Genomic DNA, 55,807 nt, shown 5'->3' on the forward strand with positions numbered 1-55,807 from the left:
TGGGGGGCGCCGGCCAGCAGCAGGGCGGCGCGCCCGGCGTCGTCCTTGCGGAGCAGCCGCAGCGCCTCGGCCGCGGCGGAGGGGCCGGTGACGGCCACCGCGTCGGCGGCCGCGCCGAGAGCGGCAGCGACCGGGATCTCGTAGCCGGGGGTGACCCTGAGCAGGGCGGCGGCCGAGCCGAGCACCCCGGCGGGGCGCTCGCCGTCGTCGCCGAGCAGCGCTCCGGTGCCGTCCTTGCGGCGCAGCGCGGGGGCGAGGGCGTCGCGGCGGGCGGCGACGGCGGCGCGCCGGCGTTCGGCGCCGGTGGCCGCTTCGCGGGCCGCGCTGAACTCCTCCTCGGCGGCGGCCTGCTCGGCGCGGGCGGCCTCGTAGCGGGCTTCCAGCTCGGAGTCGTCGGCGTCGAGGCCCTCGACCTGGGCGCGCAGTTCCTCGTAATCGGCCTGCGCGGACTCGGCGCGGTCGCGGGCCTCGTCGCGGGCGGCGGTGAGCCGGCCGATCTCGGCCTCGGCGGCGGCGGCCTTGGAGCGGGCGGCGTTGACCTGGCCGTTGAGCCGGGCCAGTCCCTCGCGGCGGTCGGCGATGGCGCGGGCGGCGGCCTTGAGCCGGGTCTCCTCCTCGGCGAGGCGGTGTTCGAGTTCGGCGCGGTGGTCGACGGTGTCGTCCAGGGCACGCTGGGCGGCGTCGAGGGCCTCGGTGAGTTCCGCCTCCTGCTCGCGGATGCGCTCGGCCTCGCGTTCCATGTCCTCCGGGTCGCGGCCCCTGCGTTCCTCGGCGGGCTGGCCGGTGGCGTGCCGGTGACGCTGTTCGGCCAGGCCGATGGTGCCGCGGACCCGTTCGGACAGCTGGGACAGCGCGTACCAGGTGGCCTGGGCGTCGTTGACCCGCGGGGTGAGGGCGCGGACCTGCTCCTCCAACCGTGCCTCGCGGCGCAGCGCGTCGGCGAGTTCGGCCTCCACCGTGTCCCGGCGCTGCTTGAGCGCGGCCTCGTCGGCGACCTCGGCGCGCAGCGCCTCCCGCAGGGTCACCAGGTCGTCGGCGAGCAGCCGCAGCCGGGCGTCGCGCAGATCGGCCTGGATGACGGCGGCGCGGCGGGCGACCTGGGCCTGACGGCCGAGCGGTTTGAGCTGGCGGCGCAGTTCGCCGGTGAGGTCGCTGACCCTGGCCAGATTGGCCTGCATGGCATCCAGCTTCCGCAGCGCCTTCTCCTTGCGCTTGCGGTGCTTGAGGACGCCGGCCGCCTCCTCGATGAACGCGCGGCGGCCCATCGGGTCGGCGTGCAGCACCGAGTCCAGCTGGCCCTGGCCGACGATGACGTGCATCTCCCGGCCGATGCCGGAGTCGGACAGGAGTTCCTGGATGTCGAGCAGCCGGCAGGTGTCGCCGTTGATCTGGTATTCGCTGCCGCCGTTGCGGAACATGATCCGCGTGATGGTGACCTCGGTGTACTCGATCGGCAGTACGCCGTCGGAGTTGTCGATGGTCAAGGACACCTCGGCGCGGCCCAGCGGGGGGCGGCCGGTGGTGCCGGCGAAGATGACGTCCTCCATCTTGCCGCCGCGCAGCGACTTGGCACCCTGCTCGCCCATCACCCAGGACAGCGCGTCCACCACATTGGACTTGCCGGACCCGTTGGGGCCGACGACGCAGGTGATTCCGGGTTCGAAGCGCAGCGTCGTCGCCGAGGCGAACGACTTGAAACCGCGCAGCGTGAGGCTCTTGAGATGCACGCCGGTCGACTCTACTAGGGCTGCTCGGTTTCACCGCTGAATGTGCAGGGCACACCAGACGTAGAGCAGGGCCGTTCAGGGTAAGCACGGTGGTACGGGAGGCGTGGCACAGACGAACAACAGGGGACGACACAGCGGTGGGAAAGACGAAGGGACGCCGAGGCGTCCCTTGCACCACTGTCTCACGCGGTGTCCGCGACACCCGTCCGGCCGAACGGACCGGATCAGGCGGGTACGGGCTCCGCGCGAACTACGTCGAGGCTGCTGAGCAGCGACTCTTCATGCGACGCGACAGACAGCGCGTCGTTCTCAGCCTGCATCCGGTTGAGCTCGGATTCCAGGTCCTGAACGCGCTGCTGCAGCCTTCGCATCTCGGCGAGGAGTCGCGGGTCGGGACCGCCGACGTAACCGAGAAGCGCCTTTGCCATGATGGATGGTCCTCCACGCTGAGTGACCGACCGAAAGCGGTATGGTCGTGGGTGAGGGTGTGTTCGCTCCCGCACAGGGTGTTGTGAATACTCCACGGCCGCCGCTTGTCATTCCTCGGGGCCGCGATGCGCGGGGCTTTTAGCGTCTCACCATTTCAGGGGACGGTCAACACGATCACAGCTCAGCCGTCGGGTCCGCCTCAGAAAACACGGCGCCGACCGCGCCGTGGGCTACTCGTCGGGCTTCGAGATCATCCTCGATGGGGGCAGCCTGACACGGCATCCGCCGGATGGCAACAGGTTGTGTTCAGCGAATCTCGAATCGCTGATAACCGCCTCGGGGCACCCCCCAGATTTCGGTCACTCCGTCGACCCGGCCGGGCGTGTCGCCCTCCCGCAGCCAGTCGAGCAGGAGTTCGCACCGATCACGCGGACCCTCGGCCACCACCTGCACCCGGCCGTCCTCCAGATTGCCCGTGTAGCCCGACATACCGCCGATCCGCAGCGCCGTCTCCCGGGTCCACCAGCGGAACCCGACACCCTGCACCCGGCCGCGCACCCAGGCGGTGAGCCGGACATTTTCGTTCATGTACGCACGCTATCCCCCCGGTTCCGGATGGATCACATCGCCGGCGGGCGCGATTCGCTACAGTCGCCCACCGACGGGATTTCACTCGTTCGGGCTACGGCCCGGGCAGTACCGGAAGCAGTGAGGAGCGCGGTACATGGGGCGACACAGCCGTCATGCGCAGCCGGCAGCACCGCAGCCCGGCCCCCGCGGCCACCGGGGGCGGCGCAAGCACCACCCGGTGCGTACGGGGTTGTTGGCGTCGTCCGCGGCGATGGCGGTGGGCGCGGTCGCGGCCTCGTCCGGGCTGCTGTCCGGTGTGACCGGCCAGCTGCCCCACCGGGACGGTGAGGGCGGCCGTCTTCAGGCGGGCCAGGCGGACGGCCCCGGCCCCGCCCCCGCGGCGCCCGGCAGCGACATACCCTCGCCGCTCGGCGGGAGCACCACCCCGGCCGGCGGCCCCACCACCGCGCCCGGCGCCTCGCCCGCGGCCACTCCCGGCGGCAAGGCCGCCACCCCGCGCCCCAGCGCCTCGCCGCGCGGCACCACCGCCCCCGCGGCGCCGACCAAGCCCCCGGCCCCGACGCCCACCCGCACCACCGCGGCGCCGACCACCCCGGTGGTGACGCTCGCCCCGGCCAGGACCGCGCCCGCCGAGACACCGGTGTCCTCCGACGCGGTGACCGCCGCCCGCGCCCAGATCCTCTCGCTGGTCAACGACCAGCGCGCCACGGCCGGCTGCAAACCGCTGACCGCCAGTGCGGACCTGGACCAGCTCGCGCAGAACTTCAGCGACGACATGGCGGCCCGCGGCTTCTTCGACCACACCGATCCCGACGGCCACACCCCCTGGGACCGCGCCAAGGCGCTCGGCATCACCAACCTCGGCGGCGAGAACATCGCCCGCGGCCAGGCCGACGCCCAGGCGGTCATGGACGCCTGGATGAACAGCCCCGGCCACCGCGCCAACATCCTCAACTGCGACTACACCACCCTCGGCGTGGGCATCCACTTCGGCACCGGCGGCCCTTGGTGGACGCAGGACTTCGGCTTCTGAGCCGGGGATTACCCTGGCTGCATGAGCGAGCCGACCGGGGACGCCACAGCGGGCGGGCAGGACGGCGCGGCGCCGTCGGAGCCGTTCGACGTGTTCGCGCGGAACTGCCCCTCGCGCGGCGCCCTGGAGCATGTCACCGGGCGCTGGGGCGGTCTGACGCTGTGCGCGCTGGCCGGCGGCACGCTGCGCTTCAACGAACTGCGCCGCCGGGTGGACGGGATCAGCGAGAAGATGCTCTCCCGTACGCTCCAGGCGCTGGAGCGCGACGGCCTGGTGGTCCGGGAGGCGCGGCAGGCCCATCCCCCGCACGTCGAGTACCGGCTCAGCCCGCTCGGCGAGGACACCGCGCGGCGGCTGCGTGCGCTGATCGACCTGGTGGAGGGCCGGATGCCGGATGTGCTCGCGGCCCGGGGCTGCTACGACAGGGCGCGCGGCACCGGCTGACAGTGCGGGCAGAAGTAGCTGGAGCGGTTCATCCAGGAGCGGCGGCGGATCGGGGTGCCGCAGCGCCGGCAGGGTTCGTCCTCCCGGCCGTACGCGTCCAGCGAGCGGTCGAAGTAGCCCGACTCGCCGTTCACGTTGACGTACATGCTGTCGAAGCTGGTGCCGCCGGCCGCCAGCGCGGCGCCCATCACCTCGCGGACGTGCGTGAGCAGTTCGGCGGTCCGCGGGCGGTTCAGTGACGCGGTCGGGCGGTCGTAGTGCAGCTTGCTGCGCCACAGCGCCTCGTCGGCGTAGATGTTGCCGACGCCGCTGATCAGCGACTGGTCGAGCAGCGCGCGCTTGATGGTGGTGCGCTTGCGGCGCAGCGCCGCGTGGAAGGCGTCGTCGTCGAAGGCCGGGTCGATCGGGTCGCGGGCGATGTGGGCCAGCGGCTGCGGCAGCTGCTCCGGGTCGCCCGGCACCGTGTCGTGCAGCGAGAGGCCGCCGAAGGTCCGCTGGTCCACGAACCGCAGGTCGTTGCCTTCGTCGTCGGCGAAGGTGAAGCGGACCCGCAGATGGGTCTCGGCGGGCGCGTCCACCGGGCGGATCAGGAACTGCCCGCTCATGCCGAGGTGGGCGACCAGTGAGAGGTCGTCGCTGACCGGCAGCCAGAGGTACTTGCCCCTGCGGTGGGCCTCGCCGAGTACGGTGCCGCGCAGCGTCTTCGCGAAGTCCTCCGGGCCGGCCGCGTGGCGGCGTACGGCGCGGGGGTGCAGCACGGTGACGTCGTCGACGGGCCGGCCGCTTGCCCAGCGGGCCAGGCCGCGCCGGACGACTTCGACTTCCGGCAGTTCGGGCACGGCGGCTCTCCTTCTCCTGGCGTTGTCCTGGCGTTGCCCCGGCAGAAGCGGGTGCGCCCCGCAGCGGTGCGCCGACCCGCGGGACGGCACCGCCCCGAGGGGGCAGTCGCGGTCGGATCCGGGCCACCGGCCGGTGGCCGGTTGCCCGCGCGGTTCCCCGCGCCCCTCACGGGGCGCCACGCGGCGCCAGCCGCACCTGGACAACAGCCCCGCGCCCCTGCGGAGCGCAACCCGGAGGAGCACTACCCGAAGGGGCGCGGGGGTCAGCCGGCGGCCGGGGTGGCCGTCTTCCGGATGCTGCGCCAAGCCGCCTCAGCGGCTTGCTGCTCCGCTTCCTTCTTGCTGCGGCCGGTGCCGGTGCCGTACTCGACACCACCGACGCGGGCGGCAGCCGTGAAGGTCTTCTCGTGGTCGGGGCCGGATTCGGTGACACCGTATTCGGGGACGCCGAGACCTTCGGAGGCGGTGAGTTCCTGCAGGGAGGTCTTCCAGTCCAGGCCGGCGCCGAGATTGGAGGATTCCTCGATCAGGGGGTCGAAGAGACGGTGGACGAGTTCGGAGGCCGCGTCGAGACCCTGGTCGAGATAGACCGCCCCGATCACCGCCTCCAGGGTGTCCGCGAGGATCGATGCCTTGTCCCGGCCGCCGGTTCCCTCTTCGCCCCGGCCGAGCCGGATGAACGCGCCCAGGTCGAGCCCGCGGCTGACCCCTGCCAGGGCCCGCGAGTTGACCACCGCGGCCCGCAGCTTGGCCAGTTGGCCCTCGGGCAGGTCGGGGTGGGTGCGATAGAGGGTGTCGGTGACCACCAGGCCGAGCACGGAGTCCCCGAGGAACTCCAGTCGCTCGTTGGTGGGCAGCCCGCCGTTCTCGTAGGCGTACGAACGGTGGGTCAGCGAACGCACCAGAAGGGCGGGTTCGAGGTGATACCCGAGCCGCCCTTCCAGAAGCGTGTGGGACGAGGCTTTGTCCGCGGCCTTCGGCGACACCGATGCGTCTGACGTGGAGGACACTGAGCCTGTCACCTGCCGATCAGACCTCGAGGACCTGACGGCGGTTGTAGGTGCCGCAGCTCGGGCACGCGATGTGCTGGAGCTTCGGCTCGTGGCAGCGCTCGCACGCCACCAGGCTCACGGGCGCAGCCTTCCACTGCGAACGGCGGTGGCGCGTGTTACTGCGCGACATCTTCCGCTTCGGAACAGCCACGGCTACTTCTCCTGGTTCTTGTCGGCGTCGTCTCCGGCACCGTTCAGCGGGTTGGTGAGATCCTGCTTCAGATCCTGCAAGGCCGCCCAACGGATGTCGGTGACCTCATGGTGGTGGTCCGGGTCGTCCGCGAGCAGGGCCCCGCATTCGGAGCACAGGCCCGGGCAGTCTTCCCGGCACACCGGCTGCAGCGGCAGTGCGAGCACCACCGCGTCCCGCAGCACGGGTTCGAGGTCGAAAAGATCGTCCTCGAGTTCAAGCACGTCCTCGTCCTCGGCGTCGTCACCGGCTTCGTCCTTGCGGGCGGTCCTGGTGTCGGCGTCGGGGTAGGAGAACATCTCCTGGAAGTCCGCGTCCAGCTCGCGCCGGACCGGCTCCAGACACCTTACGCACTCCCCCGCCACCGGCGCGCGGACGGTGCCGGTGACCAGCACACCCTCCACGACCGACTCCAGGCGGAGCGCCAGCTCGACGGTGGCGCCTTCCGGTACCCCGATGACATCGATGATGCCGAGGTCCTTGGGGGCGGGCACCGAGCGGGAGACCTTCTTCATCGCGCCAGGACGACGACCCAGCTCGCGTGTGTCGAACACGAGCGGGGCATGGTGGTCGAGGCGGGTGTTCAGGGCTTCCTGCTTTCATCGGTACGACCTGTCCGCGCCCTTCGCGGGTGGGCAGGCCAAAGCGCCGGCGATTCACACGGCTGGAAGTGACAGGATACTGGACGCGCAGCCCCCGCCCAAACAGAACCGGGCCGGGGCCGGCGCGCGGCGCGCTCAGCGCCCCTGTTCCAGCTCCCGCAGCCGGTTGAGGTCGATCATGCCGGTGTCGAAGAAGCTGGTCTCGTCCAGCGCGGCGGGCTGCGGGACGTACCCGTCCTGCTGCTGGTACGGGAGCTGCGGCGGCTGCGGGGGGTAGCCCTGCTGGTCGTAGCCCTGCTGCGGGTAGCCGTACGAGGGGTCCTGCGGGTAGGCCTGCTGCTGTGCGTACGGATCGGCCGGGTATCCGGCCTGCGGTACGTACTCCTGCTGCTGGTCGTAGCCCTGCTCGGGCTGCTGCTGCTGCTCGTAGCCCGCCTGCTCCGGCACATAGCCGTAGGCGGCCGCCGGGTCCTGCGGGTAGCCGTAGGCGGGGTCGGTCTGCTGGGCCGGGACGGCGGGCGGCTCGTAGCCGTACTGGCTGAGCTCGGCCTGCTCCCGCGCCACCGGGGCGGCGAGTCCCGCCATGTAGTCGGCGTCGCTCTGCCGGTGGGTGCCGGTCTGCTCGCCGATGCCCTCGGCGGCGTCCGCGGCGGCCATCTGCGCGGCCAGGTCGTCGATCGGGTTGTGGCCGGTGAGCTTGAGCCGGCCGCGGCCGACCGCCTCCAGCGTCTTGCTGAGCACCGCCTCGAAGGCGCCGAGCTTGGTGTCCACGTACTCGTCGGCGCGGCGGCGCAGCGTCTCGGGGTCGGTGCTGCGCTCGGGGGCGTCCGGGTCGTCCTCGGCGTACTCCTGGCCGTACTGGTCCTCGGCGTAGGGGTCGCGGCCCAGCAGCTTCTCCCGGCCGCGGTCGACCGAGCCGATGGTCTTGGTGAGCACCACCTCGAAGTTGGCCAGTTTGCTGTCCACGTAGTCGTCGGCCTCGGCGCGGATCTCGTCCGCCTCGCGGCGTGCCTCGGCGACGATGCGCTCCGCCTCGTCCTGCGACTGGCGGGCGATCTGGGTGTCGGAGACCATCGAACCGCGTTCGGCGTGCGCCGACTCGATGATCCGCTGGGCTTCGGCGCGTGCCTCCTGGACCATCTGCTCGCGGCCCCCGAGCAGTTCCTCGGCCTGGGACAGCGAGGTCGGCAGCGCCGCGGAGACCTCGTCGAGCATGGCCAGCAGCTCGGCCCGGTTCACCACGCAGGAGGCCGACATCGGCATCGACCGGGCGCCGGCGACGGCTGCCGCGATCTCATCGAGCTTCTTCTGGACGTCCACGACGAAGACTCTACTGCTGCCGGAGCTTGGCGGTGAGCGCGTCCAGGACGGGCACCGGCACCAAGTGCGAGATGTCGCCGCCCCATTGGGCGACTTCCTTGACGAGGCTGGAGGACAGGAAGCTGTAGGCGGGATTGGTGGGGACGAAGAGGGTCTCCACGCCCGACAGGCCGATGTTCATCTGCGCCATCTGGAGCTCGTAGTCGAAGTCGCTGACCGCTCGCAGGCCCTTGACGATGGCCGGGATGTCGCGCTGCTTGCAGAAGTCCACCAGCAGGCCGTGGAAGGACTCGACCTTCACATTGCCGAGTTCGCCGGTGACCTCCTCGATGAGCGAGATCCGCTCGTCGATGGTGAACATGCCGTCCTTCGCCTTGTTGATCATCACGGCGACGTGCACGGTGTCGTACAGCCGGGCGGCGCGGGCGATGATGTCGAGGTGTCCGTTGGTGATGGGGTCGAAGGACCCCGGACAGACTGCGCGGCGCAAGAGTGGCTCCTCGCTCTCCGGACGGGTGCTGGGACTGAGGCTGCTGGAACTCATGGCGGCTCGTGTCGACTCGGGCGGGCTCATGACCCGGCGGTGACTTCGGCGGCGCGACCGTACCAAAGAGTCGCTTCGCCGTAGCGCCGGGAGCGCGAGCCCTCGAACCCGGGCGGCCAGTCGAAGGCACCGCCCCGGGTCCTGCGCTCAACGGTGACCAGCGCCCGGGCGGTCAGCCAGTCATTCGACCGGAGTGTGAGCAGGATCTCGCGGAGATCGTCGTCGGGGACGTCGTAGGGCGGGTCCAGGAACACCACGTCGTAGCGCGGCCCGGGGGCGGGTCCTGCCACCGTCTTCTCGGCCCGGCCGGTGCGGACCTCGGCGCCGGGCAGCCGCAGCGCGGTCACGTTCTCCCGCACCACCCGGGCGGCGCGCGGGTCGGACTCCACCAGCAGGACGTGCTCGGCGCCGCGGGACAGCGCCTCCAGCCCGACCGCGCCGGAGCCGGCGTACAGATCGAGGACGCGCGAGCCGTCCAGGGAGCCGCGCAGCGACTCCCAGGCGGAGAACATCCCCTCCTTGGCCCGGTCCGAGGTGGGGCGGGTTCCGGTGCCCGGCGGCACGGCCAGGCGACGCCCGCCGGCGGCGCCGGCGATCACACGGGTCATGAGGGGCTCACGGGCACGAGACTACCTCCCGGCCGGGCCCGGCCCCGATCCGCTCGCCCCCTGATCCGGGGGTCAGGGGTCCGCCCCCGCTACCCCTTGTCCAGGAACTCCTCGCGGTCCGCGTCCAGCAGGCTGTCCAGGGCGCTGCGCAGATCGGGGTGGGCGGCCAGCTCCGGGTCGGCGGCGACGACCGCGGTGGCCTCGTCGCGGGCGGCGGTGATGACGTCCTCGTCGTTCATGACGGTCAGCACCCGCAGCGAGGACCGGCTGCCGGACTGCGCCTGGCCCAGCACATCGCCCTCACGGCGCTGTTCGAGGTCGATCCTGGACAGCTCGAAGCCGTCGAGGGTGGCGGCCACCGCGTCCAGCCGGGCGCGGGCCGGGCCGGCCTCGGGCACCTCGGACACCAGCAGGCACAGCCCCGGCGCGCTGCCCCGGCCGACCCGGCCGCGCAGCTGGTGCAGTTGCGATACGCCGAACCGGTCGGCGTCCATGATCACCATCGCGGTGGCGTTCGGCACGTTCACGCCGACCTCGATGACGGTGGTGGCCACCAGGACGTCCACCTCGCCCTCCGTGAACCGGCGCATCACGTCGTCCTTGGCGTCCGGCGCCATCCTGCCGTGCAGCACCTCGACCCGGAGCCCGGCCAGCGGGCCGGCCGCGAGCTGCTCGGCGGTCTCCAGCACGGCCAGCGGGGGCCGGCGCTCACCGTCGTCGGCCGGCTGCTTCTTCCCGGCGCTCTTCGCGTTCTTCGTGCCTTCGGCGTCCCTGGGGTCCTTGGCGTCTTTGGTGTCCTTCACGTCCTCGTCGTCGCCGATCCGCGGGCACACCACATAGGCCTGATGACCGCCCTCGACCTCCTCGCGTACCCGCTCCCAGGCCCGGGCCAGGAAGTGCGGCTTCTCGGCGGCCGGTACGACATGGGTGGCGATCGGCGAGCGCCCGGCGGGCAGCTGGTCCAGGACGGAGGTCTCCAGGTCGCCGAAGACGGTCATCGCGACCGTCCGGGGGATCGGGGTGGCCGTCATGACCAGCAGGTGCGGCGGCTGGTCGGCCTTGGCCCGCAGCGCGTCCCGCTGCTCCACGCCGAAGCGGTGCTGCTCGTCCACCACCACCAGGCCCAGATCGTGGAACTTCACCTTGTCCTCGATCAGCGCGTGGGTGCCGATCACGATGCCGGCCTCACCGGTCACCAGGTCCAGCAGCGCCCGGCGGCGGGCCGCGGTGCCCATCGAACCGGTCAGCAGGACGACTTTGGTGCCGAGGTCGGAGCCGCCGAGCATGCCGCCCTGGGCCAGCTCGCCCATCATCTCGGTGACCGATCGGTGGTGCTGCTGGGCCAGCACCTCGGTCGGCGCGAGCATGGCGGCCTGGCCGCCGGTGTCCACCACGCCGAGCATCGCGCGCAGCGCCACCAGCGTCTTGCCGGAACCCACCTCGCCCTGCAGCAGCCGGTGCATCGGGTGATCGGTGGCCAGGTCGGCGAAGATCTCCGCGGTGACCGCGCGCTGGCCGTCGGTCAGGGTGAAGGGCAGTTTCGCGTCGAACGCGGCCAGCAGCCCGTCTCCCGCCGGCCGGCGCGGTACGGCCGGCAGCGCCGACTCGTCGGCCCTCCTGCGGGCCAGCGCCACCTGGAGGACGAACGCCTCGTCCCACTTCAGCCGCTTCCTGGCGGTCTCGATGTCGGCCTTCGTACCGGGCCGGTGGATCTTCTCCAGCGCTTCGGGCAGCGGCGCCAGATCGCGGCTGGCGCGCAGCGCGTCCGGCAGCGGCTCCCCCACCCCGGCCCACGCCAGGCCGCCCAGCGAGTCCAGCGCGGTCTCCACGGCCTGCGCGATCTGCCAGGAGGTGATCTGCTTGACCGCCGGATACAGCGGGATCAGCCGGTTGGCGAAGGCGTCCACCGCCTCCTCGCCCTCGTCGGCGTCCAGCAGCTGGTAGTCGGGGTGCGCGAGCTGCCGGGTGCGGTTGAAGACGGACACCTTGCCGGAGAACATCCCGCGCCGGCCGGGGATCAGCCGGTGGGCGTGCGCGTGCGCGGCCTTGCTGAAGAACACCAGGGTGAGCGAGCCGCTGCCGTCGGTCACCACCACTTCCAGGCGTACGCCCGAACCCCGGCCGTACGTCCGCTTGTCCGCTTTCGCGATCTGCGCGACCACGGTCACGTACTCGTCCACCGGCAGGTCGGCCAGCCGCGTCAGCTCCCCGCGCTCGGCGTACCGCCGCGGGTAGTGATGCAGCAGGTCTCCGACGGTGCGCAGGCCCAGGTGCTCGTCCAGCACCTTCGCGGTGCGATCGCCGACGAGCTTTCTCAGTGCTTCGTCCAAGGGGTTGCCGCTCATCCCGCCCATCCTCGCGCACGGCGCCGACAATCCGGCGCAGGTCCGCTACTCCACCCCCATCAGCAGCGGTACCGACTGCCTGCCGCCCTCGTAGGTGACCGTGTCCACCGCCAGGTGGACCTCGCGGACGTGGGACTCGATGCGCGGGGCCAGGTCGGCGGGGGCGGTGGCGCCCGGGATGAGGGTGACGAGTTCGCCGCCGGCGGCCAGCATGCGGTCGAGCACGGTGACCGCGGTGGCCGCGAGGTCGGAGCCGATGACGGCCACGTCGCCGTCGATGAGGCCGAGGACGTCGCCGGCCTGGCAGACGCCGGCCATGGTCCAGGAGCGGTGCTCGGCGACGGCGAGTTCGGCGTAGCGGGTGGCGCCGGCGGCGGAGGTCATGGCGACGACGTCCTCGTCGAAGTGGCGGGAGGCGTCGTGGACGGCGAGGGCGGCCAGGCCCTGGACGGCGGAGCGGGTGGGGATGAGGGCGACCCGGACGCCGTCGGCGCGGGCCTGCTCGGCGGCGGCGCCGGCCGCGTGGCGCAGCTCGGCGTCGTTGGGCAGCAGGATCACCTCGCGGGCGTGGGCGCGCCGGACGGCGGCGGCGATCTCGCCGCTGGCGGGCTGCTCACCGGGGCGTACGGCGACGACGGTCGCGCCGGCCTCGGCGCAGAGTCCGGCCAGGCCCTCGCCGTGGACGACGGCGACCACGGCCCGGCGGGCCCGCTCGGCGCCCCGGGGGCGGGTCTGCTCGCCGAAGTGGGAGACCCTGATCCGGTAGGGCCGCCCGGCCTCGATGCCCGCCTCGACGGCGGCGCCGACGTCGTCCACGTGGACGTGCACGTTCCACAGCCCGTCGCCGCCGACCACCACCAGTGAGTCGCCGAGGGCGTCCAGCCGGTCCCGGAGCCTGCGGACCGCGCTGTCGTCGGCCGATTCCAGCAGGAAGATCACCTCGAAGGCGGGACCGCCCGCGGCGAAGTGCCGTTCCTCCGTGCAGGCGGGCGCGGTCCCGTCCTGGTGCCCGCCCTCGTGCCCGTCCCTGCGCTCGTCCCCGTGCTCGTCCCCGTGCTCGGTGTCCCGCTCCGGGGCGAGGGCGTGCTCGTGGCGGAAGGACGTGCCGGCGCCGCCGGCCGCGCCCGGCACCGGGCCCAGCGGCGCCTGCCCGGTCACCGCTTCGCACAGCGCGCCGAGCACGGCCACCAGCCCGAGGCCGCCGGCGTCCACCACGCCGGCCCGGCGCAGCACGCCGAGCTGGCCCGGGGTGCCGGCCAGGGCGGCCAGCGCCCCGGAGTGGGCGGCACCGACCACCTCGGCGAGATCGCCGTCGGCGTCCTGGGCGGCCCGGGCCGCGCCGCTGGCGACGCTGAGCATGGTGCCCTCGACCGGCCGGGCGACGGCCTCGTACGCCGACCGGGCGGCGGCGAGCAGCGCGCGGCGCAGGGCGGGGGCGGGCAGGCCGCCGCCGGCGTCCACCGGGCCGGCCAGTTCCTCGTTCATACCGCGCAGCAACTGCGCCAGGATCGTCCCGGAGTTGCCGCGGGCGCCGATCAGGGCGCCGTGGGACATGGCGCGGAAGGCCTCGGGGAGGGTGGGCAACGGGCCGCCGGTGGTGGTTCCGTGGCCGTCGAAGACCGCCTCCACCGCCTGGGCGGCGGATTCCACCGTCAGATAGAGGTTGGTGCCGGTGTCGCCGTCCGCGACGGGATAGACGTTGATCGCGTCGATCTCCTCGCGGGCCCGCCCCAGCGCCTTGACCGAGAGTCGGCACCAGGCGCGCACCGCGGAAGCGTCGAGCGAGGGCGGCAACAGGTCCTCCTGGGACACCGGATCGTGGGGGCTGCTGCTGGTGAGGGTATCCATCCGCGCGGCGGGTCCCGGCCGTGGGCGGACCGGTCGGGAGCGGGCCGGGACCGTGGTAGTTTCGTTGTCCGGGAGCGGTCGTTGTATGCTGCTCCGGTTGCCCGGGGCTCTCTCGGGCTTTTCATCGTAAATGCATCTGAAGTCTTTGGAGTGTCCCGTGGCTGCCAACTGCGACGTCTGCGGCAAGGGGCCGGGCTTCGGCAACAGCATCTCCCACTCGCACCGCCGTACCCCGCGTCGTTGGAACCCCAACATCCAGCGCGTGCGTGCGGTCGTCGGGAAGACGCCGAAGCGGCTCAATGTCTGCACCTCGTGCATCAAGGCCGGCAAGGTCACGCGCTGATCTATACGGCGCGGTCGTCGTAGCAGCGCAGCCTTACGGCTACTGAAAGCCGATCCACCTCTGGGTGGGTCGGCTTTTCGGCATGCGTGTCCCGCCGGGCCGGAAGGTAGTGCCCGCCGGGACGCGGGGGTCAGCGCTGCCGCCAGCCGTGGTCCACCGGCCCGATGCCGGCGCCGAGCGCGAAGCCGGCCGCGACGGCGCCGGTCACATAGTCCTTGGCCAGTCCCACCGCGGCCGGCATGTCGTGGCCGAGCGCGAGATACGAGGCCAGCGCGCTGGCCAGGGTGCAGCCGGTGCCGTGGGTGTGCCGGTTGCCGTGGCGCGGGGCGCGGTACCAGTGCTCGTGCTCGCCGTCCGACAGCAGATCGACCGCCTCCGCCGTGTCCGGCAGGTGGCCGCCTTTGATCAGCGCCCAGCGCGGCCCGTACGCCAGCACGGCCCGGGCGGCGGTGCGCAGGTCGGCCTCCCCGGTGACGACGATCCCGGTGAGCTGGGTCACCTCGTCCAGATTGGGGGTGACCACGGTGGCGGCGGGCAGCAGCCGGGACCGTACGACCTCCAGTGCCCCGGGGTCGAGCAGCGGGTCGCCGTGCTTGGAGACCGCGACCGGGTCGACCACGACCGGCACGTTCCGTACGGCGGCCGATCCGGTGAGGAGTTCGGCGACCGCGGCGGTGACCGCGGCCGAGGAGAGCATGCCGGTTTTGACGGCCTGGACCCCGATGTCGTCGACGACGGCCTGGAACTGGGCGCGGATCGCCTCCACGGGCAGTTCCCAGGCGCCGTGCACGCCCAGGGAGTTCTGGGCGGTGACGGCGGTGACGACGCTCATGCCGTGCGCGCCGAGGGCGAGCATCGTCTTGAGGTCGGCCTGGATGCCGGCGCCGCCGCCGGAGTCGGAGCCGGCCACGGTCAGCACCCGGGCGGGCGGCCGCCGGTCCGCCGCGGCCTCGGCGGCGGTCACGGCTGCTCGCCGAAGTGGTCCCAGCCGCCGGCCTTCTCCCAGGGGGCGCCGTCCACGGTGACCTGCGGGACGCGGCCGGCCGGCGCCGAGGCCCCGCCGATGATCCGCCAGCGGGCGGGCAGTTTCACGTCCCGGGGGAAGGCCGCGACGATGGCGTGGTCCTCGCCGCCGGTGAGCACCCAGTGCAGCGGGTCGACACCGACGGCCTGGCCGATGTCGGACATCTGGGCGGGTACGTCGATGTCGGCGGAGCGCAGGTCGATGTCCACGCCGCTGGCGGCGGCGATGTGGCCGAGGTCGGCGACCAGGCCGTCGCTGACGTCGGTCATCGCGGTGGCGCCGAGTTCGGACGCGGCCGGCCCGGCGTCGTAGGGCGGTTCGGGGCGGCGGTGGGCCTCGACGAAGGCGCGCGGGGAGCGGAAGCCCCGGGAGAGCACGGCGAGTCCGGCGGCCGACCAGCCGAGCCAGCCGGTGACGGCGACGAGATCGCCGGGCCGGGCTCCCGACCGGGTGACCGGTGCCCGTCCGCGCAGATCGCCCAGCGCGGTGATGGCGACGGTGATGGTGTCACCGCGTACGACGTCGCCGCCGACCACCGCGGCGCCGGCCACCTGGCATTCGTCGCGGATGCCGTCCATCAGCTCGACCGGCCAGGTGGCGGGGAGTTCGGCCGGGACGACCAGGCCGAGCAGGACTGCGGTGGGCACCGCGCCCATCGCGGCGATGTCGGCGAGGTTCTGCGCGGCGGCCTTGCGGCCCACGTCGTAGGCGGTGGACCAGTCGCGGCGGAAGTGGCGGCCTTCGAGGAGTACATCGGTGGTGGCCACCACCCGGCGGTCGGGGGCGGCGATCACGGCCGCGTCGTCGCCGGGGCCGAGTTTGACCGCGGGGGTCGACGTGAGGCGAGAGGTCAGCTCCCTGATGAGCCCGAACTCCCCCAGCTCGCCCACAGTCCCCTTCATCACTTCGTCCCCTTCTGTCGTGACTGTCTCGACTGTCCCGGCGTCAGTGTCGGCGCCCGCCGCGGCGCCGGCCGGTTCCGGCGCGTGTTTCCCGTCAATACGGGGGTCAGGTACCGCGCGGGTCTCCCCGCTGTGCGCGACGACGCGATAACGTGGCGTCCCCCTTCCCACATGATCCTCGAAGCCGCCCTGGAGGTTCCGTGGTACAGGCGTACATCCTGATCCAGACCGAGGTCGGCAAGGCCTCGGCAGTAGCGGAGGTGATCTCCAAGATCGACGGAGTCATCCAGGCCGAGGACGTCACAGGTCCCTATGACGTCATCGTCCGGGCCCGGGCCGACACGGTCGACGAACTCGGCCGCATGGTGGTCGCCAAGGTCCAGCAGGTGGACGGCATCACCCGAACTCTGACCTGTCCGGTCGTGCATTTCTAGCCCCCCACCGAGCCCCTTTTCGGGTGCCCTACATATGCTCAGCCGGTGAGTTTCCACCGCCGGGCCCTACTGATCGCCGTGTCCGCCGTCGCATGTGTGTCCGCGGCGGCGGTCTACGCGTTCACCTCCGGTACCGATGAGCAGGTCGCCGTCCCGGTGCCCGACGCCCAGGTCGCCGGTTACTGCGCCGCGCTGCACGCGCAACTGCCGAAGAAGCTCAACGGTCTGTCCCGGCATGATCTCAAGCCGGATTCCGATCTGGTCGCCGGGTGGGGTCATCCGTCGGTGGTGCTGCGCTGCGGAGTGCCGCGGCCGGCCGCCGATGCCGACGCGGACACGGACGCCACCGAGGTGAACGGCGTGACCTGGTCGTTCGAGCAGAACGCCGACGGCAGCGTCCGGTTGACCACCACGCTGCGCAAGGCGTACGTGGAATTGACGCTGCCGCCGAAGTACGCGCACGACGCGAGTCCGCTGCTGGACCTGGCGGCTCCGGTCAAACACACCATCCCCGAGGGGATCTGAGTCGCCCCTCCGGGACGGTGTGCCCGAGCGGGGCTTCAGCGCAGCCCGGTGGCGCGGTTCAGCGCGGCCTGCAGCAGCCGGTCGATGAGTTCCGGGTAGCCGACGCCGCTCTCCTGCCACATCCGCGGGTACATCGAGATCGGCGTGAAGCCGGGCATGGTGTTGATCTCGTTGATCACGAACTCGCCGCTGTCCAGCAGGAAGAAGTCGGCCCGGACCAGGCCCTCGCAGGACGCCGCCTCGAACGCGGCGACGGCGAGGCGCCGTACCTCGGCGGTCTGCCGCTCGGTGAGCGGCGCGGGCACGATGCCCTCGGCGGCGTCGATGTACTTCGCGTCGAAGTCGTAGAAGTCCGACGCGGTGGCCGGCGGGATCTCGGCGGGGACCGAGGCGCGCGGGCCGTCCTCGAACTCCAGCACACCGCACTCGATCTCGCGACCGCTCAGCAGCGCCTCGATGATGATCTTGGGGTCGTGCCGCCGGGCCTCGATGACGGCCGCGTCCAGGTCGTCGGGCCCCTCGACCTTGCTGATACCGAGCGAGGAGCCGGCCCTGGCGGGTTTGACGAACAGCGGCCAGCCGTGCGCGCCGGCGAAGTCGGCGACCTTGCGCCGTACGGATTCCTCGCTGCGCTCCCACTCGCGCGGCCGGATCACCAGATACGGGCCGACGGCCAGCCCGAAGGAGGTGAAGATCCGCTTCATGTACTCCTTGTCCATACCGACGGCCGACGCGAGGACACCCGAACCGACGTAAGGGACGCCGGACAGTTCCAGCAGACCCTGCAGGGTGCCGTCCTCGCCGTAGGGGCCGTGCAGCATCGGGAAGACCACGTCGACCTCGCCGAGCACCTTGGGGACGGCGCCGGCCTCGGTGTAGACGACTTCGCGGCTGGCCGGGTCCACCGGCAGCGCCACGGCGCCCTCGTGGTCGGCGACCTGCTCGACGGTGGGCATCCGGCGTTCGGCGATGGCCATCCGCTCGGGTTCGTCGGCGGTGAGCGCCCAGCGTCCCTCGGTGGTGATGCCGATGGGCAGGACGTCGTACTTGTCGCGGTCGATGGCGCGCAGCACGCTGGCGGCGGTCACCACGGACACTCCGTGTTCGGAGCTGCGTCCGCCGAAGACGACGGCGACCCGCGGTTTGCGGTCGAACTTCTGCACGTTGCTCATATCGCCGTGACCTTACCGTTCCGGCTTCGCGGAGCGTGACATCAACTCCTTGACGGCCACCAGCGGTGGTTTCCCGTTGTGCACGATGTCGACCACCGTCTCGGTGATCGGCATGTCGACGCCGTGCCTGCGGGCGAGATCGGCCACCGACTCGCAGGACTTGACGCCCTCGGCGGTCCGGCTGGTGACGGCGATGGTCTCCGCCAGGCTCATGCCGCGCCCGAGGTTGTGGCCGAAGGTGTTGTTGCGGGACAGCGGCGAGGAGCAGGTGGCCACCAGGTCGCCCATGCCGGCCAGTCCCGCGAAGGTGTACGGATCGGCGCCCATCGCCAGGCCCAGCCGGGTGGTCTCGGCCAGGCCGCGGGTGATCAGCGACGCCTTGGTGTTGTCGCCCAGGCCCATGCCGCCCGCGATGCCGACCGCCAGCGCGATCACGTTCTTCACCGCGCCGCCGAGTTCGCAGCCCACCACGTCGGTGTTGGTGTACGGGCGGAAGTACGCGGTGTGGCAGGCGGCCTGGATCCGGCGGGCCACCGACTCGTCCCGGCAGGCGACCACGGACGCGGCGGGCTGCCGGGCGGCGATCTCGGGGGCGAGATTGGGCCCCGACAGCACGGCGATCCGGTCCGGTCCGGCCTTGGTGACGTCCTCGATGACCTCGCTCATCCGCTTGGCGGTGCCGAGTTCGACGCCCTTCATCAGGCTGACCAGCACCGCGTCCTGGCGCAGCAGCGGCGCCCAGTCGGCGAGGTTGGCGCGCAGCGACTGCGAGGGGACCGCCAGTATGACGAATTCGGCGTCCGCGGCCGCCTCGGCCGGGTCGGCGGTGGCGGTGACCGCGGCGGGCAGTTCGAGGCCCGGGAAGTACTCCGGGTTGGTGCGGGTGCGGTTGATGGTGTCGACGAGTTCCGGACGGCGGCCCCACAGGGAGACCTGGCAGCCGGCGTCGGCCAGCACCATGGCGAAGGCGGTGCCCCACGAGCCGGTGCCGTAGACCGCGCAGCGGGGCGTCACGCGCCCTCCCGTGCCTGCCTGGCGGCCTGGCGCGGATCGTAGAGGCCGGGGGGCGCGGGCTCGCCGCGCAGTTCGGCGAGGAGTTCCTTCACAGCGCCCATGATGGTCGCGGTGATCTCGCGCAGCACCTCGGCGGTGGGCTCCTTGCCGTACCAGGCGGCCAGGTCGACCGGGGGGCCGGCCAGTACGCGGTGCGTCTTGCGCGGCAGGAAGCTGGGCTTCTTCGCGTAGGGCGGCAGGAACTCGTTGCCTCCCCACTGGGCGATCGGGATGACGGGGGCCTGGGTGAGCAGCGCGACCCGGGCGACACCGGTCTTGCCGACCATGGGCCACAGGTCGGGGTCCCGGGTGAGGGTGCCCTCGGGGTAGAAGGCGACGCACTCGCCCTTCTCGACCGCCTCGATCGCGGCGCGGTAGGCGGCCGCCGCGTCGGTGGTGGCCCGGATGACCGGGATCTGGCCGGTGCCGCGCATGATGGCGCCGACGAAGAAGGGCTTGAACAGCGAGGCCTTGGCGAGGAAGCGCGGGACGCGGCCGGTGTTGTACTGGAAATGCGCATACAGCAGCGGGTCGAGGTAGGAGTTGTGGTTCACCGCCGTGAGGAATCCGCCTTCGGCGGGAATGTTCTCCATTCCGCGCCAATCACGCTTGAACAGCACAATGAGCGGCGGCTTCGCGATGGCGGCCGCCAGGCGGTACCAGAAACCGATTCTGCGGCGGGACACCCGGACTCCTCTTCGTTCGCTGGGGAACCGCGCAGGCGTCGCGGCTACGGAGGAGGGTACGCCCCCCTCTTTGCCGCCCTCCCGCCTCCATGGGCCTTCGCTGCCCCTTCGCCGATTCTCCGCCGATTCTCCGCCGTTTCTCCGCCGCGTCCCCGGCGCTTCCCGTCCCGCCGGCCGCGCACCCCGGGCGGTCCGCCGCGCGGGGCCCCTCCCACAATGGGGAGGTGGACGACGCGGGGTACAGGTGGTCGCTGGTGGTGCCGTTGAAGCCGCTGGCACTGGCCAAGAGCAGGCTGGCGGCGGCGGTGGGCGAGGTCCGGCCCGCGCTGGCGCTGGCGTTCGCGCTGGACACGGTGACCGCGGCGCTGGCCTGCGCCGAGGTGGCGGACGTCACGGTGGTCACCGATGACACGGTGGCGGGCGCGGAACTGGCCGGGCTGGGGGCTTTCGTGGTGGCCGACGAGCCGGCCGCGGGGCTGAACGCGGCGCTGCGGCACGGCGCCGCCCGGGTCAGGGACCGCGAGCCCGCGGCGGCGGTCGCGGCGCTGAACGGCGATCTCCCGGCCTTGCGGCCGGCCGAGCTGTCCATGGTCCTGCGGGAGGCCGTACGCGCCGGGAAACGCGCGTTCCTGGCCGATGCGGCCGGCGTGGGGACAACCTTGCTCACCGCGCCGCCCCGCCTGCCGCTCTCCCCCGCCTTCGGCGGCCCCTCCCGCGCCCGCCACCTGGCCTCCGGCGCCCACGAGATCACCCTCCCCGGGGTCCCCTCCGTGCGCCGAGACGTCGACACCGCCGACGACCTGCGCGCCGCGCTGGCACTGGGCGTCGGCCGGCGCACGGCGCTTTTCACGCCCCTTTTCGCCGCCTTCTCGCCTCCGGGCGCCTGAAGCCGCTCCGGTCCGGGTCCTAGGCTGGACCGTATGCAGGCAACCGCGTTCACTTTCGACCCCGAGACCCGCGCCGGCAGCGTGCTGCTGGACGACGGGACACCGCTGGACTTCGACGCCGCCGCCTTCGACGCGGGCCGGCTGCGGCTGCTGCGGCCGGGGCAGCGGGTCCGTATCCGCACCGAGGGCGCCGACGACGACCGCCGGGTGGTCTTCGTGACCTTGCAGACCTTCCCCGACCCGGGCGCGTAGGACCCGCGGGCCGCTGCGGGGCCGCTGCTGCGAGCGGGCAGGCGGCGGAGAAACGCGCACGGGCCGGGTTCCCCCGAGGGGGGACCCGGCCCGTCGCAGTGGTGCGATCCGGTATCACCTTGCGGCGGCGGTGCGCTTCGCGGTGGTCTTGCGTGGAGACGTCCGCTTGCCCGGGGCCTTCTTCGCGGCGGTCTTTCGGGCCGGGGAGGACTTCTTGGCGGTGGTCTTCTTGGCCGAGCTCTTCTTGGCGGTGGTCTTCTTCGCGGTGGAGGTGGTCTTCTTCGCCGCGGTCTTCGAGGCGGTCGTCTTCTTGGCCGCGGCGGTCCGCGCGGTGGTGGCCTTCTTGGCGGCGGCCTTCTTCGTGGTGGTGCGGGCCGTGGTGGACGGGCCGCCGCTCAGGCTGCCCTTGGGGGCCTTCTTGACGGAGACCTCGCCGCCGCGCGGAAGCTTCTTCGTACCGCTGACCAGGTCCTTGAAGCCCTGTCCGGCGCGGAACCGCGGCACGGAGGTCTTCTTCACCCGCACCCGCTCCCCGGTCTGGGGGTTACGGGCGTAGCGGGCCGGACGCTCGACCTTCTCGAATGATCCGAAACCGGTGACCGAGACCCGCTCACCGGCCACCACCGCGCGGACCAACGCGTCGAGAACCGCGTCAACCGCGTCCGCGGCGGCCTGTCGGCCGCCTACCTTGTCGGCAATCGCTTCTACGAGCTGCGCCTTGTTCACGTCTTCCCCTATCGGAAACTTGCCCGGCGAATGAGTACGGGCTGATTTCGCACGCTAGGCGGATATATACCGCAAATCAAATACGAAACGGGCGAATCACCCTTGTGCCGCAACGAACTCGGTGCTTCCGGCGATCAGTGATCGGGGATTCCGAGGTCGTCCAACTCAGCCGTTAACACGTCCAGACGCCGTACCGCGTCGCCGAGATCGTGCTTCGCCACGGCGGTCACCGCCAGCAGCCGCCGGCTCAACTCCCGCCGTGTCCCACCAGGGACTTCGGGACTCGCGACGCGTGTGTGCGCCTGCTTCAAACGCGCGGCCAGCACCCCGTAGAGCTCGAGTTGGCTGTCGCGTTCCATGCGTCGATTGTGCCATCTGCGGCGAGTTGTCGGGAGCGACAGGGCCAACCGGGTGTTCCCGGGCGGTTTCACCGGGCCCATGGCGGCTGTCGAACCCGCGGCCCGGACACGCGGAAGCGCCCCTCGCGGACGGGCGAGGGGCGCTTCGCGGTGCGGCCGGCCGAACCGGCCGGCGGCTGCGGACCGGGCACGGACGGTGACATGAATCGGGCCGCGAATCGGGGCACAGCCCGGATTCGGGCTCGGTCCGGCCCGGATCGGACCGGATTCGGACCGGATCAAGGCCGGATTCGGGCAGGACTCAGGCGGGAACGACCGTGCTGGGCTTGAAAGAGGGCCGGCCGGCCTCGTAGGTGACGATGTCGGCCTCGTTGGCCAGCGTCAGGCTGATGTCGTCGAGCCCTTCGAGCAGCCGCCAGCGGGCGTTGCCGTCGAGTTCGAAGGAGGCGGTGACGCCCTCGGCGCGCACCTCGCGGGCCACCAGGTCCACGGTGATCTCGGCGTTCGGATCGGCCTCGGTCAGCTGCCACAGCCGCTCGATGGTCTCCTGCGGGAGCACCACGGTGAGCAGGCCGTTCTTCAGCGAGTTGCCGCGGAAGATGTCGGCGAACCGGGGGGAGAGCACGGTCTTGAAGCCGTAGTTCTGCAGCGCCCAGACGGCGTGCTCACGGGAGGAACCGGTGCCGAAGTCGGAGCCGGCCACCAGCACGGTGGCGCCCCGCCGCTCGGGCGCGTTGAGGACGAAGCCCTCGTCCTTGCGCCAGGCCTCGAACAGGCCGTCCTCGAATCCGTTGCGGGTGACCTTCTTCAGCCAGTGCGCGGGGATGATCTGGTCGGTGTCGACGTTGCTGCGGCGCAGCGGTACGGCCCGGCCGGTGTGGGTGGTGAAGGCTTCCATGGTGCTCAGACCTCCGCGAGGGCAGGGGCGTCGGACAGGTCGGCGGGCGAGGCGAGGTGGCCGAGCACCGCGGTGGCGGCGGCCACCTGCGGGGAGACCAGGTGCGTACGGCCGCCCTTGCCCTGCCGTCCTTCGAAGTTGCGGTTGGAGGTGGACGCGGAGCGCTCGCCGGGGGCCAGTTGGTCGGGGTTCATACCCAGGCACATCGAGCAACCCGCGTGCCGCCATTCGGCGCCGGCCGCGGTGAACACCTTGTCCAGGCCCTCTTCCACGGCCTGCAGCGCGACCCGTACCGAGCCGGGGACGACCAGCATCCGGACGCCGTCGGCGACCTGGCGGCCCTCGACCACGGAAGCGGCGGCCCGCAGGTCCTCGATCCGGCCGTTGGTGCAGGAGCCGACGAAGACGGTGTCGACCCTGACCTCGCGCAGCGGCTGGCCGGCGGACAGGCCCATGTACTCCAGCGCCTTCTCGGCGGCGAAGCGGTCGCCGGGGTCGGCGAAGGACGCCGGGTCCGGCACCGCCGCGCTCAGCGGCGCGCCCTGGCCGGGGTTGGTGCCCCAGGTGACGAAGGGGGCGAGGGTGCTGGCGTCGATCCGCACCTCGTGGTCGAAGACGGCGTCGTCGTCGGTCCGCAGCGTCTTCCAGTAGGCGACCGCCGCGTCCCAGTCCGCGCCGGAGGGCGCGTGCGCGCGGCCTTCCAGGTAGTCGAAGGTGATCTGGTCCGGCGCGATCATGCCGGCCCGGGCGCCCGCCTCGATCGACATGTTGCAGACGGTCATCCGGGCTTCCATCGACAGCTTCTCGATGGCCGAGCCGCGGTATTCGATGACGTAGCCCTGGCCGCCGCCGGTGCCGATCTGGGTGATGACCGACAGGATCAGGTCCTTGGCGGTGACGCCGTCGGGCAGTTCGCCGTCGACGGTGACCGCCATCGTCCTGAACGGGTCGAGCGGCAGCGTCTGGGTGGCCAGCACATGCTCGACCTGCGAGGTGCCGATGCCGAACGCCAGCGCGCCGAAAGCGCCGTGGGTGGAGGTGTGCGAGTCGCCGCAGACCACCGTGGTGCCCGGCTGGGTCAGACCGAGCTGCGGGCCGACCACGTGCACGACGCCCTGCTCGATGTCGCCCAGCGGGTGCAGCCGGACGCCGAACTCGGCGCAGTTCTTGCGCAGCGTCTCCAGTTGGGTGCGCGAGACCGGGTCGGCGATCGGCTTGTCGATGTCGAGGGTCGGGGTGTTGTGATCCTCGGTGGCGATGGTGAGGTCGGTACGGCGCACCGGCCGGCCGTTCATCCGCAGCCCGTCGAACGCCTGGGGGCTGGTCACCTCGTGCAGCAGGTGGAGATCGATGAAAAGCAGATCGGGTTCGCCTTCGGCGCGGCGGACGACATGGTCGTCCCAGACTTTCTCCGCGAGTGTCCTGCCCATCGCTGTCCCTCCGGCTCCGGCCGCTTCGCCGAGCCCGCTCGGTGTGTGTTACGCGTGTGTACGGTGCTGTCTCCCCAGACTGCCGCCTCATGGGGAAAATTGAGCTTGCGTTTCATAGTGTGAGACGCGAGTATCGTTGCATGGACAATTCTAGCGGCGTCGGCGTTCTCGACAAGGCGGCTCTGGTGCTCAGCGCGCTGGAATCCGGTCCGGCCACCTTGGCCGGACTCGTCGGCGCCACCGGCCTGGCCCGCCCCACCGCGCACCGGCTGGCGGTCGCCCTCGAACACCACCGGATGGTGGCCCGCGACATGCAGGGCCGCTTCATCCTGGGGCCGCGGCTGTCGGAGCTGGCGGCGGCGGCCGGCGAGGACCGGCTGCTGGCGACGGCGGGGCCGGTCCTGACCCATCTGCGGGACGTCACCGGGGAGAGCGCGCAGCTCTACCGGCGCCAGGGCGACATGCGGATCTGCGTGGCGGCGGCCGAGCGGCTGTCCGGACTGCGGGACACCGTGCCGGTCGGCTCCACCCTGCCGATGAAGGCCGGTTCCGCGGCCCAGGTGCTGATGGCCTGGGAGGAGCCGGAGCGGCTGCACCGCGGTTTGCAGGGCGCCCGCTTCACCGCGACCGCGCTGTCCGGGGTGCGGCGGCGCGGCTGGTCGCAGTCGATCGGCGAGCGGGAGCCGGGGGTGGCCTCGGTGTCCGCCCCGGTCCGCGGCCCTTCCAACCGGGTGGTCGCCGCGGTCTCGGTGTCCGGCCCGATCGAGCGGCTGACCCGGCACCCGGGCCGGATGCACGCGCAGGCCGTGGTGGACGCGGCCGGCCGGCTCTCGGAGGCGCTGCGCCGCACCGGCTGAGCGACCCGGCCGGCCGCGCGGGGCGCCCGGATACGCCGGAAGCCCGTCGCGAAGGCGACGGGCTTCTGCTGGAATGCGTACCCCCGACCGGATTCGAACCGGCGCTACCGCCTTGAGAGGGCGGCGTGCTAGGCCACTACACAACGGGGGCCCTGGCGATCCTCGCGTCATCCCGGCCGGGTGCGACCCGACGGGGCTGGAATGAAAGGATCTGTACCCCCGACCGGATTCGAACCGGCGCTACCGCCTTGAGAGGGCGGCGTGCTAGGCCACTACACAACGGGGGCTCGCACTGCATGCGCGCTGGGGTACCAGGACTCGAACCTAGAACAACTGAACCAGAATCAGCCGTGTTGCCAATTACACCATACCCCACCAAAACGCAACCCCACGGGGCCTTGTTCGGCTTGCGTTCACCGGCTGGGCTTCTCAGCCCTCTCCGGCGGCGCAGGAAGAACATTACCCGATGTGGGACAGCGCTCCAAAACGAGTATCAGCGCGCGGCGCCCTGGACCGGTCCTGGCCCCGCAGGCGGGTCGGGCCCGCGGACCTCAGTGGTCCGCGGGCCCAACGTGCTTACGGCGCGGAGGTGTTCTCCGGCACCGGTGGTCAGCCGCCCAGTTCGGCCAGCGCCGCGTCGATCCGGGCCAGGGTGCGGTCACGGCCGAGGATCTGCAGGGACTCGAAGAGGGGCAGGCCGACCGTGCGGCCGGTGACGGCGACACGGACCGGGGCCTGCGCCTTGCCGAGCTTGAGGCCGTGCGTCTCGCCGGCCGCCAGCACCGCCCCCTTGAGGGACTCCGCGGACGACCAGTCCGCCGCGGCCAGATTGTCGCGGGCGGTGCGGAGCAGCCCCGCCGCGCCGTCCTTCATCGCCTTGGCCCACGAGGCCTCGTCCTCGACCGGACGGTCCAGGAAGAGGAAGTCGACGTTGGCGGTGATGTCGGACAGCACCGTGACACGGGTCTGCGCGAAGGGCGCGATGGCCTGCCATGCCGCCTCGTCGAAGGACTCGGGCGGCCAGGGCGCGTAGGGGGCCCGCAGCCAGGGGCGGCAGGCCTCGGCGAAGTCCTTGGGCTCCAGGCGGCGGATGTGGTCGGCGTTGATCGCCTCGGCCTTCTTGAGGTCGAAGCGGGCCGGGTTGGCGTTGACGTCCGCGATGTCGAAGCGGGCGATCATCTCGGCCGTGGAGAAGACGTCCTGGTCTGCCGAGTAGGACCAGCCCAGCAGGGAGAGGTAGTTGAGCAGTCCCTCGGGGAGGAAGCCGCGCTCGCGGTAGAGGTTGAGGGACGCCTCCGGGTCGCGCTTGGACAGCTTCTTGTTGCCCTCGCCCATGACATAGGGCAGATGGCCGAACTCCGGCACGCGGGTGGCGACGCCCAGCTCGATCAGCGCCCGGTAGAGCCCGATCTGGCGCGGGGTGGAGGACAGCAGGTCCTCGCCGCGCAGCACATGGGTGATGTCCATCAGCGCGTCGTCCACCGGGTTGACCAGGGTGTAGAGCGGCGCGCCGTTGGCCCGGACGATGCCGAAGTCCGGCACGTTCTCCGGGGCGAAGGTCAGCTCGCCGCGGACCAGGTCGGTGAAGGTGATCGTCTCGTCCGGCATCCGGAAGCGGACGATCGCCGGGCGCCCCTCGGCCAGGTAGGCGGCCACCTGCTCCTCGCTGAGGTGGCGGCAGTGGCCGTCGTAGCCGGAGGGCTTGCCGGCCGCCCGGGCCTGCGCGCGGCGGGTCTCCAGCTCCTCGGGGGTGCAGTAGCAGTCGTACGCGTGCCCGGTCTCCTTGAGCCGCCGGGCCACGTCGGCGTAGATCTCCATCCGCTGCGACTGGCGGTAGGGCGCGTACGGGCCGCCGACCTCGGGGCCCTCGTCCCAGTCCAGGCCGAGCCAGCGCATCGAGTCGAGCAGCTGCTGGTAGGACTCCTCGGAGTCGCGGGCCGCGTCGGTGTCCTCGATGCGGAAGACCAGGGTGCCCTGGTGGTGCCGGGCGAAGGCCCAGTTGAACAGGGCGGTGCGGACCAGACCCACGTGCGGGTTGCCGGTCGGCGAGGGGCAGAAGCGGACGCGGACGGCCGCGTCGCCGGGAGTGGAGGGGGCGCTAGCCACGCGAGATCACCTTGTTGGTGAGAGTGCCGATGCCTTCGATGGTGACGGCGACCTCGTCGCCGGGGTGGAGCGGGCCGACCCCGGCCGGGGTGCCGGTGAGCAGCACATCGCCGGGGAGCAGGGTCATGGCCTCGGTGATGTTGACGATCAGGTCCTCGATCGAGTTGATCATCTGGGCGGTGCGGCCGGCCTGCCGGAGTTCGCCGTTGACGGTCGCGGTGACGGCCAGGTCGGAGGGGTCGAGGTCGGTCTCGATCCAGGGGCCGAGCGGGCACGAGGAGTCGAAGCCCTTGGCGCGGGCCCACTGCTTCTCGGTCTGCTGGGTGTCGCGGGCGGTGACATCGTTGGCGCAGGTGTAGCCGAGGATGACGTCCTTGACGCGTTCCCTGGGGACCTCGCGGCACAGCCTTTTGATGACCACGGCCAGTTCGGCCTCGTGGTGGACCTCACGGGAGAACGACGGGTAGACGATCGAGTCGCCGGGGCCGATCACCGAGGTCGAGGGCTTGAAGAAGGCCCACGGCGCGGTCGGCACCTCGTTGCCCAACTCGGCGGCGTGGGCGGCGTAGTTGCGGCCGATCGCGACGATCTTGTTGGGCAGGACCGGCGACAGCAGCCGCACCTTGTCGAGCGGCACCTTCGTACCCGACAGCTCGAAGTCCGCGAAGGGGACGCCCTTGATGATGTCGATGACGAGACCGTCGAGGCCGGGGCCTGTCGAGTCGCCTTCGACCGCGCCGAAGGCGACATTGCCGTCGATGGAGAACCTGGCGATGCGCATGGACTCAGCCTAGTGGTCGGCAGCGGGCCGGACAGCCACCGGACGCGCGCACATAAGGCCAGGTCAGCGGGGTGTCAGGGGGTGACAGGCGCCTTGGGCAGCTCGGTGAGTACCGTACGGCGGGGGTTGGCGGTGCGCTGCGGCAGCGGCCGGCTCCCGGTCGGGGCTTCCCGGCCGTCCCCGGCGCGGTCCTCGGCGGTCCCGGCGCTCTCGTCCACTCCCGCCGGCCCGCTCGCCCCGGTCGCCGCGGTCGCCTCGCTGAGGTGGGCGAGCGTGGTGCGCCGCGGGTTGGCGATCGGACGGAACATCATGGTGGTCTTCATCAGCCGTCAGGGCCTTCGGGTTTCGGGGCGCCCGCGAGGGGCGCGGCGGTGGACAGTCTGTCGCTTTCTGTAAAGCACCAAGCTAGTGCGGCCCCTTCCCCGATGGCTGGCGCGCCAACATTCGTCGCGTTGTGATTTTGCTCACGAACTGAGTCGCAGATCGCCCGTAGCGGACAATCTCTCACTACCCGCAAAACGGATGTTCAACCCATAACGTGACGCTTCACACCTGAGCACCCCGGGCGAGTCGACCGGTGGCCCCTGCACGCAGCGGACCGCACGACCCGGTTTGCCCGCTTTGCCTGATCCCGCACTCGACGCTGTGTACTTGGATCGACGCGGCGAGTGACGCATTCCAACAGGTCAGCCACGGGCCTTGTTGTCAGATCCGGCACTGTGCTGGAATTCCCCGGACCGCCGCATCACATCGAACCGGCGCGCAGGGGGCGCGGACGAGTACCGAGCGGCGGTGATGGGCACATCTGCCTCCTCGTGACCCGGGGCGGCCTGAGCCCCCATGACTCGACACCGTCCTGTCCGCTTCATTGCGGGGGACGCCTGGTCCAGAGGTTGCGACGCTAGTGCAGGGACGTTTCAAGAGGGACAGCGGCGCTGCGGGTGACCCGGAGCAGCCAGGCGGGACCGGCAGCGGTCCGGCGCAAGCGGCCGGCGACACCGGGGCCGCCACGCCGGGGACCACCGCGGCCACCGGTCGGACGAGCACGCCCAGCGGTATCGAGGCGGGCAAGATCACCGGCCTGGACGGCAAGCCCGGCCCGCGCATCGCCATGCGCAACTGGCGCATCAGCACCAGACTTGTCTCCCTGCTCGCGCTCCCCGTGGTCACCGCCTCCGCGCTCGGTGGCCTGCGGATCAGCAGCTCGCTGGACAACATCAACCAGCTCGAGCACATGAAGACGCTGACCGACATCACCGAGCACGCGACCGACCTGGCCGCCTCGCTCCAGGAGGAGCGCGACAGCTCGGCCGGCCCGCTGGCGTCGAAGCAGAAGGGCGACGACCAGGTCGCGTCCTCGCGCAGCGACACCGACCGCGAGTTGAAGCTGTACGAGAGCGCCACCGACGACGTCTCCGCCGACGACCCGATCTACAGCGGTGTGCGCGCCACCCTGCTGTCCATCGGCCAGCAGCTCAACAGCCTCTCCGACATCCGGAACACGGCGTACACCTCCCAGTCCGGCATCGGGCAGACCGTCTCGCAGTACGACGGTCTGATCCAGTCGTTGCTGTCGCTGTCGCAGGACATGGCGCAGGCGACCAACAACCACGAGATGATCCAGGCCACCCGCGCCCTGGCGGCGTTCTCCTCCGCCAAGGAGTACGAGTCGATGCAGCGCGCGGTCATCAGCGCCGCGTTCGCCACCGGCGGGAAGCTCGACGCCAACGACTACCAGACCGTCTACTGGGGCAGCCAGGACGAGGACACCGCGCTCAAGCGGTTCCAGAGCATCTACGGAACGGCCAGCCAGGAACTGCTGCAGCCGATCCACGACAACAACAACATCACCGAGCACGACACGATGCGGCAGCGCATCGCCGCCTCGCAGAACGCGATCACCAAGATCCAGAGCTCCTACCTCGACTGGGACGACGCCGCCAAGACCAAGATCCAGGCGATGAACCAGATCGAGCGCACGCTGCTGAACGACATGCAGCAGAAGGCGCTCAAGCTGCAGAGCGAGGCCAAGCAGGAAGCGCTCATATCCGGCGCGATCATCCTGCTGGTCCTCGGTGTCGCGGTGGTCGGCGCCTTCATCGTGGCCCGCTCCATGATCCGCTCGCTGCGCCGGCTGCAGCAGACCGCCCAGGACGTCGCCCAGAAGCGGCTGCCCGAGCTGGTCCGGCAGCTGTCCGAGACCGACCCCCAGGACGTGGACACCTCGGTCGAGTCGATCGGCATCAACAGCCGTGACGAGATCGGCCAGGTGGCCCGCGCCTTCGACGAGGTCCACAGCGAGGCGGTCCGGCTCGCGGCCGAGCAGGCGCTGCTGCGGGGCAACGTCAACGCGATGTTCACCAACCTCTCCCGCCGCAGCCAGGGCCTCATCCAGCGCCAGCTGTCGCTGATCTCCGAGCTGGAGTCCCGCGAGGCCGACCCGGACCAGCTGTCCTCGCTGTTCAAACTGGACCACCTCGCCACCCGTATGCGCCGCAACGGTGAGAACCTGCTGGTCCTCGCCGGTGAGGAGCCGGGCCGCCGGTGGACCCGCCCGGTGCCGCTGGTCGACGTGCTGCGCGCCGCGGCCTCCGAGGTGGAGCAGTACGAGCGGATCGAGCTGACGGCGGTACCCACCGCCGAGGTCACCGGCCGGATCGTCAACGACCTCGTCCACCTGCTCGCCGAGCTGCTGGAGAACGCCACCTCGTTCTCCTCGCCGCAGACCAAGGTGCGGGTCACCGGTCACTCGCTGCCCGACGGCCGGGTGCTGATCGAGATCCACGACACCGGTATCGGCCTGTCCCCCGAGGACCTGGCCGACATCAACGAGCGGCTGGCCAACCCGCCCACGGTGGACGTCTCCGTCTCCCGCCGGATGGGCCTGTTCGTGGTCGGCCGGCTGTCCCTGCGGCACGGCATCCGCATCCAGCTCCGCCCGTCCGACTCCGGTGGTACGACCGCGCTGGTCATGCTGCCGGTGGACGTCACCCAGGGCGGCGCCGCCCCCAAGAACATGGGTGCCGCCGGGCGCCCGGGCGCCGCTCCGGCGGCGCCGAGCGGCACCGGCATCGCCGGCGCCTTCGGCAACGCGCCGCGGGTCGCCGCCGCGCCGCCGCGCGGCCAGGTGCCCGCCGGGCAGCCCCGGCCGGCGATCGGCGCCGGTGCCGGCGGCGGGCGCGGCGGGGCCGGTGGCCCCGGTGGCGCGCCGCAGCAGCCCGGCGCGCCGCGCTGGGCGGCCCAGGACGGCCCGCAGGGCTTCCCTGACGACCGCGGGGTGGAGACGCCGCGCGGCCACGAGGACGTGGAGGGCCCGGGCTTCGACGCCTTCGACGGCCCCGCGCCCGCCGGGGGCGGCTTCCAGCAGGGCCCCGGCGATCCGTTCGGCGGCCAGCAGGGCAGGCAGCCCAGCGGCGGCCGGCCCACCCAGGGTCAGCCCGGCCAGCCGGGACAGCCGGGACAGCAGCCCGCTCAGGGCCGCCCGGTCGGCGGTTTCCCGCCCCCGCAGCCGCAGAACACCGGTCCGGGCGGCTTCCGCTCCGATGTCTTCGGCGGACGCCCGGGACCGACCCCGCGGCACAGCGGCGGTCCCGGCCCGGACGAGACGGCGCAGTTCCCGGTCGTCCGCGAGGACGGCTTCGCACCCACCGGCCAGCAGGGCCCCGGCGGCCAGAACGCTCCCGGCGGGTTCAACGGCGGCGCCCCGGGCCAGTTCCAGGGCCCGCAGCAGACCGGCCAGCCCAACCAGTCCGGCCAGACCGGCCAGTTCCCGCTGCCGGGCCAGGGCGGCGGTCTTCCGCACCGCGGCGGCCCGGGCCAGCAGCCGCCGGCCGGCCAGGTTCCGCACCAGGGCCAGGGTCCCGGCGGGCCGGGTTACGCCCGCGGTCCGCAGGAGCCGTACAACCCCGGCGGCACCGGCCAGTTCCCGGTGCCCGGCCAGGGCGGTCCGGGTGACACCGGCCAGTTCCCGATGGCGCCGCAGCCCGGCGACCCGGGCGAGACCACGCAGTTCCCGGTCGTCCGCGAGGACGGCTTCGCCCCCACCGGCCAGGACGAGCGCAACAGCCGCACCGGGCAGTTCCCGGCCGCGCCGCAGCAGGGCCAGCACACCGGCCAGTTCCCGGCGCCCGGCGGCGGTCGTCCGGCCGGCGGCGGCGGGCTGCCGCAGCGCGGCCCGCGCGGGCCGCAGGGCAGCCCGGGCTGGGCGCCCGGCCAGGACCCGTTCGACAGCGCCTCGTCCTTCGGCGGCGCGGGCGGCGGCGGGAGCACCGGCAACCACCGGCTGCCCAACCGCCCCGGACCCGGCGGCGAGACTCCCCCGGCCTTCGGCGGGGCGAACCCGGGCCAGTACCCGGTGGCTCCCAACCAGCCGCGGCAGCCGCAGCCCGCCGAGGGCCCGGGCTACCCGGGCCAGCAGCCCGGCGACCGGCGCCCCGCGCAGTACCGCCCGGAGCCGCAGGAGCCGATGGCGCTGCCGCCGGCCCCGACCCGGGGTGACGAGCCGACGCCGATCTTCTCCGCGATCGAGTCCGACTGGTTCCGCACCGGCCAGGCCGAGCGCATGCAGCAGATCCACGTCGAGCAGGCGGCGCAGGCCAGCGCGCAGGCGTCGGCGCAGGCCGCCGCCCAGGCCGCCCGCTCCCAGCAGGCCCAGACCCAGGCGCCCCGGCCGGTGGGCCGGACCGCTCCGCCGCAGCGTCCGCGCGGCGAGCAGCGGCCGGCGCCGGGCGCGCCGCAGAGTTCAGCGCAGCGCCAGAACGGTGTTCCGCAGCCGACCGCCCAGGCCTCCCAGCTGGCCCCGGGCAACCCGTCGGCTCCGGTCGCCCAGCCGCTGCCGCGAGAGACGCCGAACTGGCGCAGCTCGCCCAACGACGCACTACGGCAGCGGGCCGAACAGGTCCGTGAGCCTTCGGCCGGCGGGGTCACCCCCTCCGGTCTGCCGCGGCGCGTGCCCCGGGCCAACCTGGTCGCGGGGGGAGCGGCGCCGCAGCAGGCGCCGCAGGGCGGTCCGCAGGTTTCGCGGGCTCCCGACGATGTGCGCGGACGTCTGACCAACCTCCGCAGGGGTATCCAGCAAGGCCGCCAGGCCGGCGGTCAAACCGACGGCCGTGGTTTCGGTACGAACTCCCAGGAGCGCTAGTTGAGTGCGATGAGCCAGGCGGCACAGAATCTGAACTGGTTGATCACCAACTTCGTGGACAACACCCCCGGGGTGTCCCACACGGTGGTGGTCTCCGCCGACGGCCTGCTGCTGGCGATGTCCGACGGATTCCCCCGTGACCGGGCGGATCAGCTGGCGGCGGTCGCCTCCGGCCTGACCTCGCTGACAGCCGGTGCCTCCCGCATCTTCGAGGGTGGCAGCGTCAATCAGACCGTGGTCGAGATGGAGCGCGGTTTCCTGTTCCTGATGTCGGTCTCCGACGGTTCCTCGCTGGCCGTGCTCGCTCACCCCGAGTGCGACATCGGCCTCGTCGGCTATGAAATGGCCCTGCTCGTCGACCGGGCGGGCGCGGTGCTGACGCCGGACCTCCGGGCCGAGCTCCAGGGCAGCCTCATGCACTGACCGTTCCCGTGACAGCCGTGACAGCGATCCATCCGACGATCCATCCGAAGACGTTGCCGAAGACGTTGCCGATGAACTCAAAAGGCGAAGCATCATCCGTAATTCCGCACCAGCCGTAGCACTGCCCGGACACGGAGGACCCTCATGACCCCGCCACCCGCCTCGCCGGGCCCGTACGGAGCTTCGCACCATGCTCCGTACGGGGTGGAAGGCGACCAGCCGCTGGTGCGGCCGTACGCCATGACCGGTGGCCGTACCCGGCCGCGCTACCAGCTGGCCATCGAGGCGCTGGTCAGCACGACCGCGGACCCGTCGCAGTACTCCGGGCTGCTGCCGGAGCACCAGAGGATCTGCCACCTCACGCGTGAGATCAAGTCGGTGGCCGAGATCTCCGCACTGCTCGCCATCCCGCTCGGCGTGGCCCGGATACTCGTGGCCGACCTCGCCGAGGCGGGTATGGTCGCCATCCACCAGCCGGGCAGCGGCGAAGCGGGCGGCCAGCCAGATGTGACACTGCTTGAGAGGGTGCTCAGTGGACTTCGGAAGCTCTAGGCCACAGCCGCAGACGGCGTACGGTGCGCCGCCGATGCGGTCCACGACCTCCGCGAAGATCGTGGTGGCGGGCGGCTTCGGCGTGGGCAAGACCACGTTCGTGGGTGCGGTGTCGGAGATCAACCCGCTGCGGACCGAGGCCGTGATGACCTCGGCGTCGGCGGGCATCGACGACTTGAGCCATGTGCAGGACAAGACCACCACCACGGTGGCGATGGACTTCGGCCGTATCACGCTGGACGACGACCTGATCCTGTATCTGTTCGGCACGCCCGGACAGGACCGTTTCTGGTTCATGTGGGACGACCTGGTGCGCGGCGCCATCGGCGCGGTGGTACTGGTGGACACCCGCCGGCTGGCCGACTGCTTCCCGGCGGTGGACTACTTCGAGAACAGCGGCCTGCCGTTCGTGATCGCGCTGAACGGCTTCGACGGCCACCAGCCCTACCGCCCCGAAGAGGTCCGCGAGGCACTGCAGATCGGACCCGAGGCACCCATCATCACCACTGACGCGCGCCACCGCGGCGAGGCGAAGAGCGCGCTGATCACCCTGGTCGAGCACGCGCTGCTGGCACGTCTCAAGTAGCCTCCGCCGCTGCCGATTCACTCACTCAGGGAACTACGGGGACCCGTTGTGTCGTTGGACACGGCGGGTCCTTGTGTTCATAACATTTCGACAGAGTTTCGGAGGCTGGTGAACACACCTCGCGCTCAGCCGGTGCCGTAGCGCGTACGACTCTCCTAGGGTCTGACAGCATTTTAGGCTTATGCCCGTTTTACATTCACGGCGCGGACGCCGGTTCCCCCATTCCAGAGGTTTGGCCAGCGAGCCCATGACGTGCTGGAATTCGCAGAACCCGAGCGTAGGAACGGCCGTCGTTGCGCCGTCGCCGAGAGGTTGTTGGTTCAGTGAGGAACACCAGGCGAGCAGAGGCGGGCGCCCCACAGGGTCCGCGGGGGAACTTCACGCCGCCCGAGCGCACGGGGGCCACGTTCGCGGAGCCGGCCGCGGTGGAGTCCGCCGCGCTGCCCGATCCGGGCAGCCGTTTCAACATGCGCAACTGGCGCGTGGCCACCCGGCTGAACGCGATCCTCCTGATCCCGGTGCTCGTGGCCCTGATCTTCGGCGGTTTCCGGGTGAAGAGCTCGGTCGACACCTGGCACCAGGCCGACGCGGCGGTGCGTACCGCCAGCCTGATCAAGGCCGCGTCCGACTACAGCAACGCCCTGGAACTGGAACGGGACAACACCGCGGTCCCGCTGCTGGCCGGCCGGAAGAACGCGCCCGCCGTCACCGCCGCCTACGCCGCGACCGACGCCGCCGCCCGCGCCTTCAACGCCGCCGCGACCCATGTACCCGACACCGCCGAACTCAGGCGCCGGATCGCCAACTTCCGCGCGGTCGAACCCCAGCTCTCCGATCTGCGCAAGATCGCCTACACCCGGCAGCTGTCCGGGGTGCAGACCGAGGAGTACTACGTCAAGATCCAGCACCCGCTGATGGAGCTGGACAACGAACTCGGTTTCGGCACCACCAACGCCGCCGCCTATGGCCGCACCCTTTACGCCATCTCGCTGGCCAAGTCCGCCCAGTCGCTGACCCGGTCGATCGGTACCCACATCCTGGTCGAGCGGCCGGTGTCGGCCAAGGAACTCGCGCTGCAGAAGACCTCGCTGGGCTCGTACCAGTATCTGGAGGGCATCGCGCTGGAGGAGTTCCAGGGCGGCGGCACCGCGCAGGACGAGCAGAATCTGCTGGCCGCGCAGAAGGCCGCGCAGGCCAAGGGCCAGCTGGAGATCACCGACGCGCAGCGCAAGGCGGAGTCCGACCACACGGCGTTCGTGGTGCCGCCCGACCTGACCACGATGATCACCGACATCGCCACCCCCGGCCGCGGCGCCGGCCAGCTCAACGCGATGGGCATCACCCCCGCCTCCTACATGCAGGCGGCCGGGCTGTCCTTCAACGCCTACCGCTCGGTCGAGGTGCGGCTGGCCGACCAGGCGTCGACCGACGCCGCGAAGGTGGCCTCCGACGCCCGGCGTGACGCCCTCATCAACTCCGCGATCGTGGTGATCGCGCTGATCATCGCCTTCATCGTGGCCGGTCTGATGGCCCGCGCGATGAGCCGCAGCATGCGCCGGCTGCGCGGCGCGGCCTTCGACATCGCCGAGAACCGGCTGCCGGGCCTGGTCGACCAGCTCTCGCGGACCGACCCCGGCCGGGTGGACACCCGGGTGGCGCCGATCCCGATCAACACCCAGGACGAGATCGGCGAGGTCGCCCGGGCCTTCGACCAGGTGCACCGCGAGGCGGTCCGGCTGGCCGCGGAACAGGCACTGCTGCGCGGCAACGTCAACGCGATCTTCACCAACCTCTCCCAGCGCAACCAGGGCCTCATCCAGCGCCAGCTCACCTTGATCACCGAGCTGGAGAACAACGAGGCGGACCCGGACCAGCTGGAGAACCTCTTCAAGATGGACCACCTCGCCACCCGTATGCGGCGCAACGGCGAGAACCTGCTGGTGCTGGCCGGCGAGGAGGCGGGCCGGCAGTGGAACCAGCCGGTGCCGCTGGTCGACGTGCTGCGCGCGGCGGCCTCCGAGGTGGAGGCGTACGAGCGGATCGAGCTCGTCGGCATCCCGGAGACCGACATCCACGGCAGCGCGGTCACCGACCTGGTGCACCTGCTGGCCGAACTGCTGGAGAACGCCTCGTCGTTCTCCTCCCCGCAGACCAAGGTGCGGGTCACCGCGACCCGGCTGCCGGACGGCCGGGTGATGGTCGAGATCCACGACCGCGGCATCGGCCTGACCGCCGAGGACTTCGCCGACATCAACCACAAGCTCGCCGAACCGCCCACCGTCGACGTCGAGATCGCCAAGCGGATGGGCCTGTTCGTGGTCGGCCGGCTGGCCGACCGGCACGGCATCCGGGTCCAGCTGCGGCCCTCGGGCGAGCAGGCCGGCACCACCTCGCTGGTGATGCTGCCGGAGCCGATCACCCACGGCGGCGGCGGCGAGGAGTTCCTCGGCGACGAGGACAGCGACTTCACCGTCTCCCGGATCGTGCCCGAGCACGAGGCGGCGCAGGCGCCGGTCTTCCGCCCCGAGGTGGTCGCGCCGGTACCCGGTCAGCGCACCGCGGCGGAACTGGGCTTCGACGACTCCCGCTACGAGCCCCAGGCCGGTCTGAACCCGGTGGGCCGCTCGCTGCAGCGCGAGGGGCGGCGTGCCCAGTTGGAGGCGGCCGCGGCGGACCGCCAGGAGGACGCGGAGCCGCAGCAGCCGCCGGAGGAGACGCCGGCGCCGGCCGCGGCCTCCTACGAGGAGCAGCCGTATCAGGAGCAGCCCTACCCGGAGCAGCCGTACCAGGAGCAGCAGCCCGCCTACGACGGCGGCTTCGGCTACGAGACGGCCGTCCCGGCCGCCGCGACCGGCGACGGCTACCAGGCCCCCGCGGACGGCTACCCGCCGGCCCAGGGCTACGACCAGAGCTACGACCCGGCGTACCAGCAGCAGGCGTACGAACAGGGCTTCCAGGCGGACTACCAGCCGCCGCGGTCCCCGCAGCCTCCCCAGCGCAACGGTTTCTTCGGCGAGTCCGGCCAGTCCTACAACGGGAACTACGGCGGCGCCTACGAGGCGCCCTACAACCCCGAGTACGGCCAGGGCGAGCAGGCCGGCTACGACCCCGCTTTCAGCGGCGAGGGTCACCCGGCGGAGTTCCCCGGTTACAGCCCGGCGCAGGACAACTGGACCGGAGCTGAACCCGGGGTGGCGGAATCCGCTCCGCCGCTCCCGCAAGCACCGTCGGAGAGCGTAGTCTCGCCTTCGCTGACGGACGCCGGCTTGCCGCGCCGCGACCAGCAGCAGGGCGGTTCACCTGAGGATCAGGCTACTCAGGAGGACCACGAGAACCTCGAACCCAACGATCCGCCGGACCCGGACGAATCCGACTGGCGGTCCACGAACGACGAGCATTGGCAGCGGGCCGAGCAGGTCCGTGAGCCAAAGGCAGGCGGAGTCACCCCCTCCGGCCTGCCACGGCGGGTGCCCAAGGCCAACCTGGTCCCGGGTGCCGCGACGCAGACCCCGCAGGGAGGCCCACAGGTCTCCCGCGCACCGGAAGACGTACGCGGCAGGTTGAGTAACCTGCGGCGTGGCGTCCAGCAAGGGCGCACTGCTGGAACTGACACGAACGGACAGGCCACCGACAGCCGATTCGGCGGCCCCCAGAACCAGGAGCGCTAGTTGAGTCCGATGAGCCAGGCGGCACAGAACCTGAACTGGTTGATCACCAACTTCGTGGACAACACCCCCGGGGTGTCCCACACCGTGGTGGTCTCCGCCGACGGCCTGCTGCTCGCGATGTCCGACGGATTCCCCCGCGACCGCGCCGACCAGTTGGCCGCCGTCGCCTCCGGCCTGACCTCGCTGACCGCCGGTGCCTCCCGCATCTTCGAGGGTGGCAGCGTCAACCAGACCGTGGTCGAGATGGAGCGCGGCTTCCTCTTCATCATGTCCGTCTCCGACGGTTCCTCGCTGGCCGTACTCGCTCACCCCGAGTGCGACATCGGCCTCGTCGGCTATGAAATGGCCCTGCTCGTCGACCGAGCGGGCACCGTACTCACTCCCGACCTTCGGGCCGAACTGCAGGGCAGCCTGCTCAACTAACGCAGCACGGCGTGCGGCTGGTCCGGACCCCGCCCAGGGGCCCGGACACCGGCCGGCAGGCCGCATCAGGAGGAGGACTCGTGAGCACGTCCCCCGGTGGAGACCCGTACGGCAGTCAGCAACAGCCGCCCGTGAACCCGTACCAGTTCCCTTCGGCGCCCACGCCGGAGCCGGGTCCGCAGTACCGGCAGCCACGGATCCAGCCGTACGCGCCTCCGCAGGCTCCGCCGCCCCAGGCCCCGCAGGGGCCCCGTGGCGGCGGTGCGGGCGGCGGCCGGCGGCCCACGCCCTCAGGTCTGGTGCGCCCGTACGCGATGACCGGCGGCCGTACCCGGCCGCGCTACCAGCTGGCCATCGAGGCCCTGGTCAGCACCGCGGCCGACCCCGAGCGACTGCGCGGGCAACTGCCCGAGCACCAGCGGATCTGCCTGCTGTGCCGGGAGGTCAAGTCGATCGCGGAGATCTCCGCGCTGCTCACCATCCCGCTCGGCGTGGTGCGCATTCTCGTGGCCGACCTGGCCGAGGCCGGCCTGGTCGCGATCCACCAGCCCGGTGGTGATGCGGCGGCCGGTGGCCAGCCTGACGTGACATTGCTTGAAAGGGTTCTCAGTGGACTTCGGAAGCTCTAGCGGTCCAACCCGCGCCACCACATCGGCGAAGATCGTGGTGGCGGGCGGGTTCGGCGTGGGCAAGACCACGTTCGTCGGTGCCGTGTCGGAGATCAACCCGCTGCGGACCGAGGCCGTGATGACCTCGGCCTCGGCGGGCATCGACGACTTGAGCCATGTGCAGGACAAGACCACCACCACGGTGGCGATGGACTTCGGCCGCATCACGCTGGACGACGACCTGATCCTCTACCTGTTCGGCACGCCCGGACAGGACCGCTTCTGGTTCATGTGGGACGACCTGGTACGCGGCGCCATCGGCGCGATCGTGCTGGTGGACACCCGCCGGCTCGCCGACTGCTTCCCGGCGGTGGACTACTTCGAGAACAGCGGCCTGCCGTTCGTCATCGGCCTCAACGGCTTCGACGGCCACCAGCCCTACCGCCCCGAAGAAGTCCGCGAGGCACTCCAGATCGGACCCGAGGCACCCATCATCACCACCGACGCCCGCCACCGCGGCGAGGCCAAGAGCGCGCTGATCACCCTGGTCGAGCACGCGCTGATGGCGCGGCTGCGCTGACACCGGCCGCCACGACGGCTTCGGCCCCCCACCGCGGCTGCGGTGGGGGGCCGATGTGCTTGCGGCTCGCGGTCGTTGCGGGCGGTCAGCCCTGCCAGGAGTGCGGGGCGCGGAAGCCCGGGGTGCGCTCCAGGCGGCGCCAGCCGGCGGTGGAGCGGACCGGGACGGACGGGGCCGGGGTCTCGCCCGCCGCGGCGCGCGCCAGCAGGATGGCGGTGAGCGCGGCGAGTTCCTCCGCGTCGGCTTGACCCTTCTCGACGCGGACCAGTGAATCGGCGGGGGTGCTCATGGCGGTCTCCATCGAGGGCTACTGAGGGGGGTTGCCGTGCTTGCGCGACGGCAGGTCGGCGTGCTTGGTGCGGAGCATCGTCAGTGCGCCGATGAGGACTTCGCGGGTTTCGACCGGGTCGATCACGTCGTCGACCAGGCCGCGTTCGGCGGCGTAGTACGGGTGCATGAGTTCGGCCTTGTACTCCTTGACCATGCGGGCGCGCATGGCGTCGGGGTCGTCGGCCTCGGCGATCTGCTTGCGGAAGATGACGTTGGCCGCGCCCTCGGCGCCCATCACGGCGATCTCGTTGGTGGGCCAGGCGTACGTCAGGTCCGCGCCGATGGACTGCGAGTCCATCACGATGTAGGCGCCGCCGTAGGCCTTGCGCAGGATCAGCGAGATGCGCGGCACGGTGGCGTTGCAGTAGGCGTACAGCAGCTTCGCGCCGTGCCGGATGATCCCGCCGTGCTCCTGGGCGACACCGGGCAGGAAGCCGGGCACGTCCAGCAGCGTCACGATCGGGATGTTGAACGCGTCGCACAGCTGGACGAAGCGGGCCGCCTTCTCGGAGGCCTGGATGTCCAGCACGCCGGCCAGGGACGCGGGCTGGTTGGCGACGATGCCCACCACCTGGCCGTCCAGCCGGGTCAGCGCGCAGATGATGTTGGTGGCCCAGCGCTCGTGGATCTCCAGGTACTCGCCCTCGTCGACGATCTCGGCGATGACCTGGTGCATGTCGTAGGAGCGGTTGCCGTCGGCGGGCACCACGTCCAGCAGGATGTCGCCGCGCCGCCCGGGCGGGTCCTGGCACTCGACCGCCGGGGGGTTCTCGCGGTTGTTCTGCGGCAGCAGCGACAGCAGGTAGCGGACCTCCTCCAGGCAGGTCTGCTCGTCGTCGTAGGCGAAGTGCGAGACACCGGAGACGGTGGAGTGCACGTCCGCGCCGCCCAGCCCGTTCTGGCTGATCTTCTCCCCCGTCACCGCCTGGACCACGTCCGGGCCGGTGATGAACATCTGGGAGGTCTCGCGGACCATGAAGACGAAGTCGGTGAGCGCCGGGGAGTAGGCCGCGCCGCCGGCGCACGGGCCGAGCATCACGCTGATCTGCGGGATCACGCCCGAGGCGCGGGTGTTGCGCTGGAAGATGCCGCCGTAGCCGGCCAGCGCCGAGACGCCTTCCTGGATCCGGGCGCCGGCGCCGTCGTTGAGCGAGACCAGCGGGGCGCCCGCTGAGATCGCCATGTCCATGATCTTGTGGATCTTGGTGGCGTGGGCCTCGCCCAGCGCTCCGCCGAAGATCCGGAAGTCATGGGCGTACAGGAACACCGTACGGCCGTGCACCAGGCCCCAGCCGGTGATCACGCCGTCGGTGTAGGGCCGCTTGCCCTCCAGACCGAAGCCGGTCGCCCGGTGCCGGCGCAGCGGCTCCACCTCGTGGAACGACCCCTCGTCCAGCAGCAGGTCGATCCGCTCACGCGCGGTCAGCTTGCCCTTCGCCCGCTGTGCCTGCGTGGCCTTCTCGCTCGGCCCACGCCGCACCTCCTCGCGGATCGCGTGGAGTTCGGCGACGCGCCCGCGGCTGTCGTTCGCCGCGACGGGCACCTCTTGCGATGTGGTCATGTACCGACAGTACGAGCGTGGGGCCGATTTTCGACCCGTCTGCTTCGTACAGTGTCCGTCGGCACTTCATGGTGGTTCCCGACAGAAGCGCTTGTGGGGGCGGTCCGGGCGGTGTTCGGCGGGGCCTCGCGGTTTGTTCCGTCTTGCCCGATCCGGTTGGGCCGTCCGGGTGAGGCGGGCTCAGCGGCCGGCGATCGCCTCGGACAGCGCCAGGACGCGGTGCGCCTGTTCGACGTGCAGGTTCTCGATCATCCTGCCGTCCACCGTGGCCACCCCGCGCCCCTGTGACGTGGCCTCTTCGAACGCGGCGATGACACGCCGGGACCGGTCCACCTCGGTCGCGTCCGGCGCGAAGATCCGGTTGCAGGCTTCGAGCTGGCCCGGGTGGATGAGCGTCTTGCCGTCGAAGCCCAGCTGGCGGGCTTGGAGGGTCTCCGCTTCAAAACCGGGCAGATCCCGCACGTCGTTGTAGACACCGTCCAAGACGACCTTGCCGGTGACCCGGGCCGCCAGCAGCGCCAGGGACAGCGCCGTGAGCAGCGGCGCCCTGCCCGGGACATGCTCGGCGCGCAGCTCCTTGGCCAGGTCGTTGGTGCCCATCACCAGGACGGTGAGCCGCGCCGAGGCGGCCGCGATGGCCCGCGCCTCGAACATCGCCTCGGGTGTCTCGATCATCGCCCACACCGCGGTGCGGTCCGGGGCGCCGGCCGCCTCCAGCGCGGCCACGATCCGCCGTACGGTGTCCGGCGAGTCGACCTTGGGCACCACCACCGCGTCCGGTCCCGCCTGCGCGGCGGCTCTGAGGTCGTCGGCGTGCCAGGGGGTGCCGGGGGCGTTCACCCGGATGGTGACCTCGCGGTAGCCGTACGCGCCGCTCGCCGCGGCGGCCGCGACCCGCCCGCGGGCGTCCGCCTTGGCGTCGGGCGCCACCGAGTCCTCCAGGTCGAGGATCAGGGCGTCCACGGGCAGGGACGCGGCCTTGTCCAGGGCGCGCTGGTTGGAGCCGGGCATGTAGAGCACGGATCGGCGGGGGCGGGGGGCGGTCGTCATGGGGCCTCCTGGTGCGGGGTGTCCTGGTAGGTCGCGTACGCCTCGGCCAGTTCCGGGTCGCGGGCGGCCAGCGTGTCCGCGAGCCCGGCGACGACCAGGCACTGCTTGTACGTGGCGTCGTCCTGCATCTTGCCGTCGATCATCACCGCGCCGGTGCCGTCCCCCATCGCGCCGATCACCCGCCGGGCCCAGGCCACCTCCGCCGGGGCGGGCGAGAACACCCGCTGGGCGATGGCGATCTGGACCGGGTGCAGGGTCCAGGCGCCCACGCAGCCGAGCAGGAAGGCGTTGCGGAACTGGTCCTCGCAGGCCGTCACGTCCTGGATGTCGCCGAACGGCCCGTAGTACGGCAGGATGCCGTGCGCCGCGCAGGCGTCGACCATCCTGGCGATGGTGTAGTGCCACAGATCCTGCTGGAAGGTGGCCCGGGGCGCGTCGGGGGCCGTCGGGTCGGCCCGGACCAGATAGCCGGGGTGACCGCCGCCCACCCGGGTGGTCTTCATCCGCCGGCTGGCGGCGAGGTCGGCCGGCCCCAGCGAGATGCCCTGCATCCGGGGGCTGGCCGCGGCGATCTCCTCGACGTTGGCCACGCCGGCCGCGGTCTCCAGGATGGCGTGCACCAGGACGGGCCGCCGCACCGGAAGCCCGTCGCGGACCGCCCTGGCCTCCAGTTGGGCCAGCAGCCGGTCCACGTAGTGGATGTCCTGGGCGCCCTCGACCTTGGGGACCATCACGACGTCGAGCTTGTCGCCGATCCCGGTGACCAGGGTGAGCAGGTCGTCCAGCGCCCAGGGCGAGTCGAGGCTGTTGATCCGGGTCCACAGCTGGGTGTCGCCGAAGTCGGTCGCGCGGGCGATCCGTACCAGCCCGGCCCGGGCCGCCTCCTTGCGGTCGGCGGGCACCGCGTCCTCCAGGTTGCCCAGCAGGACGTCCACCCGGGGCACGAGGGCGGGGACCTTGGCGGCCATCCTCTCGTTGCCGGGATCGAAGAAGTGGATCATCCGGGAGGGCCGGAACGGCACCTCGCGCAGGGGGGCCGGGGCCCCCACCGCCAGGGGACGGAAGAAGTCCTTCGCCGAGCGCATGCGGATCTCCCGGTGGTCGGTCGCGGGCGGGGAGGTGACCTGTGCGGACCCGTACGGACCGTGCGGACCCGTTCCGCCCCACCCTATGACCGGCCGGCCCTGGCGGTTACCCGTCAGTATGTGTGCCGTTGGTCACCGGCTCCCACCGCATCGTCATATCGGGTTCGTGCTCCATGTTGCCGGACCCGTCGCTCGTGTCGGTCACCCTGAACCCGTGGTGGGCGTAGAAGGCCCGCGCGTCGGTGTTCTTCTGGAAGACGAACAGCGAGAGCCCCGCGGGGCAGTGCGCCTGCGCCTGCCGCAGCAGCAGCGTGCCGATGCCCTGCCGCCGTGCGTCGGCCAGCAGGTAGAGGGCGTTGAGCACGTCCTGCTCGACCGCCGCGTAGCCGACGATCCGGCCGCCGGCCTCGGCCACCCACACGGCCGACCTGGGCAGCAGGATGTCCCGTGCCCACGCCTCCACTTGGGCGTCGGTGCGCTGGCGGGGCGGCAGATACGGCATGGTCGCCTCGCGGGACCTGATGTGCACCTGGGCGATGGCGGCGGCGTCGGAGGCCGCGGCGGTACGGACGAGGGGTTCGGTCACCGGGGCACCCTACGGGGGCGGCGCGGCGGACTCGACCGGATTTCCGCGGGCCGCCCCCGTCGGACGCCGGCGGTCAGGCCTTGGCGCGCAGCGGCGCGAGGGCGGCGCTCCAGGCGACGACCTGGTCGAGCGTGGTGGTGAGGGCGTCACGCTGGATGTCGCTGGGCTTGAAGACGCTGAAGTTCTCGAAGTCGGTGTAGAGCGAGAGGGCGACCTGGGCGCGCACGTCGGCCATCTGGAGCTCGCCGGCGATGAGGCGCAGGTGCTCGACCGCGCGGGCACCGCCGAGGGCGCCGTAGCCGACGAAGCCGACGGCCTTGTTGTTCCACTCGGCGTTGAGGAAGTCGATGGCGTTCTTCAGGACACCGGAGGTGGAGTGGTTGTACTCCGGGGTCACCATGATGTAGCCGTCGAAGGAGTCGATCTTGCTCGCCCACTCCAGGGTGTGCGGCTGGGTGTACTGGCGCATCGACGGCGGGTAGGCCTCGTCGAGGTGCGGCAGCTTGTAGTCGAGCAGGTCGACGAGCTCGAACTCCGCGTCGGTGCGCTGGGAGGCGATCTCGGTGACCCAGCGGGCGACGGCCTCTCCGTTGCGGCCCGGGCGGGTGCTGCCGAGAATGATGCCGATCTTGGTCATGGTGTTCCCTGATCCCTTTGCTGTGTTCGCTGCCGCGCGCCCGCGGTGTACGGCTCCGGCGGGCGGCGCGGGCAACTTTTGATTGCGCTTTCAAGCATCCACGCTAGCACTTGCTTCGTCAAGCAATTACTATGCCGGTATGCCCGCTCTCGACGAACGACCCTACCCACCGGAGCAGCCCGACCGTCCCCAGCCCCTGAGCGCCGCCGAGGAAGCGCTGGTCCGCGCGCTGGGACGGATCATGATGGTCCTCCCCCGCACCATCGACGCGGACATGCTGCGCGACGCGCACCTGCCCCTGTCCGAGTACACCACCTTGATGCATCTGTCCGAGGCACCGGACCGGCGGATGCGGATGAGCGAACTCGCCACCGCCTCGCTCGTCTCACTGAGCGGGATGACCCGGATCGTCGCCCGGCTGGAAGGCGCGGGGCTGGTCGAGCGGGTCAGGTGCGACGAGGACGCCCGCGGTCTGCACGCCGTGCTGACCGAGGCCGGGTTCACCCGCCTCCAGCAGGCCTGGCCCGCCCATCTGGCCAGCGTCCGCCGGCACATCCTGAACCACCTCGACGGCGCCGACCCCGCCGCGCTCACCAGCGTCCTGGACCGGTTCGCGAGCTGACCCGCCCCGCCGGGCACCGCGCGGCCCCGGGCGGCGGCCCGCGAGAACGGCCGGAGGAGAACGACATGAACCACCCCGCACCCGACCCGACGGCCGTCACGATCGGCCTGGACACCTTCGGCGACGTGACCGACGACACCGACGGCTCCCCCTTCAGCCACGCGCGCACGATCCGCGGCCTGGTCGAGGAGGGAGTCCTCGCCGACCAGACCGGCCTGGACCACTTCGGCATCGGCGAGCACCACACCGACGCGATGCCGCTCTCGGCCGCCGACGTCGTCCTCGCGGCGATCGCGGCGCGCACCGGGCGCGTCCGCCTCGGCTCCGCGGTGACGGTGATCAGCTCCGACGACCCGGTACGCGTCTTCCAGCGCTACGCCACTCTCGACGCCGTCTCGGGCGGCCGCGCCGAGGTGATCCTGGGCCGCGGTTCCAGCACCGAGTCCTTCCCGCTGTTCGGCTACGACCTCGGGGACTACGAGACGCTGTTCGAGGAGAAGGTCGAGCTGTTCGCCGAACTGCTCAAGGAGAAGCCGGTCACCTGGTCCGGCACCACCCGCCCGCCGCTCGACGGCCTGACCGTCTATCCGCACACCGAGACCGGGCCGATACCCACCTGGATCGGTGTCGGCGGCAGCCCCCAGTCGGTGGTGCGGACCGCGCGGCACGGGTTCTCGCTGATGCTCGCGATCATCGGCGGCGAGAGCGCGCGGTTCGCCCCCTTCTCGCGGCTGTTCGAGCAGGCGCTGGAGAAGTTCGGGCAGCCCGCCCGGCCGGTCGGCGTGCACGCGCCCGGCCATGTCGCGGCGACCGACGAGCAGGCGGTGGCGGAGTTCCTGCCCTCCTTCGAGGCGGCGATCCGGCGGGTGTCCCGGGAGCGCGGCTTCCACCCGCCGACCCGGGAGAGCCTGGCCCGCGACATCGGTCCCGGCGGCGCGCTGCACATCGGATCGCCCGAGACGGTGGCCCGCAAGATCACCGCCACCCTCACGGACCTCGGCGCCACCCGCTTCGACCTGAAGTACGGGATGCAGGGCATGTCGCACGCCTCGGTGATGACCAACATCGAGCTGTACGGCACCGAGGTGGCACCGCTGGTCCGTGAGATGATGAGCGGTTCCTGACCCGCGGCGGTGCGGCGGACGAGGGGGCCCTGCGGGCGTCCGCAGGGCCCCCTCGTCCGCCGCCGGGCTACTCCTGGGGGTCCAGGCCGACCCGCAGCAGACCGAAGGTGTAGGCGTCGTCCAGGGCCTGCCAGGAGGCGGCGATGACATTGTCGGCGACCCCGACCGTCGACCACTCGGCGCTGCCGTCGGTGGTGGTGATCAGCACCCGGGTGGTGGAGTCGCTGCCGGAGCGGCCTTCGAGGATGCGGACCTTGTAGTCGACCAGCGCGAAGTGCGCGAGCTGGGGGTAGATCTGCTCCAGCGCGGTGAGCAGCGCGCGGTCGAGGGCGTTGACCGGGCCGTTGCCCTCGGCGGTGGCGACGATGCGCTCGCCCTTGGCCCACATCTTGACGGTGGCCTCGTTGGCATGGGTGCCGTCGGGGCGGTCCTCGGTGATGACCCGCCAGGACTCGGTGCGGAAGAAGCGGCGGGTGCGGCGGTCCACCTCGGCGCGCAGCAGCAGCGCGAAGGAAGCGTCGGCGGCCTCGTACGTATAGCCCTTGGCCTCGCGTTCCTTGACCCGCTCCACCACCCGGCCGACCAGCTCGCGGTCGCCGCCCAGATCGATGCCGAGTTCCTTGCCCTTGAGCTCGATGGAGGCGCGGCCGGCCATGTCGGAGACCAGCATCCGCATGGTGTTGCCGACGAGTTCGGGGTCGATGTGCTGGTAGAGGTCGGGGTCCACCTTGATCGCCGAGGCGTGCAGCCCGGCCTTGTGCGCGAAGGCGGAGACGCCGACGTAGGGCTGGTGGGTGGCGGACGGCAGGTTCACCACCTCGGCGATGGCGTGCGAGATACGGGTCATCTCGCCGAGCGCGCCCTCGGGCAGCACCCGGCGGCCGTGCTTCAGCTCCAGCGCGGCGACCACCGGGAAGAGGTTGGAGTTGCCCACCCGCTCGCCGTAGCCGTTGGCGGTGCACTGCACATGGGTGGCGCCGGCGTCCACCGCGGCCAGCGTGTTGGCGACCGCGCAGCCGGTGTCGTCCTGGGCGTGGATACCGAGCCGGGCGCCGGTGTCGGCCAGCACCAGGCCGGTGACGGCCTGCACCTGCGCGGGCAGCATGCCGCCGTTGGTGTCGCACAGCACCACGACGGAGGCGCCGGCCTCGTGGGCGGCGCGCACCACCGCGGTGGCGTACTCGGCGTTGGCCCGGTAGCCGTCGAAGAAGTGCTCGCAGTCCACGAAGACCCGCCGGTCCTGCGCCACCAGGTGGGAGACGGTGTCGCGGACCATCTCCAGGTTCTCTTCGAGGGTGGTGCGCAGGGCCAGCTCGACATGGCGGTCGTGCGACTTGGCGACGATGGTGATGACGGGGGCGCCCGAGTCGAGCAGCGCCTTGACCTGCGGGTCGTCCGCGGCCTTGGAGTTGGGCCGGCGGGTGGCCCCGAAGGCGACGAGGGTGGCGTGCTGGAACTCCAGCTCCTTGGCGGCCCGGGCGAAGAACTCGGTGTCGCGGGGGTTGGCACCCGGCCAGCCGCCCTCGATGAATCCCACCCCGAAGTCGTCCAGGTGCCGGGCGATCGTCAGCTTGTCGGCGACGGTGAGGTTGATCCCCTCACGCTGGGCGCCGTCGCGCAGCGTGGTGTCGAAGACGTGGAAGCTGTCGTCCGGTTCGGCGGTCATGGCGTTGCTAACTCCTGTCGGGTGAGTGGGTTGCCTCCGGGCGGGCGGGCCGTCCGGAGGTTCCGACTCCACTTGCCCCCATCATCCCGTGTGCCTCGCGCCTCCGGCGGTGTGGGCCGGGAAACGAAAAAACCTCTCGCGGATGCGAGAGGTCTGCACGCGGGTCTGGGGCACGGTGCCGCTCCACTGGGGTCAGCGGAACGGTCACTGCGGACCGGCGTGCCTGCTGCCAATAATCATCATGGCGTTCGAGGACACCCCAGCAGTGTCGCACACGTCGCGCCCGGCGGGTGGTCGGGTCTCACGATTCGGGCTGTGCGTCCACTCAGGGGTGCCCCAGGGGCTGGCGTTCGCCGTCCGCGGCCGGCGCTCAGGCGCCGAGGGGATGCATCCAGCCGTGCGGGTCGGCGGCCCGGCCGGTCTGGATGTCCAGCAGCGCGGTGCGCAGCCGCATGGTGACCTCGCCGGGCTCGCCGTCGGCCACCGTCCAGTCGGCGCGGGTGGACTTCACCGAGCCGACCGGGGTGATGACGGCCGCGGTGCCGCAGGCGAAGACCTCGGTGAGCGACCCGTCCTCGTTGCCCCGCTTCCAGTCGTCCACGCTGATCCGGCCCTCGGCGACCTCGTAGCCCAGGTCGGTGGCGATGGACAGCAGCGAGTCGCGGGTGATGCCGGGCAGCAGCGAGCCGGACAACTCGGGGGTGACGATGCGGTTCCCGTACACGAAGTAGAGATTCATCCCGCCCATCTCCTCGATCCAGCGCCGCTCGATCGCGTCCAGCCAGACCACCTGGTCGCAGCCGTGCTCGATCGCCTGGGCCTGGGCGACGAGGGAGGCCGCGTAGTTGCCGCCGGTCTTGGCCGCGCCGGTGCCGCCGGGCGCGGCCCGCACGTACTCCTCGGACAGCCAGACCGAGACCGGCTTGACGCCGCCGGAGAAGTAGGCGCCGGCCGGGGAGGCGATCACCAGGAAGAGGTATTCGTTGGCGGGCCGCACACCGAGGCCGACCTCGGTGGCGAACATGAAGGGCCGCAGGTAGAGCGAGGCCTCGCCCTCGCTGGGCACCCATGCCCTGTCCTGCTTGACCAGCGTGTCGCAGGCCGCGATGAAGGTCTCGACCGGCAGCTCCGGCATCGCCAGCCGGCGCGCGGAGGTGCGGAAGCGCTCGGCGTTGGCCTCGGGGCGGAAGGTGGCCACCGAGCCGTCGGGCTGGAGATACGCCTTGAGTCCCTCGAAGATCGTCTGGGCGTAGTGCAGCGTCATATTGGCGGGGTCGAGGGACAGCGGCGCGTACGGGACGAGTTGGGCGTCGTGCCAGCCGCGCCCCTCGGTCCACCGGATGGTGACCATGTGATCGGTGAAGTGACGGCCGAAGCCGGGGCTGGCCAGGATCGCGTCCCGCTCGGCGTCGGCGAGCGGGTGCGAGGAGGGCTTGAGCTCGATCGTGGGCGTCGTCATGTCTGTGTCCTTCACCGTGTTCGCTGCCGTCCCGATGCTAGGACGTCCAAGTTTCCCGCCGTGATACGGCCCCGCCGTCTGATTATCGCAGTGGCGGGGCCGTGGGCCTATCGAGGAGCGGGACGACCTGCGACTACCGGTCGGCCCGGGTCATACCCGCGTGGTGCGCGCGGTTCACACGCTCGCGGCCAGCGCGTCGCCGATCTCGACGGTGGAGCGCGCCGGCCGGCCGGCCCGTCCGGCCAGGTCGGCGTGGACCGCGGTGTCGATCCGGTCGGCCTCGGCCTCGAAGCCGAGGTGCCGCAGCAGCAGGCCTACGGAGAGCACGGTCGCGGTCGGGTCGGCCTTGGACTGACCGGCGATGTCCGGGGCCGAGCCGTGCACCGGCTCGAACATCGAGGGGAAGTCGCGGCTCGGGTTGATGTTGCCGCTGGCGGCGACACCGATGCCGCCGGAGACGGCGGCGGCGAGGTCGGTGATGATGTCGCCGAAGAGGTTGTCGGTGACGATCACGTCGAACCGCTCGGGCTGCGTGACCATGAAGATCGTCGCCGCGTCCACGTGCAGATAGTCGGTGCTGACCTGGGGGAACTCCTCGCCGACGGCGTGGAAGATCCGGGTCCACAGGTGGCCCGCGTGCACCAGCACGTTGTTCTTGTGGACCAGGGTGAGCTTCTTGCGCGGCCGGGCCTGGGCGCGGGCGTAGGCGTCCCGGACCACGCGCTCGATGCCGAACGCGGTGTTCAGGCTGACCTCGGTGGCGACCTCGTGCTCGGTGCCGGTCCTGATGGTGCCGCCGTTGCCGGTGTACGGGCCCTCGGTGCCCTCGCGGACCACCACGAAGTCGATCTCGGGGCTGCCGGCCAGCGGCGAACTCACCCCGGGGAACAGCTTGCTGGGCCGCAGGTTCACATGGTGGTCGAAGGCGAACCGGAGCTTGAGCAGGAAGCCGCGCTCCAGGACGCCGGAGGGCACCGACGGGTCGCCGATCGCGCCGAGCAGGATGGCGTCGTGCGCCTTCAGCTGCGTCAGGTCGTCGTCGGTCAGTGTCTGCCCGGTGGCGTGATACCGCTTCGCACCGAAGTCGTATTCCTTGGTCTCCAGCTTGACGTCCTGCGGGAGGACCGCGGCGAGGACTTTGAGGCCCTCGGTCACGACTTCCTGGCCGATACCGTCACCGGGGATCACTGCGAGGCTGATGCTGCGAGACATGTCGGCACCTTACTCCGCGTCCCACCCCGTGACATGCGCTGTCCGCATGGCGGGACGCTGCACGGGGCGGCGAACGGGCCTCGGTCCCACCCGGCGGGCGTCAGTGGGCCTGCTGGGATTCATGGCCGGTCTGACCGCCGTTGTCACGGCGGTCCATGGAGCGCTGCAGTGCGCGCAGGGCATTCTGGCGGGCGGTCTCGTCCATGGTGATCAACTCCGTGGGGAATCAGGAGAGATGGCGGGTCGGTCGCCGCGGAACGGGGCGGAGAGCGACGCCACGGGGGTGACCCGGACAAGGGCGCGATGCTCGTATCCGCCGCTCGTCCGATCGGACGAGACGTTCGGCTCATACAAACGTAGGGCAACCCGGCCGTCCTGTCCGCACAGTTACTCGGACTTCCTACTATCTGAGACGGCGATCACCCGCCCGGCCGGACGGAGCCCGGCCGGACGGAGCGGTCAGCCCTGGTACGCGGAGCGGTCAGCCCTGGTGCGCGGAGCGGTCAGCCCTGGTGGGGGTAGCGGTAGTCGGTCGGGGGGACGAGGGATTCCTTGATCGACCGGGTGGACGTCCAGCGCATCAGGTTCTGCGCCGCGCCGGCCTTGTCGTTGGTGCCGGACGAGCGGGCGCCGCCGAAGGGCTGCTGGCCGACCACCGCGCCGGTGGACTTGTCGTTGATGTAGAAGTTGCCGGCCGCGAAGCGCAGCCGGGCCATCACCCGGGCGGCGGCGGCGCGGTTCCGGGCGATGACGGAGCCGGTCAGCGCGTAGTCCGAGACCGATTCCATCTGGTCGAGCATCGCGTCGAAGTCGGCGTCCTCGTAGACGTACACGCCGAGGACGGGGCCGAAGTACTCCTCGCGGAAGATCTCGTTGTCCGGGTCGGTGGACACCAGGACGGTGGGACGCACGAAGTAGCCCACCGAGTCGTCGTACGTACCGCCGGCCACCACCTCGACCGTCGGGTCGGCCTTGGCGCGGTCGATGGCGGCCTTGTTCTTGGCGAAGGCGCGCTCGTCGATCAGGGCGCCGACGAAGTTGCTGAGGTCGGTGACATCGCCCATGGTGATGCCGTCCACCTCGGCGGCGAACTCCTCCTTGAAGCCGCTCTCCCACAGCGAGCGGGGGATGTAGGCGCGCGAGGAGGCCGAGCACTTCTGGCCCTGGTACTCGAAGGAACCGCGGGTCAGCGCGGTCTTCAGCACCGCCGGGTCGGCCGACGGGTGGGCGACCACGAAGTCCTTGCCGCCGGTCTCGCCGACGATCCGGGGGTAGGAGCGGTAGCGCTCGATGTTCTCGCCGATCGTGCGCCACAGGTACTGGAAGGTCCTGGTGGAGCCGGTGAAGTGGATGCCGGCCAGTTCCGGGTGGGCCAGCGCGACCTCGGAGACGGCCACGCCGTCGCCGGTCACCAGATTGATCACGCCGTCCGGCAGCCCGGCCTCGCGCAGCAGCTTCATCAGCAGCACCGCCGAGTGGGTCTGGGTCGGGGACGGCTTCCACACCACGACATTGCCCATCAGGGCCGGGGCGGTGGGCAGATTGCCCGCGATGGCGGTGAAGTTGAACGGGGTGATGGCGTAGACGAAGCCCTCCAGCGGGCGGTGGTCGAGCCGGTTCCACACGCCGGGCGCGTTGGCGACCGGCTGCTCGGCGAGGATCTGCCGGGCGAAGTGGACGTTGAACCGCCAGAAGTCGATCAGCTCGCAGGCGCTGTCGATCTCCGCCTGCTGCGCGGTCTTGGACTGCCCGAGCATGGTGGAGGCGGCCAGCGTCTCCCGCCACGGCCCGGCCAGCAGCTCGGCCGCGCGCAGGATGATCGCGGCGCGGTCGTCGAAGGCGGTCGACCGCCAGGCGGGGGCCGCCGCGAGGGCCGCGTCGATCGCGTCCTGGGCGTCCTGGCCGGTGGCGTTGGCGTAGGTGCCGAGGCGGGCGCCGTGGTTGTGCGGCTGCACGACGTCGAAGCGCTCGCCGCCGCCCATGCGCTGCTCGCCGCCGATGAACAGCGGCAGGTCGACGGGGTTGCCGGCCAGCTCCTTCAGTTTCGCTTCGAGGCGGGCACGCTCCGGGCTGCCCGGCGCGTATGAGTGCACCGGCTCGTTGACCGGCGCGGGGACCTGGGTCACGGCGTCCATGAAGCGTGTCTCCTTCTGGTTCTGGGGGGATCGGGGGGACGGGACGGGGCGGGGCGGGTACTCAGCGGGTGGGGCTGAACGAGCGCAGGAAGAAGGCCAGGTTGGCCGGGCGCTCCGCCAGCCGCCGCATGAAGTAGCCGTACCAGTCGGCGCCGTACGGCACATAGACGCGCATCCGCGCGCCCTCCGCCGCGAGGCGGCGCTGCTCGGCGGTGCGGATGCCGTAGAGCATCTGGAACTCGTAGCTGTCCGGTGCCCGGTGGCCCCGGACGGCGAGCTCCTGGGCGATGGCGATCATCCGGGGGTCGTGCGATCCGACCATCGGATAGCCCTCGCCCGCGAACAGGATGCGCAGCACCCGTACATACGCCAGGTCCACGTCCTTCTTGTCCTGGTGGGCGACCGACGCGGGCTCCTTGTAGGCGCCCTTCACCAACCGCACCCGGGAGCCGGCGGTGGCCAGCGCGCGGGCGTCCTCCTCGGTGCGGAAGAGGTACGACTGGAGGACCGCGCCGGTCCGCGGGTGGTGCGCGCGCAGCTCGCGCACGATGGCCAGCGTGGAGTCGACGGTGGTGTGGTCCTCCATGTCGAGGGTGACGGTGGTGCCGATCGCGGTGGCGAGTTCGGCGACCTGCCGGACGCCCTCCAGCGCGATGTCGTGGCCGCCGGGCAGGGCCTGGCCGAAGGCGGACAGCTTGACCGAGACCTCGGCGCGGTCGCCGAGCCGCTCGTCCCGCAGGCTTTCCAGCAGCCGCAGATAGGCGTCGCGGGTGGCGTGGGCGGTGGCCTTGTCGGTGACGTCCTCGCCGAGGTGGTCGAGGGTCACATCGAGGCCGGCGTCGGCCAGCGAGCGGACGGTGGACAGCGCGGGGCGCAGGGCGTCGCCCGCGACGAAGCGGTTCACCACCGGGCGGGTGAGCGGAGCGGCGGCGATGACCCGGCGCATACGGTCACTGCGGGCGGCGGCGAGCAACACGGGACCGAGCACGGGTCCTCCAACTGAGCGGCACTCAACGGCACAGAATCTTCGGCGGACACGGTCCGCCACCGTGAATCTAGGGATCGGCTACCCCGAGAACCACGGACACGTGTCACGCATCCGGGTGCGGTCCCTCATACAGATGTATGAGGGAGGGGGGACAATGGCGGGGTGCGGACGGACTGGAGCGGATACGGCGGCGGGGTGCAGGAGCTGGTGGACGAGGTCTCGGCGCTGCTCGGGGCGCCGGCCACCCTGGAGGACCGCGATTTCCGGCTGATCGCCTTCGGGGCGCACGACAGCGAGGACGACGCGGCGACCGACCCGGTCCGTACCCGCTCGATCCTGACCCGCCGGTCCACCGCCGAGGTCCGCGACTGGTTCGAGCGCTTCGGTATCGCCCGCGCCACCGGCCCGGTGCGCATTCCCTCGGCGCCGGCGGCCGGGGTCGTCCGCGGGCGGCTGTGCCTGCCGGTCCGCCACGCCGGTGTCGTGCACGGCTATGTCTGGCTGCTCGACGAAGCCGAGCACTCCCCCGCCCAGCTCGCCGCCGCCATGTCGGTGGCGGCCAGGATCGGCGACCGGCTGGCCGCGGCCTCCCACGCGGGGGCCGAGGCGGGCAACGCGCTGCGCGCCCTGCTGACGGCCGGCTCCCGCGCGGCCCGCGACGAGGCGGAGGAAGCGCTGCGATCGGCACTCGGCCCGGACGCGGACGAGCCGCACACGCTGGTCTGCGTCCGGCTGCCCGGCCCGGGCCGCGCCCCCGACGAACTGCCGGGGCCGCGCTCCATCCCCGCGGCCGCCGCGCTGACCCGGCTGCCGGGCGAGCTGATCGCCCTGCTCGTACGGCTCCGGTCCCCGGACCTGCTGCCCCCGGCCCGGACCGCGGCGGCCCGGCTGCTGGAGGCGGTCGGGGTGCCGGACGCCGTCGCGGGGATCGGTGAGGCCCGGCGCACACTCGGGGAGTTGGCGGCGGCCTGGCAGGAAGCGGGCGACGCGGCGCGGGCCGCGAGCGCCGAGCCGGCGCTGGGACCGGTCGCGCGCTGGGGCGAGCTGGGCGCCTACCGGCTGCTGACCGCGCTTCCCGCCGCCGCCCCGCCGGACCCGGCGGTGGCCCCGCTGCTCACCCCGCCTCACCGCGAACTCGCCCACACCGCCGAGGTCTTCCTCGACCACGCCGGCCAGGCCGGCCGCACCGCCGCCGCCCTCGCCATCCACCGGCAGACCCTCTATTACCGCCTGTCACGTATCGAGCAGCTCACCGGTCTCGACCTCGCGGACGGCTCCGCCCGGCTGCTGCTCCACATGGCGCTGAAGGCGGCGCGGCTGTAGAGCAGCGGCTACAGGCGGTCGATCTCGGTGAGGTCGATCTCG

55 protein-coding genes and 3 tRNA genes (2 of these 58 running past the window's edge) are annotated in these 55,807 nt (G+C 71.7%); 19 read left to right on the forward strand and 39 right to left on the reverse strand.

Annotated features, from left to right (window positions below; translation table 11 throughout):
* From smc to ACFO3J_RS04065, 3 genes are all read right to left on the reverse strand, one after another.
* On the reverse strand, positions 1-1,727 hold the 5' portion of the coding sequence (smc, locus tag ACFO3J_RS04055) for a chromosome segregation protein SMC (RefSeq protein WP_386426193.1). It extends 1,876 nt beyond the left edge of the window; 1,727 of the gene's 3,603 nt are visible here — the first part of the coding sequence; the start codon lies at positions 1,725-1,727; its stop codon lies off the left edge, out of view.
* 224 nt (positions 1,728-1,951) lie between these two features.
* Complete coding sequence (locus ACFO3J_RS04060; RefSeq protein ID WP_386426194.1) at positions 1,952-2,155, reverse strand: hypothetical protein; 204 nt, start codon at positions 2,153-2,155, stop codon at positions 1,952-1,954.
* A 307-nt stretch (positions 2,156-2,462) separates the two neighbouring features.
* On the reverse strand, positions 2,463-2,744 hold the full coding sequence (locus ACFO3J_RS04065) for an acylphosphatase (protein WP_386426196.1): 282 nt from the start codon (positions 2,742-2,744) through the stop codon (positions 2,463-2,465).
* Positions 2,745-2,880: 136 nt separating this feature from the next.
* Here ACFO3J_RS04065 and ACFO3J_RS04070 point away from each other — a divergent pair, with 136 nt between their 5' ends.
* Together ACFO3J_RS04070 and ACFO3J_RS04075 are read left to right on the forward strand one after the other, a co-directional pair.
* Positions 2,881-3,780 carry a CAP domain-containing protein gene (locus tag ACFO3J_RS04070; protein WP_386426197.1) on the forward strand — a complete coding sequence of 300 codons (900 nt, stop codon included), beginning with the start codon at positions 2,881-2,883 and terminating at the stop codon, positions 3,778-3,780.
* A 21-nt stretch (positions 3,781-3,801) separates the two neighbouring features.
* A complete protein-coding gene (locus ACFO3J_RS04075) occupies positions 3,802-4,224 on the forward strand; it encodes a winged helix-turn-helix transcriptional regulator (RefSeq protein WP_386426199.1) in 423 nt (140 codons plus the stop codon).
* On the opposite strand, the gene mutM is transcribed toward ACFO3J_RS04075, so the two are convergent.
* The 9 genes from mutM to ACFO3J_RS04120 form a co-directional block, all read right to left on the reverse strand.
* The gene (gene mutM, locus ACFO3J_RS04080; RefSeq protein WP_386426201.1) at positions 4,197-5,063 is read right to left on the reverse strand and encodes a bifunctional DNA-formamidopyrimidine glycosylase/DNA-(apurinic or apyrimidinic site) lyase; all 867 of its coding nucleotides are present in this window, start codon (positions 5,061-5,063) and stop codon (positions 4,197-4,199) included. The genes ACFO3J_RS04075 and mutM overlap by 28 nt on opposite strands.
* 263 nt (positions 5,064-5,326) lie before the next feature.
* Positions 5,327-6,085: a ribonuclease III gene (gene rnc / locus ACFO3J_RS04085; RefSeq protein ID WP_386426202.1), complete on the reverse strand. Its 759-nt coding sequence runs from the start codon at positions 6,083-6,085 to the stop codon at positions 5,327-5,329.
* Between the two features lie 7 nt (positions 6,086-6,092).
* Positions 6,093-6,266, reverse strand: a complete 174-nt coding sequence (rpmF, locus tag ACFO3J_RS04090) for a 50S ribosomal protein L32 (RefSeq protein WP_069465182.1) — start codon at positions 6,264-6,266, stop codon at positions 6,093-6,095.
* A gap of 2 nt (positions 6,267-6,268) precedes the next feature.
* Positions 6,269-6,892, reverse strand: a complete 624-nt coding sequence (locus ACFO3J_RS04095) for a YceD family protein (RefSeq protein WP_386426600.1) — start codon at positions 6,890-6,892, stop codon at positions 6,269-6,271.
* Positions 6,893-7,042: 150 nt separating this feature from the next.
* Positions 7,043-8,227 (reverse strand): ATP synthase F0 subunit B, encoded by a 1,185-nt coding sequence (locus tag ACFO3J_RS04100; RefSeq protein ID WP_386426203.1) that lies wholly within the window; start codon positions 8,225-8,227, stop codon positions 7,043-7,045.
* Between the two features lie 10 nt (positions 8,228-8,237).
* A complete protein-coding gene (gene coaD, locus ACFO3J_RS04105; protein ID WP_386426205.1) occupies positions 8,238-8,717 on the reverse strand; it encodes a pantetheine-phosphate adenylyltransferase in 480 nt (159 codons plus the stop codon).
* Positions 8,718-8,797: 80 nt separating this feature from the next.
* Positions 8,798-9,379, reverse strand: coding sequence for a 16S rRNA (guanine(966)-N(2))-methyltransferase RsmD (rsmD, locus tag ACFO3J_RS04110; RefSeq protein ID WP_386426206.1), 582 nt, complete (start codon positions 9,377-9,379; stop codon positions 8,798-8,800).
* Between the two features lie 89 nt (positions 9,380-9,468).
* Positions 9,469-11,724 carry an ATP-dependent DNA helicase RecG gene (gene recG, locus ACFO3J_RS04115; protein WP_386426208.1) on the reverse strand — a complete coding sequence of 752 codons (2,256 nt, stop codon included), beginning with the start codon at positions 11,722-11,724 and terminating at the stop codon, positions 9,469-9,471.
* Between the two features lie 45 nt (positions 11,725-11,769).
* Positions 11,770-13,572, reverse strand: a complete 1,803-nt coding sequence (locus ACFO3J_RS04120; RefSeq protein ID WP_386426209.1) for a DAK2 domain-containing protein — start codon at positions 13,570-13,572, stop codon at positions 11,770-11,772.
* 157 nt (positions 13,573-13,729) lie between these two features.
* Between ACFO3J_RS04120 and rpmB the strand changes: the two genes are divergently transcribed.
* Positions 13,730-13,915, forward strand: a complete 186-nt coding sequence (gene rpmB / locus ACFO3J_RS04125; RefSeq protein ID WP_093737864.1) for a 50S ribosomal protein L28 — start codon at positions 13,730-13,732, stop codon at positions 13,913-13,915.
* 130 nt (positions 13,916-14,045) lie between these two features.
* On the opposite strand, the gene thiD is transcribed toward rpmB, so the two are convergent.
* Both thiD and ACFO3J_RS04135 read right to left on the reverse strand, forming a co-directional pair.
* On the reverse strand, positions 14,046-14,879 hold the full coding sequence (gene thiD, locus ACFO3J_RS04130) for a bifunctional hydroxymethylpyrimidine kinase/phosphomethylpyrimidine kinase (protein ID WP_386426211.1): 834 nt from the start codon (positions 14,877-14,879) through the stop codon (positions 14,046-14,048).
* The gene (locus tag ACFO3J_RS04135) at positions 14,876-15,841 is read right to left on the reverse strand and encodes a thiamine-phosphate kinase (protein ID WP_386426213.1); all 966 of its coding nucleotides are present in this window, start codon (positions 15,839-15,841) and stop codon (positions 14,876-14,878) included. Before ACFO3J_RS04135 ends, thiD begins: the two co-directional genes overlap by 4 nt.
* 200 nt (positions 15,842-16,041) lie before the next feature.
* Here ACFO3J_RS04135 and ACFO3J_RS04140 point away from each other — a divergent pair, with 200 nt between their 5' ends.
* Together ACFO3J_RS04140 and ACFO3J_RS04145 are read left to right on the forward strand one after the other, a co-directional pair.
* Entirely contained in the window at positions 16,042-16,275 is a 234-nt protein-coding gene (locus tag ACFO3J_RS04140; protein ID WP_093737866.1) for an Lrp/AsnC family transcriptional regulator, read from the forward strand.
* Between the two features lie 45 nt (positions 16,276-16,320).
* Positions 16,321-16,800: a DUF3515 domain-containing protein gene (locus ACFO3J_RS04145; RefSeq protein WP_386426215.1), complete on the forward strand. Its 480-nt coding sequence runs from the start codon at positions 16,321-16,323 to the stop codon at positions 16,798-16,800.
* 35 nt (positions 16,801-16,835) lie between these two features.
* Here ACFO3J_RS04145 and ACFO3J_RS04150 read toward each other — a convergent pair whose 3' ends face one another.
* Genes ACFO3J_RS04150 through ACFO3J_RS04160 form a run of 3 tightly spaced genes read right to left on the reverse strand, consistent with a single transcriptional unit; the run spans position 16,836 to position 19,711 of the window.
* Positions 16,836-17,972 carry a D-alanine--D-alanine ligase family protein gene (locus ACFO3J_RS04150; protein ID WP_386426216.1) on the reverse strand — a complete coding sequence of 379 codons (1,137 nt, stop codon included), beginning with the start codon at positions 17,970-17,972 and terminating at the stop codon, positions 16,836-16,838.
* Between the two features lie 12 nt (positions 17,973-17,984).
* Positions 17,985-18,986 carry an NAD(P)H-dependent glycerol-3-phosphate dehydrogenase gene (locus tag ACFO3J_RS04155; protein ID WP_386426218.1) on the reverse strand — a complete coding sequence of 334 codons (1,002 nt, stop codon included), beginning with the start codon at positions 18,984-18,986 and terminating at the stop codon, positions 17,985-17,987.
* A complete protein-coding gene (locus ACFO3J_RS04160; RefSeq protein WP_386426219.1) occupies positions 18,983-19,711 on the reverse strand; it encodes a lysophospholipid acyltransferase family protein in 729 nt (242 codons plus the stop codon). Before ACFO3J_RS04160 ends, ACFO3J_RS04155 begins: the two co-directional genes overlap by 4 nt.
* A gap of 224 nt (positions 19,712-19,935) precedes the next feature.
* On the opposite strand from ACFO3J_RS04160, the gene cofC reads away from it, so the two are divergent.
* Positions 19,936-20,598, forward strand: a complete 663-nt coding sequence (gene cofC / locus ACFO3J_RS04165; RefSeq protein ID WP_386426220.1) for a 2-phospho-L-lactate guanylyltransferase — start codon at positions 19,936-19,938, stop codon at positions 20,596-20,598.
* A gap of 33 nt (positions 20,599-20,631) precedes the next feature.
* Positions 20,632-20,850, forward strand: a complete 219-nt coding sequence (locus ACFO3J_RS04170) for a hypothetical protein (RefSeq protein WP_386426221.1) — start codon at positions 20,632-20,634, stop codon at positions 20,848-20,850.
* Between the two features lie 114 nt (positions 20,851-20,964).
* Here ACFO3J_RS04170 and ACFO3J_RS04175 read toward each other — a convergent pair whose 3' ends face one another.
* From ACFO3J_RS04175 to leuC, 4 genes are all read right to left on the reverse strand, one after another.
* Positions 20,965-21,576: an HU family DNA-binding protein gene (locus tag ACFO3J_RS04175; protein WP_386426222.1), complete on the reverse strand. Its 612-nt coding sequence runs from the start codon at positions 21,574-21,576 to the stop codon at positions 20,965-20,967.
* Positions 21,577-21,710: 134 nt separating this feature from the next.
* On the reverse strand, positions 21,711-21,935 hold the full coding sequence (locus ACFO3J_RS04180) for an SCO5555 family protein (RefSeq protein ID WP_386426223.1): 225 nt from the start codon (positions 21,933-21,935) through the stop codon (positions 21,711-21,713).
* A gap of 301 nt (positions 21,936-22,236) precedes the next feature.
* Entirely contained in the window at positions 22,237-22,833 is a 597-nt protein-coding gene (leuD, locus tag ACFO3J_RS04185) for a 3-isopropylmalate dehydratase small subunit (RefSeq protein ID WP_386426225.1), read from the reverse strand.
* Positions 22,834-22,838: 5 nt separating this feature from the next.
* Positions 22,839-24,263 (reverse strand): 3-isopropylmalate dehydratase large subunit, encoded by a 1,425-nt coding sequence (leuC, locus tag ACFO3J_RS04190; RefSeq protein WP_386426227.1) that lies wholly within the window; start codon positions 24,261-24,263, stop codon positions 22,839-22,841.
* A 140-nt stretch (positions 24,264-24,403) separates the two neighbouring features.
* Here leuC and ndgR point away from each other — a divergent pair, with 140 nt between their 5' ends.
* The gene (gene ndgR, locus ACFO3J_RS04195; protein ID WP_093737876.1) at positions 24,404-25,120 is read left to right on the forward strand and encodes an IclR family transcriptional regulator NdgR; all 717 of its coding nucleotides are present in this window, start codon (positions 24,404-24,406) and stop codon (positions 25,118-25,120) included.
* A 78-nt stretch (positions 25,121-25,198) separates the two neighbouring features.
* Here the strand turns inward: ndgR and ACFO3J_RS04200 are convergent.
* From ACFO3J_RS04200 to ACFO3J_RS04225, 6 genes are all read right to left on the reverse strand, one after another.
* Positions 25,199-25,271: transfer RNA gene (locus ACFO3J_RS04200), tRNA-Glu, on the reverse strand.
* 63 nt (positions 25,272-25,334) lie between these two features.
* Positions 25,335-25,407, reverse strand: a tRNA-Glu gene (locus tag ACFO3J_RS04205).
* A 16-nt stretch (positions 25,408-25,423) separates the two neighbouring features.
* A tRNA-Gln gene (locus tag ACFO3J_RS04210) sits at positions 25,424-25,495 on the reverse strand.
* Positions 25,496-25,729: 234 nt separating this feature from the next.
* Positions 25,730-27,226, reverse strand: coding sequence for a glutamate--tRNA ligase (gene gltX / locus ACFO3J_RS04215; protein ID WP_386426228.1), 1,497 nt, complete (start codon positions 27,224-27,226; stop codon positions 25,730-25,732).
* Positions 27,219-28,007, reverse strand: a complete 789-nt coding sequence (locus tag ACFO3J_RS04220) for a fumarylacetoacetate hydrolase family protein (protein WP_386426230.1) — start codon at positions 28,005-28,007, stop codon at positions 27,219-27,221. Before ACFO3J_RS04220 ends, gltX begins: the two co-directional genes overlap by 8 nt.
* 74 nt (positions 28,008-28,081) lie before the next feature.
* Positions 28,082-28,330: a hypothetical protein gene (locus tag ACFO3J_RS04225; RefSeq protein WP_386426232.1), complete on the reverse strand. Its 249-nt coding sequence runs from the start codon at positions 28,328-28,330 to the stop codon at positions 28,082-28,084.
* Between the two features lie 581 nt (positions 28,331-28,911).
* Here ACFO3J_RS04225 and ACFO3J_RS04230 point away from each other — a divergent pair.
* The 8 genes from ACFO3J_RS04230 to ACFO3J_RS04265 all read left to right on the forward strand — a co-directional run bounded on the left by ACFO3J_RS04230 (position 28,912) and on the right by ACFO3J_RS04265 (position 39,987).
* Positions 28,912-33,147: a nitrate- and nitrite sensing domain-containing protein gene (locus ACFO3J_RS04230; RefSeq protein ID WP_386426234.1), complete on the forward strand. Its 4,236-nt coding sequence runs from the start codon at positions 28,912-28,914 to the stop codon at positions 33,145-33,147.
* Between the two features lie 9 nt (positions 33,148-33,156).
* The gene (locus tag ACFO3J_RS04235; protein WP_093737125.1) at positions 33,157-33,570 is read left to right on the forward strand and encodes a roadblock/LC7 domain-containing protein; all 414 of its coding nucleotides are present in this window, start codon (positions 33,157-33,159) and stop codon (positions 33,568-33,570) included.
* A 144-nt stretch (positions 33,571-33,714) separates the two neighbouring features.
* A complete protein-coding gene (locus tag ACFO3J_RS04240) occupies positions 33,715-34,122 on the forward strand; it encodes a DUF742 domain-containing protein (protein WP_093737126.1) in 408 nt (135 codons plus the stop codon).
* A gap of 34 nt (positions 34,123-34,156) precedes the next feature.
* On the forward strand, positions 34,157-34,708 hold the full coding sequence (locus tag ACFO3J_RS04245) for a GTP-binding protein (protein WP_093717894.1): 552 nt from the start codon (positions 34,157-34,159) through the stop codon (positions 34,706-34,708).
* 467 nt (positions 34,709-35,175) lie between these two features.
* Positions 35,176-38,376 (forward strand): sensor histidine kinase, encoded by a 3,201-nt coding sequence (locus ACFO3J_RS04250; RefSeq protein ID WP_386426602.1) that lies wholly within the window; start codon positions 35,176-35,178, stop codon positions 38,374-38,376.
* Between the two features lie 9 nt (positions 38,377-38,385).
* Entirely contained in the window at positions 38,386-38,799 is a 414-nt protein-coding gene (locus ACFO3J_RS04255; protein WP_033173109.1) for a roadblock/LC7 domain-containing protein, read from the forward strand.
* A gap of 80 nt (positions 38,800-38,879) precedes the next feature.
* Positions 38,880-39,428, forward strand: coding sequence for a DUF742 domain-containing protein (locus ACFO3J_RS04260; protein ID WP_386426236.1), 549 nt, complete (start codon positions 38,880-38,882; stop codon positions 39,426-39,428).
* Positions 39,409-39,987, forward strand: coding sequence for a GTP-binding protein (locus ACFO3J_RS04265; protein WP_386426237.1), 579 nt, complete (start codon positions 39,409-39,411; stop codon positions 39,985-39,987). Before ACFO3J_RS04260 ends, ACFO3J_RS04265 begins: the two co-directional genes overlap by 20 nt.
* A gap of 85 nt (positions 39,988-40,072) precedes the next feature.
* On the opposite strand, the gene ACFO3J_RS04270 is transcribed toward ACFO3J_RS04265, so the two are convergent.
* The 6 genes from ACFO3J_RS04270 to ACFO3J_RS04295 all read right to left on the reverse strand — a co-directional run bounded on the left by ACFO3J_RS04270 (position 40,073) and on the right by ACFO3J_RS04295 (position 45,236).
* A complete protein-coding gene (locus tag ACFO3J_RS04270) occupies positions 40,073-40,276 on the reverse strand; it encodes an acyl-CoA carboxylase epsilon subunit (protein ID WP_386426239.1) in 204 nt (67 codons plus the stop codon).
* Positions 40,277-40,294: 18 nt separating this feature from the next.
* A complete protein-coding gene (locus ACFO3J_RS04275) occupies positions 40,295-41,878 on the reverse strand; it encodes an acyl-CoA carboxylase subunit beta (protein ID WP_386426241.1) in 1,584 nt (527 codons plus the stop codon).
* Between the two features lie 180 nt (positions 41,879-42,058).
* Complete coding sequence (locus ACFO3J_RS04280; RefSeq protein ID WP_386426242.1) at positions 42,059-42,928, reverse strand: HpcH/HpaI aldolase/citrate lyase family protein; 870 nt, start codon at positions 42,926-42,928, stop codon at positions 42,059-42,061.
* Positions 42,925-44,013, reverse strand: a complete 1,089-nt coding sequence (locus ACFO3J_RS04285) for an HpcH/HpaI aldolase/citrate lyase family protein (protein WP_386426244.1) — start codon at positions 44,011-44,013, stop codon at positions 42,925-42,927. Before ACFO3J_RS04285 ends, ACFO3J_RS04280 begins: the two co-directional genes overlap by 4 nt.
* A gap of 106 nt (positions 44,014-44,119) precedes the next feature.
* Positions 44,120-44,599, reverse strand: coding sequence for a GNAT family N-acetyltransferase (locus ACFO3J_RS04290; protein ID WP_386426246.1), 480 nt, complete (start codon positions 44,597-44,599; stop codon positions 44,120-44,122).
* A gap of 73 nt (positions 44,600-44,672) precedes the next feature.
* On the reverse strand, positions 44,673-45,236 hold the full coding sequence (locus ACFO3J_RS04295) for an NADPH-dependent FMN reductase (protein ID WP_386426248.1): 564 nt from the start codon (positions 45,234-45,236) through the stop codon (positions 44,673-44,675).
* Between the two features lie 139 nt (positions 45,237-45,375).
* Between ACFO3J_RS04295 and ACFO3J_RS04300 the strand changes: the two genes are divergently transcribed.
* Positions 45,376-45,858 carry a MarR family winged helix-turn-helix transcriptional regulator gene (locus ACFO3J_RS04300; RefSeq protein WP_386426250.1) on the forward strand — a complete coding sequence of 161 codons (483 nt, stop codon included), beginning with the start codon at positions 45,376-45,378 and terminating at the stop codon, positions 45,856-45,858.
* Between the two features lie 65 nt (positions 45,859-45,923).
* Entirely contained in the window at positions 45,924-46,982 is a 1,059-nt protein-coding gene (locus ACFO3J_RS04305; RefSeq protein ID WP_386426252.1) for an LLM class flavin-dependent oxidoreductase, read from the forward strand.
* Positions 46,983-47,049: 67 nt separating this feature from the next.
* Here ACFO3J_RS04305 and cimA read toward each other — a convergent pair whose 3' ends face one another.
* The 5 genes from cimA to ACFO3J_RS04330 form a co-directional block, all read right to left on the reverse strand.
* Positions 47,050-48,648: a citramalate synthase gene (gene cimA, locus ACFO3J_RS04310; protein WP_386426253.1), complete on the reverse strand. Its 1,599-nt coding sequence runs from the start codon at positions 48,646-48,648 to the stop codon at positions 47,050-47,052.
* A gap of 370 nt (positions 48,649-49,018) precedes the next feature.
* The gene (locus ACFO3J_RS04315) at positions 49,019-50,107 is read right to left on the reverse strand and encodes a branched-chain amino acid aminotransferase (protein WP_386426255.1); all 1,089 of its coding nucleotides are present in this window, start codon (positions 50,105-50,107) and stop codon (positions 49,019-49,021) included.
* Between the two features lie 174 nt (positions 50,108-50,281).
* Positions 50,282-51,319 carry a 3-isopropylmalate dehydrogenase gene (locus tag ACFO3J_RS04320; RefSeq protein WP_386426257.1) on the reverse strand — a complete coding sequence of 346 codons (1,038 nt, stop codon included), beginning with the start codon at positions 51,317-51,319 and terminating at the stop codon, positions 50,282-50,284.
* Positions 51,320-51,822: 503 nt separating this feature from the next.
* Positions 51,823-53,454, reverse strand: coding sequence for an L-glutamate gamma-semialdehyde dehydrogenase (pruA, locus tag ACFO3J_RS04325; RefSeq protein WP_386426259.1), 1,632 nt, complete (start codon positions 53,452-53,454; stop codon positions 51,823-51,825).
* A gap of 61 nt (positions 53,455-53,515) precedes the next feature.
* Positions 53,516-54,442, reverse strand: coding sequence for a proline dehydrogenase family protein (locus tag ACFO3J_RS04330; RefSeq protein ID WP_386426260.1), 927 nt, complete (start codon positions 54,440-54,442; stop codon positions 53,516-53,518).
* Between the two features lie 162 nt (positions 54,443-54,604).
* Between ACFO3J_RS04330 and ACFO3J_RS04335 the strand changes: the two genes are divergently transcribed.
* Positions 54,605-55,765: a PucR family transcriptional regulator gene (locus ACFO3J_RS04335; RefSeq protein ID WP_386426262.1), complete on the forward strand. Its 1,161-nt coding sequence runs from the start codon at positions 54,605-54,607 to the stop codon at positions 55,763-55,765.
* Between the two features lie 8 nt (positions 55,766-55,773).
* On the opposite strand, the gene ACFO3J_RS04340 is transcribed toward ACFO3J_RS04335, so the two are convergent.
* Positions 55,774-55,807, reverse strand: the 3' end of a protein-coding gene (locus tag ACFO3J_RS04340) for a Uma2 family endonuclease (protein ID WP_386426263.1). Its footprint extends 554 nt past the window's final position; only the last 34 of its 588 coding nucleotides appear in the window; its start codon lies off the right edge, out of view; its stop codon occupies positions 55,774-55,776.

This window comes from Streptomyces polygonati, assembly GCF_042650325.1.
Classification (GTDB): Bacteria; Actinomycetota; Actinomycetes; order Streptomycetales; family Streptomycetaceae; genus Actinacidiphila; species Actinacidiphila polygonati.

Coding starts and splice junctions, on each gene's coding strand:
- rsmD (WP_386426206.1), bottom strand. CDS start 9,379: ATGACCCGTGTGATCGCCGGCGCCGCCGGCGGGCGTCGCCTGGCCGTG.
- ACFO3J_RS04180 (WP_386426223.1), bottom strand. CDS start 21,935: ATGGAACGCGACAGCCAACTCGAGCTCTACGGGGTGCTGGCCGCGCGT.
- ACFO3J_RS04170 (WP_386426221.1), top strand. CDS start 20,632: ATGCAGGCAACCGCGTTCACTTTCGACCCCGAGACCCGCGCCGGCAGC.
- ACFO3J_RS04235 (WP_093737125.1), top strand. CDS start 33,157: ATGAGCCAGGCGGCACAGAATCTGAACTGGTTGATCACCAACTTCGTG.
- ACFO3J_RS04245 (WP_093717894.1), top strand. CDS start 34,157: ATGCGGTCCACGACCTCCGCGAAGATCGTGGTGGCGGGCGGCTTCGGC.
- ACFO3J_RS04070 (WP_386426197.1), top strand. CDS start 2,881: ATGGGGCGACACAGCCGTCATGCGCAGCCGGCAGCACCGCAGCCCGGC.
- ACFO3J_RS04255 (WP_033173109.1), top strand. CDS start 38,386: ATGAGCCAGGCGGCACAGAACCTGAACTGGTTGATCACCAACTTCGTG.
- ACFO3J_RS04305 (WP_386426252.1), top strand. CDS start 45,924: ATGAACCACCCCGCACCCGACCCGACGGCCGTCACGATCGGCCTGGAC.
- ACFO3J_RS04275 (WP_386426241.1), bottom strand. CDS start 41,878: ATGACCACATCGCAAGAGGTGCCCGTCGCGGCGAACGACAGCCGCGGG.
- ACFO3J_RS04135 (WP_386426213.1), bottom strand. CDS start 15,841: ATGAAGGGGACTGTGGGCGAGCTGGGGGAGTTCGGGCTCATCAGGGAG.
- leuC (WP_386426227.1), bottom strand. CDS start 24,263: ATGGGCAGGACACTCGCGGAGAAAGTCTGGGACGACCATGTCGTCCGC.
- ACFO3J_RS04150 (WP_386426216.1), bottom strand. CDS start 17,972: ATGAGCAACGTGCAGAAGTTCGACCGCAAACCGCGGGTCGCCGTCGTC.
- ACFO3J_RS04225 (WP_386426232.1), bottom strand. CDS start 28,330: ATGAAGACCACCATGATGTTCCGTCCGATCGCCAACCCGCGGCGCACC.
- leuD (WP_386426225.1), bottom strand. CDS start 22,833: ATGGAAGCCTTCACCACCCACACCGGCCGGGCCGTACCGCTGCGCCGC.
- ACFO3J_RS04240 (WP_093737126.1), top strand. CDS start 33,715: ATGACCCCGCCACCCGCCTCGCCGGGCCCGTACGGAGCTTCGCACCAT.
- pruA (WP_386426259.1), bottom strand. CDS start 53,454: ATGGACGCCGTGACCCAGGTCCCCGCGCCGGTCAACGAGCCGGTGCAC.
- ACFO3J_RS04300 (WP_386426250.1), top strand. CDS start 45,376: ATGCCCGCTCTCGACGAACGACCCTACCCACCGGAGCAGCCCGACCGT.
- ndgR (WP_093737876.1), top strand. CDS start 24,404: ATGGACAATTCTAGCGGCGTCGGCGTTCTCGACAAGGCGGCTCTGGTG.
- ACFO3J_RS04270 (WP_386426239.1), bottom strand. CDS start 40,276: ATGAGCACCCCCGCCGATTCACTGGTCCGCGTCGAGAAGGGTCAAGCC.
- ACFO3J_RS04295 (WP_386426248.1), bottom strand. CDS start 45,236: ATGACCAAGATCGGCATCATTCTCGGCAGCACCCGCCCGGGCCGCAAC.
- ACFO3J_RS04315 (WP_386426255.1), bottom strand. CDS start 50,107: ATGACGACGCCCACGATCGAGCTCAAGCCCTCCTCGCACCCGCTCGCC.
- cimA (WP_386426253.1), bottom strand. CDS start 48,648: ATGACCGCCGAACCGGACGACAGCTTCCACGTCTTCGACACCACGCTG.
- ACFO3J_RS04220 (WP_386426230.1), bottom strand. CDS start 28,007: ATGCGCATCGCCAGGTTCTCCATCGACGGCAATGTCGCCTTCGGCGCG.
- ACFO3J_RS04320 (WP_386426257.1), bottom strand. CDS start 51,319: ATGTCTCGCAGCATCAGCCTCGCAGTGATCCCCGGTGACGGTATCGGC.
- ACFO3J_RS04120 (WP_386426209.1), bottom strand. CDS start 13,572: ATGGATACCCTCACCAGCAGCAGCCCCCACGATCCGGTGTCCCAGGAG.
- ACFO3J_RS04250 (WP_386426602.1), top strand. CDS start 35,176: ATGCGCAACTGGCGCGTGGCCACCCGGCTGAACGCGATCCTCCTGATC.
- recG (WP_386426208.1), bottom strand. CDS start 11,724: ATGAGCGGCAACCCCTTGGACGAAGCACTGAGAAAGCTCGTCGGCGAT.
- ACFO3J_RS04060 (WP_386426194.1), bottom strand. CDS start 2,155: ATGGCAAAGGCGCTTCTCGGTTACGTCGGCGGTCCCGACCCGCGACTC.
- ACFO3J_RS04065 (WP_386426196.1), bottom strand. CDS start 2,744: ATGAACGAAAATGTCCGGCTCACCGCCTGGGTGCGCGGCCGGGTGCAG.
- ACFO3J_RS04280 (WP_386426242.1), bottom strand. CDS start 42,928: ATGACGACCGCCCCCCGCCCCCGCCGATCCGTGCTCTACATGCCCGGC.
- ACFO3J_RS04285 (WP_386426244.1), bottom strand. CDS start 44,013: ATGCGCTCGGCGAAGGACTTCTTCCGTCCCCTGGCGGTGGGGGCCCCG.
- ACFO3J_RS04075 (WP_386426199.1), top strand. CDS start 3,802: ATGAGCGAGCCGACCGGGGACGCCACAGCGGGCGGGCAGGACGGCGCG.